Annotated in this window: 62 protein-coding genes and 1 pseudogene (2 of these 63 cut by a window edge); 20 read left to right on the top strand and 43 right to left on the bottom strand. The window is 69.1% G+C overall.

Annotated features, from left to right (window positions below):
• On the top strand, positions 1-33 hold the end of the coding sequence (locus tag CJ179_RS40155; protein ID WP_095865201.1) for a YgcG family protein. It extends 2019 nt beyond the left edge of the window; the window shows 33 of its 2052 coding nt (coding positions 2020-2052); its start codon lies off the left edge, out of view; the stop codon is at positions 31-33.
• Here the strand turns inward: CJ179_RS40155 and CJ179_RS52355 are convergent.
• Positions 11-232 carry a hypothetical protein gene (locus CJ179_RS52355; protein ID WP_095865200.1) on the bottom strand — a complete coding sequence of 74 codons (222 nt, stop codon included), beginning with the start codon at positions 230-232 and terminating at the stop codon, positions 11-13. The genes CJ179_RS40155 and CJ179_RS52355 overlap by 23 nt on opposite strands.
• A 10-nt stretch (positions 233-242) precedes the next feature.
• Here CJ179_RS52355 and CJ179_RS40145 point away from each other — a divergent pair, with 10 nt between their 5' ends.
• Positions 243-872, top strand: a complete 630-nt coding sequence (locus CJ179_RS40145) for a hypothetical protein (RefSeq protein ID WP_257016022.1) — start codon at positions 243-245, stop codon at positions 870-872.
• Between the two features lie 7 nt (positions 873-879).
• Here the strand turns inward: CJ179_RS40145 and CJ179_RS40140 are convergent, their stop codons facing one another.
• Positions 880-2271, bottom strand: coding sequence for a glycine--tRNA ligase (locus CJ179_RS40140; protein WP_095865318.1), 1392 nt, complete (start codon positions 2269-2271; stop codon positions 880-882).
• Between the two features lie 221 nt (positions 2272-2492).
• Here CJ179_RS40140 and CJ179_RS40135 point away from each other — a divergent pair, with 221 nt between their 5' ends.
• Entirely contained in the window at positions 2493-2858 is a 366-nt protein-coding gene (locus CJ179_RS40135) for a helix-turn-helix transcriptional regulator (RefSeq protein ID WP_072946648.1), read from the top strand.
• A 5-nt stretch (positions 2859-2863) separates the two neighbouring features.
• A complete protein-coding gene (locus tag CJ179_RS40130) occupies positions 2864-3289 on the top strand; it encodes a Fur family transcriptional regulator (RefSeq protein ID WP_072946670.1) in 426 nt (141 codons plus the stop codon).
• Positions 3290-3292: 3 nt separating this feature from the next.
• On the opposite strand, the gene CJ179_RS40125 is transcribed toward CJ179_RS40130, so the two are convergent.
• The 12 genes from CJ179_RS40125 to CJ179_RS40070 form a co-directional block, all read right to left on the bottom strand.
• Complete coding sequence (locus CJ179_RS40125) at positions 3293-3694, bottom strand: hypothetical protein (protein WP_072946647.1); 402 nt, start codon at positions 3692-3694, stop codon at positions 3293-3295.
• A complete protein-coding gene (locus CJ179_RS40120; protein WP_061045323.1) occupies positions 3691-4500 on the bottom strand; it encodes an isoprenyl transferase in 810 nt (269 codons plus the stop codon). Before CJ179_RS40120 ends, CJ179_RS40125 begins: the two co-directional genes overlap by 4 nt.
• Positions 4466-5281, bottom strand: coding sequence for a DNA repair protein RecO (gene recO, locus CJ179_RS40115; RefSeq protein WP_095865317.1), 816 nt, complete (start codon positions 5279-5281; stop codon positions 4466-4468). Before recO ends, CJ179_RS40120 begins: the two co-directional genes overlap by 35 nt.
• Positions 5282-5339: 58 nt before the next feature.
• Positions 5340-6302 (bottom strand): alpha/beta fold hydrolase, encoded by a 963-nt coding sequence (locus CJ179_RS40110; RefSeq protein WP_095865198.1) that lies wholly within the window; start codon positions 6300-6302, stop codon positions 5340-5342.
• A gap of 88 nt (positions 6303-6390) precedes the next feature.
• Positions 6391-6681 (bottom strand): DUF1905 domain-containing protein, encoded by a 291-nt coding sequence (locus CJ179_RS40105; protein ID WP_072946645.1) that lies wholly within the window; start codon positions 6679-6681, stop codon positions 6391-6393.
• An 89-nt stretch (positions 6682-6770) separates the two neighbouring features.
• Entirely contained in the window at positions 6771-7451 is a 681-nt protein-coding gene (locus CJ179_RS40100; protein WP_072946644.1) for a response regulator, read from the bottom strand.
• The gene (locus CJ179_RS40095) at positions 7448-9970 is read right to left on the bottom strand and encodes a sensor histidine kinase KdpD (RefSeq protein WP_095865197.1); all 2523 of its coding nucleotides are present in this window, start codon (positions 9968-9970) and stop codon (positions 7448-7450) included. The genes CJ179_RS40100 and CJ179_RS40095 overlap by 4 nt, the downstream gene beginning before the upstream one ends.
• Positions 9971-9977: 7 nt before the next feature.
• Positions 9978-10628, bottom strand: a complete 651-nt coding sequence (locus CJ179_RS40090) for a potassium-transporting ATPase subunit C (protein ID WP_095865196.1) — start codon at positions 10626-10628, stop codon at positions 9978-9980.
• A gap of 6 nt (positions 10629-10634) precedes the next feature.
• Complete coding sequence (gene kdpB / locus CJ179_RS40085; RefSeq protein WP_072946641.1) at positions 10635-12737, bottom strand: potassium-transporting ATPase subunit KdpB; 2103 nt, start codon at positions 12735-12737, stop codon at positions 10635-10637.
• The gene (gene kdpA, locus CJ179_RS40080) at positions 12734-14449 is read right to left on the bottom strand and encodes a potassium-transporting ATPase subunit KdpA (protein WP_095865195.1); all 1716 of its coding nucleotides are present in this window, start codon (positions 14447-14449) and stop codon (positions 12734-12736) included. The genes kdpB and kdpA overlap by 4 nt, the downstream gene beginning before the upstream one ends.
• Positions 14449-14547: a K(+)-transporting ATPase subunit F gene (gene kdpF / locus CJ179_RS40075; RefSeq protein WP_095865194.1), complete on the bottom strand. Its 99-nt coding sequence runs from the start codon at positions 14545-14547 to the stop codon at positions 14449-14451. The genes kdpA and kdpF overlap by 1 nt, the downstream gene beginning before the upstream one ends.
• 241 nt (positions 14548-14788) lie before the next feature.
• Positions 14789-15418: a pyridoxamine 5'-phosphate oxidase family protein gene (locus CJ179_RS40070; RefSeq protein WP_095865193.1), complete on the bottom strand. Its 630-nt coding sequence runs from the start codon at positions 15416-15418 to the stop codon at positions 14789-14791.
• 77 nt (positions 15419-15495) lie between these two features.
• Here CJ179_RS40070 and CJ179_RS40065 point away from each other — a divergent pair, with 77 nt between their 5' ends.
• From CJ179_RS40065 to CJ179_RS40055, 3 genes are read left to right on the top strand one after another with little or no spacing between them, the layout of a single operon-like run.
• Positions 15496-16944 (top strand): PLP-dependent aminotransferase family protein, encoded by a 1449-nt coding sequence (locus tag CJ179_RS40065; protein ID WP_095865192.1) that lies wholly within the window; start codon positions 15496-15498, stop codon positions 16942-16944.
• Positions 16945-16983: 39 nt separating this feature from the next.
• Positions 16984-18429: an amidase gene (locus CJ179_RS40060; RefSeq protein WP_095865191.1), complete on the top strand. Its 1446-nt coding sequence runs from the start codon at positions 16984-16986 to the stop codon at positions 18427-18429.
• A gap of 2 nt (positions 18430-18431) precedes the next feature.
• Entirely contained in the window at positions 18432-19004 is a 573-nt protein-coding gene (locus tag CJ179_RS40055) for a TetR/AcrR family transcriptional regulator (protein WP_072946636.1), read from the top strand.
• 43 nt (positions 19005-19047) lie between these two features.
• Here CJ179_RS40055 and era read toward each other — a convergent pair whose 3' ends face one another.
• The 6 genes from era to CJ179_RS40025 form a co-directional block, all read right to left on the bottom strand.
• Complete coding sequence (gene era / locus CJ179_RS40050; RefSeq protein WP_072946635.1) at positions 19048-19965, bottom strand: GTPase Era; 918 nt, start codon at positions 19963-19965, stop codon at positions 19048-19050.
• Positions 19958-20290 (bottom strand): cytidine deaminase, encoded by a 333-nt coding sequence (locus tag CJ179_RS40045; RefSeq protein ID WP_072946634.1) that lies wholly within the window; start codon positions 20288-20290, stop codon positions 19958-19960. Before CJ179_RS40045 ends, era begins: the two co-directional genes overlap by 8 nt.
• The gene (locus tag CJ179_RS40040; RefSeq protein WP_072946633.1) at positions 20283-21602 is read right to left on the bottom strand and encodes a hemolysin family protein; all 1320 of its coding nucleotides are present in this window, start codon (positions 21600-21602) and stop codon (positions 20283-20285) included. Before CJ179_RS40040 ends, CJ179_RS40045 begins: the two co-directional genes overlap by 8 nt.
• A 21-nt stretch (positions 21603-21623) precedes the next feature.
• Positions 21624-22166, bottom strand: coding sequence for an rRNA maturation RNase YbeY (gene ybeY, locus CJ179_RS40035; protein WP_072946632.1), 543 nt, complete (start codon positions 22164-22166; stop codon positions 21624-21626).
• Positions 22167-22202: 36 nt separating this feature from the next.
• Positions 22203-23276: a PhoH family protein gene (locus CJ179_RS40030; protein WP_012688199.1), complete on the bottom strand. Its 1074-nt coding sequence runs from the start codon at positions 23274-23276 to the stop codon at positions 22203-22205.
• 108 nt (positions 23277-23384) lie between these two features.
• Entirely contained in the window at positions 23385-23693 is a 309-nt protein-coding gene (locus CJ179_RS40025) for a hypothetical protein (RefSeq protein ID WP_373560187.1), read from the bottom strand.
• On the opposite strand from CJ179_RS40025, the gene CJ179_RS52350 reads away from it, so the two are divergent.
• The gene (locus tag CJ179_RS52350) at positions 23670-23852 is read left to right on the top strand and encodes a hypothetical protein (RefSeq protein ID WP_143051461.1); all 183 of its coding nucleotides are present in this window, start codon (positions 23670-23672) and stop codon (positions 23850-23852) included. The genes CJ179_RS40025 and CJ179_RS52350 overlap by 24 nt on opposite strands.
• Here CJ179_RS52350 and CJ179_RS40020 read toward each other — a convergent pair.
• The 4 genes from CJ179_RS40020 to hrcA form a co-directional block, all read right to left on the bottom strand.
• A complete protein-coding gene (locus CJ179_RS40020) occupies positions 23826-24587 on the bottom strand; it encodes a S9 family peptidase (RefSeq protein WP_095865190.1) in 762 nt (253 codons plus the stop codon). The two genes, CJ179_RS52350 and CJ179_RS40020, sit on opposite strands and share 27 nt — an antisense overlap.
• Before the next feature lie 6 nt (positions 24588-24593).
• Positions 24594-25355 carry a 16S rRNA (uracil(1498)-N(3))-methyltransferase gene (locus CJ179_RS40015; protein ID WP_095865189.1) on the bottom strand — a complete coding sequence of 254 codons (762 nt, stop codon included), beginning with the start codon at positions 25353-25355 and terminating at the stop codon, positions 24594-24596.
• A 2-nt stretch (positions 25356-25357) separates the two neighbouring features.
• Complete coding sequence (gene dnaJ, locus CJ179_RS40010; protein WP_072946628.1) at positions 25358-26509, bottom strand: molecular chaperone DnaJ; 1152 nt, start codon at positions 26507-26509, stop codon at positions 25358-25360.
• A gap of 87 nt (positions 26510-26596) precedes the next feature.
• Positions 26597-27640, bottom strand: coding sequence for a heat-inducible transcriptional repressor HrcA (hrcA, locus tag CJ179_RS40005; RefSeq protein WP_072946667.1), 1044 nt, complete (start codon positions 27638-27640; stop codon positions 26597-26599).
• Positions 27641-27849: 209 nt separating this feature from the next.
• On the opposite strand from hrcA, the gene CJ179_RS40000 reads away from it, so the two are divergent.
• Positions 27850-28167, top strand: a complete 318-nt coding sequence (locus CJ179_RS40000; protein WP_005261240.1) for a type II toxin-antitoxin system VapB family antitoxin — start codon at positions 27850-27852, stop codon at positions 28165-28167.
• A 27-nt stretch (positions 28168-28194) separates the two neighbouring features.
• Here CJ179_RS40000 and hemW read toward each other — a convergent pair whose 3' ends face one another.
• On the bottom strand, positions 28195-29418 hold the full coding sequence (hemW, locus tag CJ179_RS39995) for a radical SAM family heme chaperone HemW (RefSeq protein ID WP_373560189.1): 1224 nt from the start codon (positions 29416-29418) through the stop codon (positions 28195-28197).
• Positions 29419-29603: 185 nt separating this feature from the next.
• Between hemW and CJ179_RS54275 the strand changes: the two genes are divergently transcribed.
• The 6 genes from CJ179_RS54275 (at position 29604) to CJ179_RS39965 (ending at position 35280) form a co-directional block, all read left to right on the top strand.
• Complete coding sequence (locus tag CJ179_RS54275) at positions 29604-29705, top strand: Ms4527A family Cys-rich leader peptide (RefSeq protein WP_371851578.1); 102 nt, start codon at positions 29604-29606, stop codon at positions 29703-29705.
• Positions 29706-29825: 120 nt separating this feature from the next.
• Positions 29826-31547 carry a nitrite/sulfite reductase gene (locus tag CJ179_RS39985; protein WP_072946623.1) on the top strand — a complete coding sequence of 574 codons (1722 nt, stop codon included), beginning with the start codon at positions 29826-29828 and terminating at the stop codon, positions 31545-31547.
• Positions 31511-32281, top strand: coding sequence for a phosphoadenylyl-sulfate reductase (locus CJ179_RS39980; protein WP_095865188.1), 771 nt, complete (start codon positions 31511-31513; stop codon positions 32279-32281). Before CJ179_RS39985 ends, CJ179_RS39980 begins: the two co-directional genes overlap by 37 nt.
• A complete protein-coding gene (cysD, locus tag CJ179_RS39975; RefSeq protein ID WP_095865187.1) occupies positions 32278-33231 on the top strand; it encodes a sulfate adenylyltransferase subunit CysD in 954 nt (317 codons plus the stop codon). The genes CJ179_RS39980 and cysD (CJ179_RS39975) overlap by 4 nt, the downstream gene beginning before the upstream one ends.
• 2 nt (positions 33232-33233) lie before the next feature.
• Positions 33234-34520: a sulfate adenylyltransferase subunit 1 gene (locus CJ179_RS39970; RefSeq protein ID WP_072946620.1), complete on the top strand. Its 1287-nt coding sequence runs from the start codon at positions 33234-33236 to the stop codon at positions 34518-34520.
• Between the two features lie 4 nt (positions 34521-34524).
• Positions 34525-35280: a sirohydrochlorin chelatase gene (locus CJ179_RS39965; RefSeq protein WP_095865186.1), complete on the top strand. Its 756-nt coding sequence runs from the start codon at positions 34525-34527 to the stop codon at positions 35278-35280.
• Here CJ179_RS39965 and CJ179_RS39960 read toward each other — a convergent pair.
• From CJ179_RS39960 to CJ179_RS39930, 7 genes are all read right to left on the bottom strand, one after another.
• Positions 35216-36265 (bottom strand): aminotransferase class I/II-fold pyridoxal phosphate-dependent enzyme, encoded by a 1050-nt coding sequence (locus tag CJ179_RS39960; RefSeq protein WP_095865185.1) that lies wholly within the window; start codon positions 36263-36265, stop codon positions 35216-35218. The two genes, CJ179_RS39965 and CJ179_RS39960, sit on opposite strands and share 65 nt — an antisense overlap.
• Before the next feature lies 1 nt (position 36266).
• Entirely contained in the window at positions 36267-37289 is a 1023-nt protein-coding gene (locus CJ179_RS39955; protein WP_095865184.1) for a 3-oxoacyl-ACP synthase III family protein, read from the bottom strand.
• Between the two features lie 3 nt (positions 37290-37292).
• Positions 37293-37952 (bottom strand): SRPBCC family protein, encoded by a 660-nt coding sequence (locus CJ179_RS39950; RefSeq protein WP_072946616.1) that lies wholly within the window; start codon positions 37950-37952, stop codon positions 37293-37295.
• Positions 37949-39661: a thiamine pyrophosphate-binding protein gene (locus CJ179_RS39945; protein ID WP_095865183.1), complete on the bottom strand. Its 1713-nt coding sequence runs from the start codon at positions 39659-39661 to the stop codon at positions 37949-37951. The genes CJ179_RS39950 and CJ179_RS39945 overlap by 4 nt, the downstream gene beginning before the upstream one ends.
• Positions 39662-39847: 186 nt before the next feature.
• The gene (locus tag CJ179_RS39940) at positions 39848-40603 is read right to left on the bottom strand and encodes a zf-HC2 domain-containing protein (RefSeq protein ID WP_072946614.1); all 756 of its coding nucleotides are present in this window, start codon (positions 40601-40603) and stop codon (positions 39848-39850) included.
• Positions 40600-41106, bottom strand: coding sequence for a sigma-70 family RNA polymerase sigma factor (locus CJ179_RS39935; RefSeq protein ID WP_072946613.1), 507 nt, complete (start codon positions 41104-41106; stop codon positions 40600-40602). The genes CJ179_RS39940 and CJ179_RS39935 overlap by 4 nt, the downstream gene beginning before the upstream one ends.
• A gap of 148 nt (positions 41107-41254) precedes the next feature.
• Positions 41255-41653, bottom strand: a complete 399-nt coding sequence (locus CJ179_RS39930; protein ID WP_072946612.1) for a DUF1801 domain-containing protein — start codon at positions 41651-41653, stop codon at positions 41255-41257.
• A gap of 157 nt (positions 41654-41810) precedes the next feature.
• Between CJ179_RS39930 and CJ179_RS39925 the strand changes: the two genes are divergently transcribed.
• The 4 genes from CJ179_RS39925 (at position 41811) to cysC (ending at position 46537) form a co-directional block, all read left to right on the top strand.
• On the top strand, positions 41811-42677 hold the full coding sequence (locus CJ179_RS39925; RefSeq protein WP_072946611.1) for a universal stress protein: 867 nt from the start codon (positions 41811-41813) through the stop codon (positions 42675-42677).
• A 247-nt stretch (positions 42678-42924) separates the two neighbouring features.
• Positions 42925-43728: a Stf0 family sulfotransferase gene (locus tag CJ179_RS39920; protein ID WP_095865182.1), complete on the top strand. Its 804-nt coding sequence runs from the start codon at positions 42925-42927 to the stop codon at positions 43726-43728.
• The gene (gene cysD / locus CJ179_RS39915) at positions 43725-44654 is read left to right on the top strand and encodes a sulfate adenylyltransferase subunit CysD (RefSeq protein WP_072946609.1); all 930 of its coding nucleotides are present in this window, start codon (positions 43725-43727) and stop codon (positions 44652-44654) included. The genes CJ179_RS39920 and cysD (CJ179_RS39915) overlap by 4 nt, the downstream gene beginning before the upstream one ends.
• Positions 44654-46537, top strand: coding sequence for an adenylyl-sulfate kinase (gene cysC, locus CJ179_RS39910; RefSeq protein WP_095865181.1), 1884 nt, complete (start codon positions 44654-44656; stop codon positions 46535-46537). The genes cysD (CJ179_RS39915) and cysC overlap by 1 nt, the downstream gene beginning before the upstream one ends.
• A 23-nt stretch (positions 46538-46560) precedes the next feature.
• On the opposite strand, the pseudogene CJ179_RS39905 reads toward cysC, so the two are convergent.
• The 8 genes and pseudogenes from CJ179_RS39905 to CJ179_RS39870 form a co-directional block, all read right to left on the bottom strand.
• Positions 46561-47589: pseudogene (locus tag CJ179_RS39905) on the bottom strand (Mur ligase family protein); the annotation flags it as partial.
• 76 nt (positions 47590-47665) lie between these two features.
• A complete protein-coding gene (locus tag CJ179_RS39900; protein WP_095865180.1) occupies positions 47666-49045 on the bottom strand; it encodes a sulfatase in 1380 nt (459 codons plus the stop codon).
• A 25-nt stretch (positions 49046-49070) separates the two neighbouring features.
• On the bottom strand, positions 49071-50084 hold the full coding sequence (locus tag CJ179_RS39895; protein WP_095865179.1) for a sulfate/molybdate ABC transporter ATP-binding protein: 1014 nt from the start codon (positions 50082-50084) through the stop codon (positions 49071-49073).
• Positions 50081-50887 (bottom strand): sulfate ABC transporter permease subunit CysW, encoded by an 807-nt coding sequence (gene cysW / locus CJ179_RS39890; protein WP_072946605.1) that lies wholly within the window; start codon positions 50885-50887, stop codon positions 50081-50083. Before cysW ends, CJ179_RS39895 begins: the two co-directional genes overlap by 4 nt.
• Positions 50884-51765, bottom strand: a complete 882-nt coding sequence (gene cysT / locus CJ179_RS39885) for a sulfate ABC transporter permease subunit CysT (protein ID WP_072946604.1) — start codon at positions 51763-51765, stop codon at positions 50884-50886. Before cysT ends, cysW begins: the two co-directional genes overlap by 4 nt.
• A 7-nt stretch (positions 51766-51772) precedes the next feature.
• Entirely contained in the window at positions 51773-52804 is a 1032-nt protein-coding gene (locus CJ179_RS39880; RefSeq protein WP_095865178.1) for a sulfate ABC transporter substrate-binding protein, read from the bottom strand.
• Positions 52805-52985: 181 nt separating this feature from the next.
• A complete protein-coding gene (locus tag CJ179_RS54270) occupies positions 52986-53114 on the bottom strand; it encodes an Ms4533A family Cys-rich leader peptide (protein WP_369426194.1) in 129 nt (42 codons plus the stop codon).
• An 87-nt stretch (positions 53115-53201) separates the two neighbouring features.
• Positions 53202-53393 (bottom strand): hypothetical protein, encoded by a 192-nt coding sequence (locus CJ179_RS39870; RefSeq protein WP_005261263.1) that lies wholly within the window; start codon positions 53391-53393, stop codon positions 53202-53204.
• Positions 53394-53486: 93 nt separating this feature from the next.
• Here CJ179_RS39870 and CJ179_RS39865 point away from each other — a divergent pair, with 93 nt between their 5' ends.
• A complete protein-coding gene (locus tag CJ179_RS39865) occupies positions 53487-55442 on the top strand; it encodes a glycoside hydrolase family 15 protein (RefSeq protein WP_095865177.1) in 1956 nt (651 codons plus the stop codon).
• Here CJ179_RS39865 and CJ179_RS51825 read toward each other — a convergent pair whose 3' ends face one another.
• From CJ179_RS51825 to CJ179_RS39855, 3 genes are all read right to left on the bottom strand, one after another.
• Entirely contained in the window at positions 55443-55664 is a 222-nt protein-coding gene (locus tag CJ179_RS51825; protein ID WP_179377858.1) for a hypothetical protein, read from the bottom strand.
• Positions 55652-55825 carry a hypothetical protein gene (locus CJ179_RS51820; protein WP_179377857.1) on the bottom strand — a complete coding sequence of 58 codons (174 nt, stop codon included), beginning with the start codon at positions 55823-55825 and terminating at the stop codon, positions 55652-55654. Before CJ179_RS51820 ends, CJ179_RS51825 begins: the two co-directional genes overlap by 13 nt.
• A gap of 205 nt (positions 55826-56030) precedes the next feature.
• Positions 56031-56374 carry the final stretch of a nitronate monooxygenase family protein gene (locus CJ179_RS39855; RefSeq protein WP_072946600.1) on the bottom strand. 595 nt of this gene lie beyond the right edge of the window, so only the last 344 of its 939 coding nucleotides appear in the window; its start codon lies off the right edge, out of view — the gene reads right to left on this strand; it ends in the stop codon at positions 56031-56033.

The following is a 56374-nucleotide window of genomic DNA, read 5'->3' as shown; positions in this document are numbered from 1 at the left end:
TCGGGCCGGATCAGCGGGGGCGGCCGATTCTGACGTCCTCCCGAGCATTCGTCGCACTCGCCTGCGTCGCGGCCACCGGCTGCGGCGTCCTGCCGGGCTGCGCGGGCGGGCGAGACGCCGGGGACGAGCCGGCGATCCCGCTGTCGGCGGAGGCGTACCGCAGCCGCGAGGACGACGCGGCGGGCGGCCGGATCCACGTGCGGATCGCGAATACCGGCGGCGCGCCCGTCACCGTGACATCCGTGGCGCTGGACAGCCCGGGCTTCGAGGCGGCGCCCGAAACCGGGCGGGTCGTCGAACTCGGCCCCGGCAACCGGATCGACGTCGAGGCCGAGTACGGCACCGTCCGCTGCGACACCCGACCGGAACCGGCGTACGCCGTGATCGGGGTCACCGGTCAGGGCGCGTCGCCCGTGCGGGTGCCGCTCGCCACCCCGTACGACGTCCTCGGCCGCATCCACGACGGAGATTGCGCCGCAGAGGAACTGGCGCGGGCCGTCCCGGTGACACTGATCCCGGCGGCGACGCCGCCGGAGCCGGCAGCGCCCCTCCCCGCTCGGCTCGTCGTGAGCCGGGGAACAGCGTCGGGCGACGTCCGGGTCGACGAAATCGGCGGCAGCGTCCTGTACGCCCTGCGCGGCGCGCTGCCCGCCACCATGCGGGCGGACGAGGACCGGCTGAGCATCGACATCACGATCGACGCGGCACGCTGCGACCCGCACGCACTCGCGGAATCGAAGAAGCCCTTCGTCTTTCCGCTGTGGATCGCGGTCGGCTCCTCGGCACCGGAATACTCGCGTATCCCGGTGTCCGAGGAAAACCGGCGAATCCTGACGAACTATCTGACCACCACCTGCGACGCGCGCAGGTGACCGCGGATCAGGAACCGATGAGGCGCTGCGCCAGGTAGCCCTCTACCTGGTCGAGCGCGACCCGCTCCTGGGCCATGGAGTCGCGTTCACGCACGGTCACGGCGTGATCCTCGAGGGTGTCGAAGTCCACGGTGATGCAGAACGGCGTGCCGATCTCGTCCTGACGGCGGTAGCGGCGGCCGATCGCGCCTGCGTCGTCGAACTCGACGTTCCAGTGCTGGCGGAGCGTCGCGGCGAGATCCTTCGCCTTCGGCGTCAGGTCCGCGTTACGCGACAGCGGCAGCACCGCGGCCTTCACCGGGGCGAGACGACGGTCCAGACGCAGCACGGTGCGCTTGTCGACGCCGCCCTTCGCGTTCGGCGCCTCGTCCTCGGTGTACGCGTCGACGAGGAACGCCATCAGCGAACGCGTGAGACCGGCTGCCGGCTCGATGACGTACGGCGTGTACCGCTCGCCGGAGGCCTGGTCGTAGTAGTTGAGATCGGTGCCCGAGTGCTTCGAGTGCGTCGACAGGTCGAAGTCGGTGCGGTTGGCCACACCCTCGAGCTCGCCCCATTCGCTGCCCTGGAAGTGGAAGCGGTACTCGATGTCGACGGTGCGCTTGGAGTAATGCGACAGCTTGTCCTGCGCGTGCTCGTACAGCCGCAGGTTGTCCTTGTTGATACCCAGACCGGTGTACCAGTCCATGCGGTAGTCGATCCAGTACTGGTGCCACTCTTCGTCCTCGCCGGGCTTGACGAAGAATTCCATCTCCATCTGCTCGAACTCGCGGGTGCGGAAGATGAAGTTGCCGGGGGTGATCTCGTTGCGGAAGCTCTTGCCGATCTGGCCGATGCCGAACGGCGGCTTCTTGCGCGACGTGGTGAGCACGTTCGCGAAGTTCACGAAGATGCCCTGCGCGGTCTCCGGGCGGAGGTAGTGCATGCCCTCTTCGCTCTCGACCGGGCCGAGGTACGTCTTGAGCATCATGTTGAAGTCGCGGGGTTCGGTCCACTGACCGACCGTGCCGCAGTCGGGGCAGCCCACGACGTCCATCTGGACGTCGTCCGGGTTGTCGAGGCCCTTCTTCTCCGCGTACGCCTCCTGCAGGTGGTCCTGACGGTGACGCTTGTGACAGTTCAGGCACTCGACGAGGGGGTCGTTGAACACGCCGACGTGGCCGGACGCCACCCACACCTCGCGCGGCAGGATGACCGAGGAGTCGAGGCCGACGACGTCCTCGCGGCTGGTGACCATGTTGCGCCACCACTGCTTCTTGATGTTCTCCTTGAGCTCGACACCCAAGGGGCCGTAGTCCCAGGCCGACTTCGTGCCTCCGTAGATCTCACCGCACGGGTAGACCAGGCCACGACGCTTGGCGAGATTGACGACGGTTTCGACTTTGGACTTCGGTGCCACTCGGGTGCTCTCCATCTGGGTAATAGATGCATGGTTCACGTGCGCTTTTCGGATCCCAGCCTATCTGTCCGATCACGGTCGGTTCACCCCGCCGGTTGACATGCGTATTCGTGCATATCAAAATGGAATCGATTTGCAATAAGATGGGGTGTTCCTCCCGGGGCCGACGGCCACGCGGCCACGGTCCCGTCCATTGTCCGGCACACCGAAGGAGATCACTGGTGAGCGTCGTCGATCCCGGGGATCTGCATCCGTTCGAGGCGGCCCCGCATCCGTTCGAGGCCGCTCCCCCGGCTCCTGTGCCGTCGAAGGAGACGCTGACGGCGGCAGGCGACATCCTGCGCGCCCTCGCCGCCCCCGTCCGCATCGCGATCGTCCTCCAACTCCGCGAATCGGAACGGTGCGTGCACGAACTCGTCGGGGCGCTCGGCGTCACACAACCATTGATCAGTCAGCATCTTCGCGTGCTCAAGGCCGCGGGCGTCGTGCGCGGCGAACGCACCGGACGTGAGGTCCTCTACCGCCTGGTGGACGACCACCTCGCCCACATCGTCGTGGACGCCGTCGCGCACGCCGAGGAAGGATGAACGCCTTGACCCAGAACACCGGCCAGCGCAAGCCCGTCGTGGTGGGAGTCCGCGCCACCAAGCAGCGCAGCGCCATCTCCGCACTCCTCGACGACATCGAGGAGTTCCGGTCGGCGCAGGAACTGCACGACGAACTCCGCAAGCGCGGCGAGGGCATCGGGCTGACCACCGTCTACCGCACCCTGCAGACGCTCGCCGACGCCGGCACCGTCGACGTCCTGCGCACCGACACCGGCGAATCGGTGTACCGGCGCTGCTCGTCCGGACACCACCACCACCTGGTCTGCCGCGCGTGCGGCTACACCGTCGAGGTCGAAGGGCCGACCGTCGAGCAGTGGTCGCAGTCGATCGCCGACGCCCACGGTTTCTCCGACGTCAGCCACACCATCGAGATCTTCGGTCTCTGCAAGGACTGCAACGCGCCGCGGTGAACGTCAGGGGATCAGCCCCTGCCGGGCGGTGTCCGCGCCGCTCAGCACGAGGAGCAGCATCGTGGTCAGCGCCTCGTCCACGAGTCCGGCGGCGGGGAACGTGTAACGCAGGATGACGTCCGCGAGCCTGCCGTGACCGAACACCGCGATCGAACCGAACTGCAATGCGCCGTTGCGCTCCGCGACCTTCTTGTGCAGCGCGGCGCTGACCGGACGATCCCAGGCCAGGACGCACGTCATCGACAGCACGTCGAGGCCGTCGGTGAGAGTCATCGCACTGATCGAGCACAGCGCCCCGGCGTATTCGAAGCTCAGCGAGCCGTCCTCGGCCCGGGCGACGGTGGCGAAATGCTCCAGCGCGTCCGCTGCCCGCCCGAGGAGTGCGGGCGCCCCGTCGACGGTCATTTGACGCCACCGAACCGGCGGTCACGTGACGCGTATTCGACGCACGCCGCCCACAGGTCGCGGCGGTCGAAATCGGGAAACAGCTTCTCCTGATACACCATCTCGGCGTAGGCCGACTGCCAGATCAGGAAGTTGGACGTGCGCTGCTCGCCGGACGGCCGGAGGAACAGGTCGACGTCCGGCATGTCCGGCTCGTCGAGATAGCGGGCGACGGTCGCCTCGGTGATCTTCTCCGGGTCGAGCTGACCCGCCGCGACCCGCCTGCCGATCTCCTTCGCCGCGTCGGCGATCTCCGCGCGACCGCCGTAGTTGACGCACATGGTCAGGTTCATGACCGTGTTGTGCTTCGTCAACTCCTCGGCGATCTCGAGTTCCTTGATGACGCTGCGCCACAGCTTGGGCCTGCGACCCGCCCACCGCACCCGCACCCCCATCTCGTGCATCTCGTCACGGCGACGACGGATCACGTCGCGGTTGAAGCCCATCAGGAAGCGCACCTCCTCGGGGCTGCGTTTCCAGTTCTCGGTGGAGAACGCGTACGCCGACAACCACTCGACGCCCATCTCGATGCACCCGCAGACGGCGTCCATCAACACGGCCTCGCCGCGTTCGTGGCCCGCGGTCCGAGGCAGTCCCCGCTCCTGCGCCCAACGGCCGTTGCCGTCCATCACCAGCGCGATGTGCCGGGGCACGAGTTCGGGTTGCAGGCCCGGCGGGCGGGCGCCCGAGGGATGCGGGTCCGGCGGCCGGATCTGGCGCTCGGCCCCGGAATTATGCGGAGCTCGGGGTTCGCGTCGTCGAATCACGGTCCCCATCCTGCCTGACCGAATCCTCCGCCCCTACCGCCGCATGCGGTCGTGCGCGTTCGATCAGCGGGAGAGTGCGGAGTTGCCGTTCGAGGTGCCACTGCAGATGCGCCGCGACCAGACCGCTGGCCTGCCCTCGCAACGACTCGGGCACCTGCTCGGTGCTCGCCCAGTCGCCGCGGAACAGAGCGTCCATCAGGTCGAGGACACCCGGCGACGGGGTGGCAGCGCCCGGCGGCCGGCACTGGACGCACACCGCTCCCCCGGCGGCCACGTGGAATGCCCGGTGCGGGCCGGGTGCGCTGCACCGCGCGCAGTCGTCGAGGGCAGGCGCCCACCCCGCAAAACCCATGGCCCGCAACAGGAAGGCGTCGAGGATGAGCTCGCACGGCCGGTGGTGTTCCGCGACGGCCCGAAGCGCCCCGACCGTCAGGCGGTGCAGTTGCGGCGCCGGGGCCCGTTCCTCGCCGGCGAGCCGCTCGGCGGTCTCGAGGATCGCGCACGCCGTGGTGTACCGCGAGTAGTCGTCGACGATGTCGGTCGCGAACGCGTCGACCGTCTGGACCTGGGTGACGATGTCGAGGTTGCGGCCCGGGTAGAGCTGCACGTCGATGTGCGCGAACGGCTCGAGCCGGGCGCCGAACTTGGATCTCGTGCGCCGCACTCCCTTGGCGACCGCGCGCACCAGACCGTACTGCCGGGTGAGGAGTGTGACGATACGGTCGGCCTCGCCCAGCTTGTGCTGGCGCAGGACCACCGCATTGTCTCGATACAACCTCACCGGTCCAGTCTCCCACGCCCGGGCGGCCACATTCCGCAGGCCGAGCCACATGCGACGGTCAGGGCTCGCTGCGCCCGTCGCGCACGGCGTCGACGACGTCGCGGACCCCGTCGACGACGAGTTGCGGCTGCTCGATGTTGATGTTGTGGCCGCTGTTCGTGTTCGTGACATGTTTGGCACCCGGTACGAGCTGGGCCAGATCCTCCTGCGCCTTCGGCTGCACGGCGTCGAGGGCCGGGCCGTAGCCGGGATCGATGTCGGCGGGGAGGCTTCCGTTTGCGACGCCCTCCGCGATCTGCGGCGCCACCGAGCGGTCGGCGGAGAGTACGACGAGCGGCTGGGGCCGGATCGGTTCGGCGGCGCGGATCTCGTCGAAGCTGCGGACGAAGTCGACGCGCTCGAGATCCGGGTACTCGTCGAGACTGTCCTGCTGCGGTTCGTTGAGGCGCAGGAACTCCTGGAACTGCTCCGGGGGCAGGAGTGTCTGCAACTCCTCCGACTGCGCGTCGATCAGCACCAGGCCCGCCACCTCGTCGGGATGGGTACCGGCGAAGAGTCTCGCGATCTGACCGCCGTAGGAGTGGGCGGCCAGAACATAGGGACCGGGCCCGGCTGCATCCGTGGCGCCCAGCAGCGACTGGAGGTCGGCGACCGCGTCGCTGGTGGTGATCGGCTGCGGGACCGGGTCGCTGCGGCTCACTGTATCCCCGCCCAGCACGACTCCCGGCCGATCGTACGAGCAGACTCGCGTGAACTCGGCGACTCCGTCGAAGGCCGAGGTGCTCGCCGGATCAGCCGTCATCGTCCACTGATCGGCACCGAACCGGAGACCGGACACGAACACGACGGTCGGCGTGCCCGTGCCCGCACACTCGAGATAGATGTTCCGGCCCCCGCCGATGTCGACGGTGCCGGCGAATTCCTCGCTCGTGTTGCCGTCGTCGCCCGTTCCGCACGCGGCGACGAGCACCACGACCCCCAGCGTGGGGAGCCATCCCGACAACCGCGGCCACCTCGGCACGACACACCTCGAAACCCGTCCGGAAACGCGGACCGCTTCCGGATGATCCGTACCCCGTGCTCCCCGGATCAAACCCGGGCAGCCCACATCAGCTGAAACGCTGCTCGAGGTGCACCGTCACCTCGACGCCGGCCGCGTCCTTGCCGATGAGCTTGCACAGTGCGATCTTCAGGGGAAGCCAGTGCGGACCCTCGCCCGAGGGCATCAGGGTGGCATTGAACGGGTGGCCGTCGATCGTCCCGCCGACCTTCACCGGCCGCCTCGTTCCGAGGAGTTCGGCGGAGTCCGGCACGGTCACGTACGTCGCGAACGCCCCGTCCTTCTGGATCGGCGCCGTAAAGGTGTGCGCGAGCGGTTGCGGGGTCTTCGGTGCGGGCATTCGTGGCTCCTCCGGTCGAGTGTGATGCTGCGGTCGAAGGTAAGACTCCCGGACCGGGCCCGAATCATCGGTCGTGAGCGGGATCACGGTCACACCTGGAACCGGTACCCCATTCCGGCCTCGGTGATGAGGTGACGCGGGTGCGACGGGTCGTCCTCGAGTTTGCGCCGCAACTGCGCCAGATACACCCGCAGGTAATGGGTCTCGGTGGCGTACGCCGGACCCCACACCTCCCGCAGCAGTTCCTTCTGGCCCACCAGCTTGCCCTTGTTGCGCACGAGCATCTCGAGCATCCCCCACTCCGTCGGCGTCAGGTGCACCTCGGCGCCCGCCCGCCGCACCGTCTTCGCAGCCAGGTCGACCGTGAACGAATCCGTCTCCACCACAGGCTCGCTCGTGTCGACGGCCGTCGTCGCCCGGCGGGCCGCGGCCCGCACCCGGGCCAGGAACTCGTCCATCCCGAACGGCTTGGTGACGTAGTCGTCGGCGCCCGCGTCGAGGGCTTCCACCTTGTCCGCGGAATCGGTGCGCGCCGACAGCACGATCACCGGCGCCGGGCACCACCCGCGCAGGCCCGCGAGCACCTCCGTGCCGTCCATGTCGGGCAACCCGAGGTCGAGCACGATCACGTCGGGCGGTCGCTCGGCCGCGGCGCGCAGTGCTGCAGCCCCGGATGCGGCGGTCACCACGTCGTATCCGCGCACACTGAGATTGATTCGCAGGGCGCGGAGAATCTGCGGTTCGTCGTCGACGACGAGGATTCTCGTCATGGGTGCTCCCCTCCCGCCCCGGCCAGTTCCACCACCATCGTCAGACCACCACCGGGGGTGTCGGTGGCGCTGATGGTGCCGCCCATCGCGTCGACGAATCCGCGGACGACGGAGAGCCCGAGCCCGACTCCCGTGGTCGTGTCGCGGTCCCCCAGCCGCTGGAACGGGGCGAACATCTCCTCCGCCCGGCCCCGCGGAATTCCCGGGCCCGTGTCGGCGACGGTGACGACGGCACGGTCTCCCACCGCCGCGGCACCGACCCGGATCACGGAGTCCTCACCGTAGCGGAGCGCGTTGTCGATCAGATTCGCGAGCACCCGCTCGAGCAGGCCCGAATCCGCCATCGCCGCGACCGTTCCGACGTCGACCTCGACCCGTTCGCGGGCCCGTGTCCCGGTCCGGCCGCCGATTCCCAGCCCCACCAGCGCCCGGTGCACCACCTCGTCGAGGTACACGGGCCGCAGCGTCGGGGTCACCACTCCCGCCGCGAGCCGGGACGAGTCGAGCAGGTTGCCGACGAGAGAGGTCAGGACGTCAGCCGATTCCTCGATGGTCGCCAGCAGTTCGGCGGTGTCCTCCGGGGAGAAGTCGACGTCGTCGCTGCGCAGGCTGGACGCGGCGGCCTTGACCGCGGCGAGCGGCGTCCGGAGGTCGTGGCTGACGGCGGACAGCAGCGACCGCCGCAGCCGGTCGGCCTCGGCCAGCGCCTGCGCCTGCCCCGCCTCCTGCGCGAGTTCCGTCTGGCGGATCATGCCCACGGCCTGATTCGCGACGGCGAGCAGCACGCGGCGGTCCCGGGCGTGCAGTTCGCTGCCGCGGAGGGCGAGCGCGTACTCCCCTTCCCCCACCTCGCAGACCGTGTCGGCGTCGTCGACGCTCGCCGGTGGATGCGGCCCGACCGACCCGACGAGACCGCGGTCCCGGTGCAGGACGCTCACGGACTCCTGACCGTACGTCTCGCGCACCTTCTCGAGCAGCGTGCCGAGATCGGCCCCCCGCAGCACCGATCCGGCGAACAGCGCCAGCAACTCGGCCTCCTGCGACGCCCGCCTGGCCTCCCGTGAACGCTTGGCGGCCGCGTCGACCAGGACCGCGACGGCGACGGCGACCACGAGCAGCACGACCGTGGTGATGAAGTTGTCCGGCTCGGCGATGGTGAAGCTCCGCACCGGCGGCGTGAAGAAGTAGTTGAGGAACAGACCCGAGATCAGCGCGGAGAACGCTGCGGGGGCGACACCGCCGAGCAGCGAGACGAGCAGCACCACGATGAAGAACAGGGCGCCCTCGCCGACCAGCCCGAGCCAGCGGTCGACGGCGCTCATCACCACGGTCGCCACCGACGGCACGAGGACCGCGGCGATCCAGGCGATCATCGTGCGGGACCGCGATCCCACCGGCGACAACCGCCTCAGCCGGTGGGATTCGCCGTGGGTGACCATGTGCACGTCGATCGACCCCGACTGGTGCAGCACGCTCGCACCGATTCCCTCGTCGAAGATCCGCGCCCACCGTGAGCGTCGCGACGTGCCCAGCACCAGCTGGGTGGCGTTCGCGGTCCGGGCGAAGTCGAGGAGTGTGGTCGGGACGTCGTCCCCGACGACGCTGTGCAGGCTCGCCCCGATACTCGCGGCGAGCGTCCGCACCTTGCCCATCTCCGGGGCCGACACGCCGGCGAGGCCGTCGCCGCGCACCACGTGCACGACGATCAGCTCGGCGCTGGACCTCGACGCGATCCGCCCTGCCCGCCGGACGAGTGTCTCCGATTCCGGTCCGCCCGTCACCGCGACCACCACCCGTTCCCGGGCCTCCCACGTGTCGGTGATCTTGTTCTCCGCACGATATTTCGCGAGTGCGGCGTCGACCTGATCGGCGACCCACAGCAAGGCCAGTTCGCGCAGCGCGGTGAGGTTTCCTTTCCGGAAGTAGTTGCTCAGCGCGGCGTCGACCTTCTCTGCGGCGTAGATGTTGCCGTGGGACAGCCTGCGGCGCAGCGCTTCCGGGGTGATGTCCACCAGCTCCACCTGGGTGGCGGCGCGCACCACCTCGTCGGGGACAGTCTCCTGCTGCACCACCCCGGTGATCCGCTGGACCACGTCGTTGAGGCTTTCGAGGTGCTGGACGTTGAGCGTCGAGAGTACGTCGATGCCCGCGCCGAGCAGAATCTCCACGTCCTGCCAGCGTTTCTCGTGAACACTGCCCGGCGTGTTCGTGTGCGCGAGTTCGTCCACGAGCACCAGTGCCGGCCTGCGGGCCAGCACCGCCTCGACGTCCAGCTCGCGGCCGAGCGTGCCGCGGTAGGCGATGACCTTCGGCGGAATCAGTTCGAGGTCACCGAGTTGCGCCGCCGTGCGGTCGCGGCCGTGGGTTTCCACCACGGCCGCGACGACGTCGCACCCCCGTTCGCGGCGGCGGTGCGCCTCGCCGAGCATCGCGAACGTCTTGCCGACACCCGGTGCGGCGCCGAGATAGATGCGCAGTTCGCCGCGCCGGCGTTCGCCTTCGGGTCCGGTACCACTCACCTCGCCATCATCCACCAGCTGTCGGGGCGGTGCACCGAGGAACGGTCAGGCCGAGGGCGAGATTCAGTTCGAGGACGTTCACCCGCTGCTCCCCGAGGAACCCGAGTTGCCGTCCCTCGGTGTTCTCGTCGACCAGCTGCCGGACGCGGCTCTCGCTCAGGCCGTTCACGTGTGCGACCCTCGGCACCTGCAACGCGGCGTACGCGGGGCTGATGTGCGGATCGATGCCGGAACCCGATCCGGTGACCGCGTCCGCCGGCACGGACTCGGGTTGCACCCCCTCGCGGGCGGCGATCGCGTTCCGGCGCTGGGTGACGAACGCCGCCAGGATCTCGCTGCTCGGTCCCTGGTTGGTGGGCAGCGCGCCGGCGGGGTCGCCCGGTGCGAACGGATCCTGTGCGGCGACCGACCCGGTGACCCGGTTGTGGAAGAACGGGTCCGGGTCCCCTGCCGGCACCTGCGGGTCGACACCGACCCACCGGCTCCCGACAACGCACCCGGTGGTGTCGCGGACCGGCGAACCCTCCGCCGCGCCGGCGCCGATCCGGCTCACCCCCCACACCGCGGCGGGGTAGAGCACGCCGAGAACGGCGGTGAGTGCGAGCAGGACGAGGAGTCCGGCCCAGGTCTGCCGGAGCAGTCCGATGAGAAAACGCATGCGAAGTCACCCAATTCCGGGAATGAGACGGACGACGAGGTCGATGAGCCAGATACCGGCGAACGGTGTGATCACGCCGCCGAGGCCGTAGATCAGCAGGTTGCGGCCCAGCAGTTTCGACGCCGACGACGGCCGATAGCGAACACCTTTCAGCGACAACGGGATCAGCGCCACGATCACGACGGCGTTGAAGATCACCGCCGAGAGGATGGCCGATTCCGGGGTGGCCAGACGCATGATGTTCAGCGTGTCCAGCTGCGGATAGATGACGCTGAACAGCGCGGGGAGGATGGCGAAGTACTTGGCCAGGTCGTTGGCGAGGGAGAACGTGGTCAGCGCACCTCGGGTAATGAGCAGCTGCTTGCCGATCTCCACCACCTCGATGAGCTTGGTGGGATCGGAATCGAGATCCACCATGTTCCCGGCTTCCTTCGCCGCGGACGTGCCGGTGTTCATCGCGACCCCGACGTCCGCCTGGGCCAGGGCCGGGGCGTCATTGGTGCCGTCACCGGTCATCGCGACCAGCCGGCCGCCCTCCTGTTCCTTGCGGATCAGCGCGAGTTTGTCCTCGGGTGTCGCCTCCGCCATGAAGTCGTCGACACCGGCCTCGGCCGCGATGGCCTTGGCGGTGAGCGGATTATCGCCGGTGATCATCACCGTGCGGATTCCCATCGCCCGCAGTTCCGCGAACCGCTCGGCGATGCCCGGCTTCACCACGTCCGACAGCGCGATCACACCCAGCACCGTCGGCGCATCCGCGTGGATCGAGGCCACCACGAGGGGTGTTCCGCCGGCCTGCGCGATCTCGTTCACCGCGCCGGTGACCGCGGGCGAGGTGTGTCCGCCGAGCGAATGCACCCAGTTCAGCACCGCGTCGCCGGCGCCCTTGCGGATGCGGGTGCCGTCGATGTCGAGCCCGCTCATCCGGGTCTGCGCGGTGAACGGCACGAACTCCGCTGCCCTCTCGGCCTCGGACGGCGCGGGGTCCAACCCGAAGTCCCGGGCGCACAGGTCCACGATGCTGCGCCCCTCGGGAGTGCCGTCCGCGAGGCTGGACAGCCGTGCCGCCGTTGCCAGCTCGCTCGCGGACACTCCCGGTGCGGGATGCAGGGCGGTGGCCTGCCGGTTGCCGAACGTGATGGTGCCGGTCTTGTCCATCAGCAGGGTGTCGATATCGCCGGCGGCCTCCACCGCCCGCCCCGACATCGCCAGGACGTTCCGCTGCACCAGCCGGTCCATCCCGGCGATCCCGATGGCCGACAGCAGGGCGCCGATCGTGGTGGGGATCAGACACACCAGCAGCGCGATCAGTTTGATCGGGTCCTGTTCCTGCCCCGCGTACAGACCCATCGGGCCGATCGCGACGACGGTCAGCAGGAAGACGATCGTCAGCGACGCCAGCAGGATGTTCAGCGCGATCTCATTCGGCGTCTTCTGCCGCGCCGCCCCCTCCACGAGGGCGATCATCCGGTCCACGAACGACTGCCCGGGGGCCGCGGTGACGCGGACGACGATCCGGTCGGACAGCACGGTCGTGCCGCCGGTGACGGCGCACCGGTCACCGCCGGATTCGCGGACGACGGGCGCGGACTCGCCGGTGATCGCCGATTCGTCCACGGTGGCGATGCCCTCGACGACGTCGCCGTCGCCCGGGATCACCTCACCGTCGACAACGACCACGCGGTCGCCGACGACGAGGTCGGTGCCCGGCACCGATTCCAGAGCGCCGCTCGCCGTGATCCTGTGGGCGACCGTGTCCTGCTTCACCTTCCGCAGGCTCGCCGCCTGCGCCTTGCCCCGCCCCTCCGCGACCGACTCGGCGAGGTTCGCGAACAGCACGGTGAACCACAGCCACGCGGTGACCGCCCAGGAGAACACCGACGGGTCGGCGATGGCCATGACGGTGGTGACGACGGAACCGACGAACACCACGAACATCACCGGGTTGCGGGCGAGGTGCCGGGGGTCGAGTTTGCGCAGCGCGCCCGGCAACGCCGTCACCAGCTGGGCGGGACTGAAGATCCCGGCCTTGACGGGCGCCGGGGCGTGGCCGCCCTCGGGCGGCGTCGTCGGCTCGGTCGCCGGACGACTGGTCACGTTCACACTCACTGCAGGGCCTCCGCGATCGGTCCCAGCGCGAGGGCCGGGAAGAATGTCAACGCCGCCACGAGCACGACGGTGCCGGTGAGCAGCCCGGTGAACATCGGGCCCGCCGTCGGCAGGGTTCCGGCGCCCGGGGCCGTCTTCTTCTGCGACGCCAGGGATCCGGCGAGCGCGAGGACGAAGATGATCGGCAGGAACCGGCCGAACAGCATGCACACGCCGAGCGCGGTCTGGAACCAGTCGCTCGTGACCGTCAGCCCGCCGAACGCGCTGCCGTTGTTGTTCGACGCCGACGCGAACGCGTACAGCACCTCCGAGAATCCGTGGATCGATCCGGGACTGCCGGGGTCGCCGCTGTTGCCCTGGTAACCGGTGGTCGAGGACAGGATCACGGTGATGCCCGTTCCGATCAGGACCAGCGCGGGCATCACCAGCACCGACAGCGCGGCGAGGGTGATCTCCCGTTGCCGTAGTTTTTTGCCCAGGTACTCGGGTGTGCGGCCGACGAGGAGTCCACCGACGAAGACGGCGATGAGGGCGAGGACGAGAATGCCGTAGAGCCCGGTGCCCACACCGCCGGGCGCGATCTCCCCGAGCAGCATGTTCAGCAACACGGCTGCGCCACCGAGCGGCGACAGGCTGTCGTGGGCGGAATTCACCGCGCCCGTGGAGGTTCCCGTGGTACTCACGGCGAACAGTGCGGTGCCCGGAATGCCGAATCGGACTTCCTTGCCTTCCATCATCGCGCCTGCCGCGGTGGCTGCGACGCCGCGTCGTCCCGATTCGGCGGCAAGGGTGACGGCGAGCAGTGAACCCCACAGGATGCCCATCACAGCGAGCAGGGTCAGGCCCTGGCGGTGCCCGGACACCTCGCTCGCTCGGTCGTGAGGATCGCCGACCATGGTGCCGAACGTGCGGGTGAGGGACACCGGGATCAGCAGGATGGCGATGATCTCGACGATGTTGCTGACCGGGGTGGGGTTTTCGAACGGGTGTGCCGAGTTGGCGGCGAGGATGCCGCCGCCGTTGGTGCCGAGTTCCTTGATCGCCTCCTGCGAGGCGACGGGCGCCAGGGCGTTGGTGACGGCATTGCCGTCCAGGCCGGTGGATTCGAATCCCGTGTGGAATGACTGGATCACGCCCTGGCTCAACAGAATCAACGCGATGACGAAGGAGAACGGCAGCAGAATCCGCAGACTGCCGCGGGTGAGGTCCACCCAGAAGTTGCCGATCTCACCGCTGCGGGCCACGCGGACGAACCCGCGGATCAGCGCGACCGCGACGGCCATGCCGACCGCCGCGGACACGAAGTTCTGCACGGCGAGTCCGACCGGCTGGGTCAGGTTGCTCATCGTGGTCTCGGGGGCGTAGGACTGCCAGTTGGTGTTGGTCACGAACGACACGGCCGTGTTGAACGCGACCGCGGCGCTGACCCCGGTCAGGTCGCCGGACAGCGGAAGTACACCCTGAATGCGTTGCAGGACATACAGGAAGAGCACGCCGGCCATCGAGAAGCCCAGCACACTGCCCGCGTAGCCGTACCAGGTCTGCTCAGTGTGGGGGTTGATGCGGCACAGGCGGTACAGCACGGATTCGACCCGCAGGTGGCGGCGCGATTCGTAGACGCGGGCCATGTAGTCGCCCACCGGCACGTACAGCGCCGCGAGTACCGCGATCACGAGCGCGATCTGCAGGCCGGCCGCGAGGGCGGGCGTCATCAGAACCGCTCCGGGTCGATGAGCGCGACCAGCAGATACACGACGAGCGCCGCCGCGATCGCGACGAGGACGACGGCGAGTATTCCGGCGCCGGTCATTTCACGCGTCCGGTCTGCAGGGCACGGAGAACGAGCGCGCAACAGGCGAACCCGCCGAGGACGAGCGCAACGTAGGCCACGTCGGCCATGTGAGGATCCCTCTTCGTACTGATCCTGCGGTTCAGCGCAGGCATGACACCCCACGGTTGCGGGGTGTCATGCCAGCATCACGCCGGATCCGGGCGACAGAGGCCTCGCTGACGAAGCGCTTACGGGACGTCCAGGGCTCTTGACGCTTTCCTTACGCGGTCCGGGTCAGCCGCGACACGGACGCGGGCACGGGTGTGCCGGTCGCCACCCACGGCGCCGGGACGGGCGCACCGGCGACCGACCGCACGGGGACGACCCCGGCCCACGCACTGCTCGCTTCGGCGGGTTCGCCCGGCGGCGCGTCCCGCACCTTGACGGTCCACTGCCCCGGCGTGATCGGGAGGGCGAGGGCCAGCGTCGCGGCGAGTTCCTTGCGACGGTGTCCCCGGACCTCGCTGCTGCGACCGGGGATCAGCACGTCCGACAGTGCGTCGAGGGCGCCGGCGGATTCGTCTTCGCCGAGGGTGACGAGGTTGCCCCGCACCACCGCCGAACGGTAGTTGGCGGACGAGTCGAACAGTGTGTCCGCGACGACGATTCCGTCGAGCATCGCGACGCACAGCACGGCGGGGGCGCCTGCCGCCACCTGCCGCAGCGCGCCGGCCCCGGTGGAACCGTGCAGCAGGATCCTGTCGCCGTCGCGGGCGTAGAGCATCGGCACGGCCCAGGGCAGGCCGTCGACGACGGTGGCGAGGGTGCCCATCGGCGCGGCGTCGAGGACGGCGTCGAGCTGCGCCCGTTCGGTTCGGGCACGGTCCGGGTATCTCCTGATCTTGTCCACGAGACCATCCTCGCCCCTATGTGGATCAGCTTCCAGATCCACAATTGACAATATCGGCAGACCAGTATTGTGGGTTCATGCCCCGGATCAGCCCCGAACTGCACCTGACGTTGCGGCTCCCCGACACCGACGCACCGCTTCGGCACCGCATCGCGGAGTCGATCCTCGACGAGATCCGGGGCGGCCGTCTGCGGCCCGGCGATCCGCTGCCCTCCACGCGGGCGCTCGCCGGCCACCTGACGGTCGCGCGGGCGTCGGTGGTCGACGCGTACGACGAACTCTGCTCGTCCGGATACGCGAACGCCCGTGCCGGTTCCGGCACCCGGATCGCACCGGGCGCCGACGTGGCGGCCCGCGCGCACGTCGCCTCGCACGCGATCACGCACACGTCGGAGCGGGCGTCGCAGGCCGCTGCCGCGACACCGGAGGCGCGGTGGGACCTCACCCCGGGCCACCCCGACCCCGGCCTGATCTCGACCACCGACTGGCGCCGGGCGTGGCGGTCGGCCGCGGCCGCCACGGTGACGTCCGACGTTCCCGGCCCCGACGGGCACCCGGAGTTGCGGCGCGCCCTCGCGGGGCATCTGCGCCGCACCCGGGGCATCGCGGCGCGGCCCGACGAACTCGTGATCGTTCCCGGAGTGGGCTCCGCGCTCCGGACTCTCGTCGCCGCGGCCCGGCTGAGCGGCCGCGACGTGGTGTTCGAGGAGCCCGGCTACAGCCGGGCCCGCCTGGTCCTCGAGGCCGCGGGCGCGCGGGCACGCTGCGTGCCCGTGGATGACGACGGCCTCGATCCCGCACTGCTGCGCGGCACCGACGCGGCGGCCTACTGCACGCCGGCCCACCAGTATCCGATGGGCGCCCGGATGCCGGTGGGCCGCAGGGCCCGGCTCGTCGCCGACGCCGCGGCGTCCGGAACGCTGATCATCGAGGACGACTACGACGGCGAGTTCCGCTACGACGTGTCGGCGTTGCCCGCCCTGCGCAGCATCGACCGCGGGTCCGACTGCGTGGCCTACGTGGGCACCGCGTCGAAGATCCTCACTCCCGCGGTCCGGGTGGCGTGGGTGATCGCCCCTGCGGCGCTGCGGCCGGGGATCATCCGGGCGCTGGACACGACCGGCGAGGCCTGCTGTGCGATCACGGCCCTCGCGCTTGCGCATTTCATCGACTCGGGTGCGTTGTCGCGGCACCTCGCCCGCGCCTCCCGCACGTACGCGGCCCGCCGGTCGGCGTTCGTCGCCGCACTGCAACAGCAGCTGTCCGCGGTCGGCACGGACGACGTCGGGGTCGCCGGCATCGAGGCCGGTCTCCATGTCGTCCTGACACTGCCGCGCTCGGTCGACGACGTCGCCCTCGCCGCGGAACTGCAGGACCAGGGGGTGACGGTGCCGAGCCTCGCCGACTACCGCACCACGCCGAGCGGACCCCAGGGACTGGTCTGCGGGTACGCCCGACTGCCCGAGTCCGCGGCCCGCGGGGCCGCCGGGGTGATCGGGGAGGTGGTCCGCAGGCACCTCCGCTGATACTGTTCGTTCGAACGAACAGTCACGGGGAGGGGCGAGATGAGCACGGGACAACTGGGCAGCGAACAGCGGCGCGAAGAGGACGGCGACCGGTCACCGGGACTCGTCGAACAGGTGAAAGCCCTGGCCTCCGGCGACACCACGTCGGTCGCGGCCACCCGCGCCGCCCTCGACCGCATCGATGCCAGCCAGCCGACGCTCAACGCGTTCAAGGTAGTCCGCCGGAACAAGGCCCTCGCCGAGGCCGCGGAGGCCGACCGCCGGATCGCCGCCGGTGAACGCCTCCCGCTCCTCGGAGTCCCGATCGCCGTCAAGGACGACGTCGACGTGGCCGGGGAGCCCACCGCGTTCGGCTGCCCGGGCGACTTCCCGCCCGCGGCGCGGGACTCCGAGATGGTGCGGCGACTGCGCGCGGCCGGTGCCGTCGTCGTCGGCAAGACCAACAGTCCCGAACTGGGGCAGTGGCCGCTCACCGGCGGACCCGCCTTCGGTCACACCCGCAATCCGTGGAACGGCGACCACACCCCGGGCGGGTCGTCCGGGGGCGCTGCGGCGGCCGTGTCCGCCGGCCTCGTGTCCGCCGCGATCGGTTCCGACGGCGCCGGTTCCATCCGCATCCCCGCCGCGTGGACCAACCTCGTCGGGATCAAGCCGCAACGCGGCCGCATCTCCACCTGGCCTGCCGCCGAGGCGTTCTACGGTCTCACCGTCAACGGACCGCTGGCCCGGACGGTCGCCGACGCGGCCCTGCTCCTCGATATCGCGGCGGGACCTCATGAGGGCGACATCCACACACCGCCGCCGGTCACCGTCAGCGACGCCATCGGCCGCGACCCCGGGCCGCTGCGCATCGCGCTGTCCCTCCGGATCCCGTTCACCGCCACCCCCACCACGCTGCACCCCGAGGTGCGCCGGGGTGTCGCGCGGATCGCCGAGGCACTGCGCAGGCTCGGGCACCGCGTCGTGGTGGACGACCCCGACTACGGGATCATGTTCGGTCTCGGCTTCCTCCCCCGGTCGATGGTCGGCATCGACGACTGGATGCGGAAGGTCCCCGACCCGTCCCTCGTCGACCCCCGCACGAAGGGCAACGCCCGGACCGGGCGGCTGTTGCGCGGGGCCCCGCTCCGGTCCGCCCGGGCGGCCGAGCCGAGAATGCGGCGACGCGTCGGTGCGATCTTCGACGAGTACGACCTCGTCCTCGCCCCCACCACCGCCACTCCCCCGCCGAGGGTCGAGGAGATCGACGGCATCGGTTCGTGGGCCACGGACAAGGTGATCACCGCGGTCTGCCCGTACGCGTGGCCGTGGAACGTGCTGGGCTGGCCGAGCGTGAACGTCCCGGCCGGGTTCACGTCCGGAAACCTGCCGATCGGCGCCCAGCTGATGGGGCACGACAACGCGGAGCCGCTCCTGGTTTCCGTTGCGGCCCAGCTCGAGTCGGTGCTCCGGTGGGACCTGGAACGTCCCGGGAAGTGGTGGTGAGCGTGGCTTCGACGGACGTCCGTGACCGCATCCTCGCGGCGGCGCTGCACATCGTCGGCACGGAAGGCATTCCCGGCGTGACCAATCGGCGGATCGCGGCGCAGGCCGGGGTCTCGCTCGGCTCCATCACGTACCACTTCCCCACGCAGACGGACCTGCTGCGCGCCGCGCTGTCGGGGTTCGTGACGGAGGAGACGCAGCGGCTGTCGGAGCTGGCGGAGGGGTACCGCGACAAGGGGCTGAGCTTCGAGGACGTCGCCGCACTGACCGAGAAGGTCGCGAAGGATCTGGCGTTCTCCGCGGAGCGGATCGCCCCGTTCGAGCTGTACATCCAGGCGGGCCGCGATCACGAACTCCGTCAGGCCGCCGCCGAATGTTTCGCCGCGTACGACGAATTGACGGTGACGATTCTCACCGCCCTCGGCGTCCCCGATGCGGAGTCCGTCGCCCCCACGGTCGTAGCGACCATCGCCGGCCTGCAACTGCGCAGACTCGCCACCGGAAGCGACGGGGAGCACGACTTCGCGGCGTCGGTGCTGCTTCTCCTGCGGGCCGCCGGCCCCGTGCGTGGTTGACGGGTCCCTGGACTCGCCAACCACGCACGGGCGGCGGAGCCGCCTAGAACCCCAGCCTGCCGAGCTGTTTCGGGTCGCGCTGCCAGTCCTTGGCGACCTTCACGTGCAGTTCGAGGAAGATCTTGGTGCCGAGCAGTTTCTCGATCTGCAGCCGCGCCTTGGTCCCCACCTCGCGGAGGCGGGCGCCGCCCTTGCCGATCACGATGCCCTTCTGCGACGGCCGCTCGACGTACAGCAGCGCGTGCACGTCGAGCAGTTCGCCCTGCTTCTCGGTGCGTCCCTCGCGGGGGATGATCTCTTCGATGACCACGGCCAGGGAGTGCGGCAGTTCGTCGCCGAGGCCCTCGAGAGCGGCCTCGCGAATGAGTTCGGCCATCAGCGTCTCTTCGGGTTCGTCGGTGAGTTCGCCGTCCGGGTAGAACGCCGGGCCCTCCTCCATCTTCGACGCGAGGACGTCGACCAGCACCTCCACCTGCTCACCGGAGGCGGCGGACACCGGCACGACGTCCGTCTCCGGCCCGAGCAGCTTGGAGACGGCGAGCAACTGCTGCCCGACCATGTCCTTGCTGACCTTGTCGATCTTCGTGACGATGCCGACGAGCGTGGTCTTCGGCGCGATCTGCCGGACCTGCTGCACGATCCACCGGTCGCCGGGGCCGATCTTCTCGTCCGCCGGGATGCACAGGCAGATCACGTCGACCTCGGAGTAGGTGTCGCGCACGAGGTCGTTGAGGCGCTGGCCGAGGAGCGTCCGGGGACGGTGCAGCCCCGGGGTGTCGACGAGGATCAGCTGTGCGTGGTCGCGGTGCACGATGCCGCGGATGGTGTGCCGGGTGGTCTGCGGCCGCGAGGACGTGATCGCGATCTTGCTGCCCACCAGCGCGTTGGTCAGCGTGGACTTGCCCGTGTTGGGCCGTCCGACGAAACAGACGAATCCGGAACGGAATTCGGGTTTACTCATGTTGCTCCTCGATCACGGATCCATCGGTTCGCGCGAAGACGACGGCCGCCTGCGCACTGACTTCGTGTAGCGCGGCGATGCCCGGGTCGTCCGGGTCCCCGCCGATCACGGCTGCCGCCTCGAAACCCTCGGCACCACTCGACACCGCCGCCGCGACGGCCGCCTGCAGCGCGGTCAGCGACAGCGCCGTCAACGCGACCGCGCCGGCAGAGTAGGTGCGGCCGTCGAGATCGCGGACGGCGGCGCCCTGACCACTTCCGGTGCGGCCGAACGCTCCTCGCGCGAGCACGATCAGTTTCGCGTCCTCGGCGTCCAGTTCAGTCATCGTCGCCCTCCCGTTCACGGTCGTTGACGTCGTCGTCCTCGTCGATCGGTGCGCGTTGCACGAAGACCGTGCTGATCCGCACCCGCCCGCGCACGTCGGGCGAACCCTCACCGCGGAGGACGAGACCGTGCGAGACGACCTCCGATCCCGGGAGCGGCACCCTGCCGAGTTCGTATCCGATGAGCCCACCGACTGTTTCGACCTCGTCGTTCTCCACCTCGATGCCGAACAGGTCACCGAGATCCTCGATCGGCAGCCGCGCGGACACCCGGTACATGCCGTCGCCGAGGTCCTCGACCGGCGGGGTCTCGTCCTGGTCGTACTCGTCGGCGATCTCCCCGACGATCTCCTCGATGACGTCCTCGATGGTGACCAGGCCTGCGATGCCGCCGTATTCGTCGACCAGCACGGCCATGTGGTTGCGGTCGCGCTGCATCTCGGCGAGCAGGCTGTCGAGCGGTTTGGAATCGGGCACGAAGACGGCGGGCCGCATCACGTCGCCGACGAGGACACTGCGTCCGCCGTCGCGGGAGTGGTACGTCTGCTGCACGAGGTCCTTGAGGTAGACCACCCCGAGGACGTCGTCGACGTTCTCCCCGATCACGGGAATCCGCGAATGTCCGCTGCGGACGGCCAGCGACGTCGCCTGCCCGGCGCTCTTGTCGCTTTCGATCCACACCATCTCGGTGCGCGGCACCATCACCTCGCGGGCGGAGGTGTCGCCGAGTTCAAAGACGGACTGGATCATCCGGCGTTCCTCGTCGGCCACCACGCCCCGTTCCTGCGCCATGTCGACGAGTTCGCGCAGTTCGATCTCGGAGGCGAAGGGGCCGTTGCGGAATCCCTTGCCCGGGGTGATCGCGTTGCCGATCAGGATGAGCAGGCGGCTGATCGGACCGAGCAGGGTTCCGATGACCTGCAGCGGGAACGACGTGATCAACGCGATCGTGTACGCGTGCTGGCGGCCGAGCGTCCGCGGGCCGACCCCGATCACCACGTAGTCGACGAGCACCATGATGACGGCGGTGAACGTCAGCGCCCACACGGGTTCGAGGAGATCGGACAGGCCTCCGACGAGCACCACCGTCGCCGTGATCTCACACAGGATGCGCAGCAGCACCATGAGATTCACGTACCGGGGACGATCCGACAGGATGCGGAGCACCCGGGTGGCGCCGGGGCGATCCTCCTTCGCCATCTCCTCGATGCGCGCGGACGAGATCGTGTTGAGTGCGGAATCGACGGCGGCGAAGACACCACCGAGAGGGACGAGGACGATCGCGAGGACGATCAGCGCGATGGCGCTACTCACAGAAGACCCTTCACGTGGCGGTTACTGATCCGGGGCGTCGAAGAACCCGGCCTTGCCGAGCAGCTTCTGGTCCCGGGCAGCGAGCGCGGCGTCGCGTTCGGCCCTGCGCAGATCCTCGTACCAGTCGTCGAGCAACTGGTTCTGCAGGCCGAACATCTCCTTCTCCTCCTCCGGTTCGGCGTGGTCGTAGCCGAGGAGGTGCAGCACACCGTGCACGGTGAGCAGAGCGAGTTCGTGGGCCAGCGGATGACCGGCCTTGTCGGCCTGGTCCGCGGCGAAGGACGGGCACAGCACGATGTCGCCGAGCATCGACGGTCCCGGCTCGGGTGAATCCGGGCGGCCGCCTGGCTCGAGCTCGTCCATCGGGAACGACATCACGTCGGTGGGACCGGGCAGGTCCATCCACCGCATGTGGAGGTCGGCCATGGTGGCCGAGTCCACGAGGACCATCGACAACTCGGCCGCGGGGTGCACGTCCATCCTCGCGATCACGAAGCGGGCAACGCTGATCAGCTCCTCTTCGGAGACGTCCATGCCCGATTCGTTCGAGACTTCGATGCTCATGTGTGTCGCTTCCTCCTGGTTCCGGCGACACTCACCCTACCGTCGTGGAGAACGCGAGTGCGCCGCTCTCCGCTGTGCGCGGTTCCCGAGCTCGACCTTGCCGTCCCGGTCCGCCTCGAAACGCTCGTACGCGTCGACGATGTCGGACACCAGCCGGTGCCGGACCACGTCGCTGCTGTTGAGTTCGGCGAAATAGATGTCGTCGATGTCACCGAGGATCTCGGTGGCTGCGCGGAGCCCGGACCGGGCGCCGCCCGGAAGGTCCACCTGGGTGACGTCGCCGGTGACGACGACCTTGGAACCGAAGCCCAGCCGGGTGAGGAACATCTTCATCTGCTCGGCGGTGGTGTTCTGCGCCTCGTCGAGGATGATGAACGCGTCGTTGAGCGTGCGGCCGCGCATATAGGCGAGCGGCGCTACCTCGATGACACCCGACTGCATCAGCTTCGGAATGGCCTCGGGGTCCATCATGTCGTGCAGGGCGTCGTGCAACGGCCGCAGGTACGGATCGATCTTCTCGTGCAGCGTGCCGGGCAGGAACCCGAGCCGCTCCCCCGCCTCGACCGCGGGGCGGGTGAGGATGATCCGCGACACCTGCTTGGTCTGCAGGGCCTGCACCGCCTTCGCCATGGCGAGGTACGTCTTGCCGGTGCCCGCGGGCCCGATACCGAACACGATGGTGTTGGCATCGATCGCGTCGACGTACCGCTTCTGGTTCAGCGTCTTCGGCCGGATCGTCTTGCCGCGACGCGACAGGATGTCGAGGGTGAGGACCTCGGCGGGCGATTCGCTCAGGCCCTGCGTGAGCATGCCGACCGTGCGGCGCACCGCGTCGGGGGTCAGCGGCTGCCCGCGACCGACGATGGCGCCCAGTTCGGCGATGACCCGCTCGGCGAGCGCGACGTCGCCGGGCCGTCCCGTCAACGTGACGGCGTTGCCGCGTACATGGATGTCTGCGTCCAGGACCCGTTCGAGAGCGCGCAGATTCTCGTCGGAAGAACCGAGGAGAGGCGGGACCGTTTCGGGTGGGAGATCGATACTCGAACGCACGGTGCGTTCCGCCGGACGCGTGGCGCCGAACGTCTCGCCGTTCTGGTCTTGTTCGCTCACGTGAGGGATATGGCCTTCTTCCCGGTTCCTGGTCGGTCACGACGGTCGTCGCGATGAGGGAAGTCTATCGCTCGCAGGTCACAGCGCCCACCCGATTACGCGACGCCGTCACCGATCCAGGACGGCCGGATTCTCGCGCAGCCACCGCCGCGCCTCGTCCACGACGCGGGTCCCCTCGGCAGGCGTCAACCCCAGCACCTCGAGGTACGCGACGGCGAACGACTCGCCCGAATCCTGCACCTCGCCGGAATTCGCCTGGTCCAGCAGGGTGATCGTCATCGCTTCCGCGAGGTCGGGACGCTCCGGTTGCCGCGCCTCGTCCCCCATGGCGGCGACGAGGGCGGCGGACGCCTCGTCGGCGATGCCCTCGACGAGCGCCTCGCGGCTGGGGAAATGCGCGTAGACGGTGCGGCGCACGACTCCGGCGGTGCGCACGACGTCGTCTCCCAGGCCGGTCTGATCGGTGGACTCGCACCGGGCATCGGCGCGCTGGTCGTGGCACTCGTCCTGCCCGGACGCACGGTCACACCCGAATCCGGGGACCGCAGTTCAGAACTCGCCGTCACCGGACAGTAGGGCGTCCCGCGAGATCTTCCAGCATTCGGTCTCGGGATTCAGGAACGCGTAGTGGTCTTCTCCCTCGACGATGTGCAGCGCGACCGGATCGCCTGCCGCCCGCGCCGCCTCCCCGTACCGGACGCTCACCTTCGCCGGGACCTGTGCGTCCTCCGTGCCGTGGATGCACACCACCGGCACCCCGGTGGGGATGCGGTGCAGCGGGGATGCGGCGCGGTACCGATCCGGGTCCTCGTCGAACGGCACCCCGAGGAGATCCTCGATGTATCCGATCCGCCTGCCGCGTTCCCCCGCGGAGGCGAGGTCGAGGGCGCCGGCCTGCGACACGACCTTCTCCGGCCGGACCGCCGTCTGCCGCTGACCGGCCAGCCACACCGCGAGTTGCCCGCCCGCCGAGTGACCCACGACCCGGACCTTCGACAGGTCGAACGGGACCGCCGACCGCTCGGCGACCGGACCGGCGATCGCGTCGAGCGCGGCGAGAACGTCTGCGGACATCTCGTCCCACCCGCCGCCCGCACCAAGCCTGCGGTATTCGATGTTCCAGACCGCGACACCGTGGCGCGCCAGGTCGACCGCGAAACTCGTGCCCAGGTTCAGGTGGTATTTCCCGCTCCAGAAACCGCCGTGGACGACCATCACCACCGGCACCGGGGTCGACACCGGTTCCTCGGGCGGATAGAAGTGCCCGAACTGCTGCGGTTCGGTTCCGTAGGCGATGCGAATGCGGTCCACGGACAGTCAGGCTAGCGGGGCCGCGCCCCAGCGGTCGGTGAGGACGCCGATGGCGCCCAGCGCGACGGCCGCGGCGGTCGAGGTCCGCAGGACGTGCGGACCGAGCAGCACGGGCACGGCGCCCGCCTCGGTCAGCGCGGTGATCTCCTCCTCGGAGATACCGCCCTCGGGACCGACGACGAGCACGATCTCGGCGGCCGCACGCAGCGGAAGCTCGGCGAGGCCCTGCGTCGCCGCCTCGTGCAGCACGGCGACGACTCCGCCCCGGCCGACCACTTCGCGGACGACGGCGAGCATTCCCGCGGTGCGGTGCAGTTCCGACACTTCGGGCACGATCGCCCGCCGGGACTGTTTGGCGGCGGCGAGAGCGGCGCTACGCCAGCGAGCGACACCCTTCGCGACCTTCGGGCCCTCCCACCGCGCCACGCACCGCGACGACTGCCACGGCACGATCGCGTCGACCCCCGCCTCGGTGGCCAGTTCGACCGCCAGCTCGGACCGCTCCGCCTTCGGAAGCGCCTGCACCACGGTCACACTCGGCGACGGCGCCGTCACCTGACGCCGTTCGTGGACGGTGAGTTCGAGCCGGTCCTTCCCGGCCGCCGTCACCTCGGTGTCGGCGAGACCACCCCGGCCGTCGGCCAGCACGATCCGCTCCCCGACACCGATCCGGCGCACCGTCGCGGCATGCCTGCCCTCGGGGCCGTCCAGGACGGCGGTGCTCCCCACCTCGGGCAGCGCGTCGAGGAAGAAGACAGTCGCCGCCACGGTCAGCGACCGCTGAACGCTTCACGCAGGCGCGAGAACAATCCGCCGCTGTGCTGGGACTGGGTGGAGACGACCTCGGCGACGTCGCGGTCGCGCAGGTCCTTGAGTTCGCGGAGAATCTTCGTCTCCTTGTGGTCGAGGCGCGACGGCACCACGACCTCGAGGTGCGCGTGCACGTCGCCGCGGATGCCGGACCGCAGTTTCGGCATGCCGTGCCCGCGCAGGACCGTCACCGACCCCGGCTGGGTGCCCGGCTCGATGGTGATCTCCTTGGGACCGTCGATGATCGTGTCGATCGTCACGGTCGTGCCGAGGGCGGCGTCGATCATCGGAACCCGGATCGTGCAGTGCAGGTCTTCGCCGTCGCGCACGAACACCTCGTGCGCCTGCTCGACCACCTCGACGTACAGGTCGCCTGCGGGTCCGCCGCCGGGGCCGACCTCGCCCTGCGCGGCGAGCCGGATCCGCATGCCGCCCGCGACGCCGGCGGGCACCTTCACCGTGATGTCGCGGCGGGCGCGCACCCGGCCGTCGCCGCCGCACTTGTGGCACGGGTCGGGAATCGTCTCGCCCGCACCGCGGCAGGTGGGACACGGCCGGGACGTCATGACCTGACCGAGGAACGAACGCTGCACGGACTGGACCTCGCCCGCGCCGCCACACGTCTCACAGCGCACCGGCGTGGAATCGCCGTTGGTGCCCGAACCGGTGCAGCTGTCGCACAGGATCGCCGTCTCGACGGTGACGTGCTTGCTGACGCCGGTCGCACACTCCGCCAGCGTCAGCTTGGTGCGCAGCAGTGAATCGGCGCCCGGCTGGACGCGGCCGCGCGGCCCGCGGCCCGCACCGCCTCCGCCGCCGAAGAACGCTTCGAACACGTCGCCGAGGCCGCCACCGAAACCGCCGCCGAAGCCGGCACCGCCTCCGCCGCCGCCCGAGGACAGGGGGTCGCCGCCGAGATCGACGATGCGGCGCTTCTCCGGGTCCGACAGCACCTCGTAGGCCGTCGAGATGTCCCGGAACCGGGCCTGCGCCGCCTCGTCGGGGTTCACGTCGGGATGCAGTTCCCTCGCAAGCTTGCGGTACGCGCGCTTGAGCTCCTGATCGGTCGCCTTCTGATCGACGCCGAGCGTTGCGTAGTAATCCCGTGCCACGTTGAGTCTCTCGTCCTTCTCTGCTTCGTTATCTCGCCACTGGTCCGTGCGCGCTGTCCACGCGCGGCGCTGTCGCCGGGCCGGCCGTCACCGCTCGGCGAGCACCTGGCCGATGTATCTCGCAACGGCTGCCACCGACGCGATTGTTCCCGGATAGTCCATCCGGGTAGGTCCGAGCACGCCCATTCCGCCGAGCACGGTGCCCGCCGCACCGTAGCCGGTCGAGATGACGGAGGTGCCGCGCATCTGCTCCACCTGGGTTTCCTCGCCGATCCGCACCGTCACCGTGCCCGCGTCCTGGGTGGCGGCCAGCAGCTTGAGCACCACCACCTGCTCCTCGAGCGCCTCGAGGACCGCACGCAGCGAACCGGGGAATCCGCTGATTCCCGTGAAATCGGCCGCGTTGCGGGTCAGGTTCGCGGTGCCGCCGAGGACCAGCCGCTCCTCGGGATGCTCGACGAGCGTCTCCACCAGCACGGTGGCCGACCGGATCACGGCGTCGCGCAGATCTTCGGGGGCCTCGTCGGCCAGCTCCGACACGGCGATGGACGCCGCCGCGAGCCGTTTGCCGTCGAGGGCGCCGCCGAGCAGTCCGCGGAGCCGCGCCAGGTCCTCGTCGTCGAGGACGTCGCCGAGTTCGACGATCCGCTGATCCACTCGGCCCGAGTCGGTGATGAGCACCAGCAGCAGCCGCGCGGGGGTCAGCGCGACCACCTCGAGGTGGCGGACGGAGGACGCCGAGAGTGTGGGATATTGCACAACCGCGACCTGGCGTGTGAGTTGCGCGAGCAGGCGCACACCGCGCCGGAGGACGTCGTCCAGGTCGACCCCGGACTCGAGGAAATCGAGGATCGCGCGGCGTTCCGCCGTCGACAGCGGCTTCACGTCGGCGATGCGGTCGACGAACTGCCGGTAACCCTTGTCGGTGGGGACACGGCCCGAACTCGTGTGCGGCTGGGCGATGTAGCCCTCGCTCTCGAGGAACGCCATGTCGTTGCGCACCGTCGCACTGGAAACACCCAGATTGTGCCGCTCGACCAGCGCCTTCGATCCCACCGGCTCCTGGGTCGAGACGTAGTCGGCGACGATGGCGCGGAGAACCTCGAACCGTCTGTCGTCCGTACTCGACATCGCCGTCCACCTCCAGTTCTCGATCGTCACGAGCAGCGACGTCACCGAACCTTCGTTCGGGTCGGCCGTCACATCCCCTGAGCTACGCGCAGATGCACGTGCGTCTCGGCTCGGTCCAGTCTAATCGTCGCGTCGCCGATACCGGTTCAGGCCTTACTGTGGTGGGCGGAGACGAGCAGAGGCAACCACCACGGGCGGATGACGAGGCGATGATTTTCAAAGGTGTCATGGACGGCAAGCCGTACCCGGACCACGGGTTGTCGCTGCGCGACTGGTCCAAGATCCCGCCGCGGCAGGTGCGGCTCGACGAGATCGTCACCACGACCAAGGTTCTCGAACTCGACCGGCTGCTGTCGGAGGACTCGACGTTCTACGGCGACCTGTTCCCGCACGCGGTGCAGTGGCACGGGGTGCTCTACCTCGAGGACGGATTGCACCGGGCGGTGCGCTCGGCGCTGCGGAACCGCGTCGTGCTGCACGCCCGCGTGTTCGACTACGACGAGATGCCCGGCATCGTCACGGCCTGAGACGGCCGCGCAGTCGGCCGCTGCACGTCAGCGCAGGACCGTCCGGACCACGGCGTCGGCGAGGAGCCGTCCGCGGTCGGTCAGCACCAGGTGCTCCCCCGCACGCACCAGCAGTCCGTCGGCGACCACCCTCTCGGCCGCGCGCCGCTCGGCGTCGTCCAGTTCCGCCACGGGAAGTCCCGTGCGCAGCCGCGCCGTCAGCATCACCCGCTCGACGTGGACGTCCTCGTCCGTCAACTGCTCGCTGCCCCCGACCGGCAGGCTTCCCGCCGCCAGCTGGTCCGCGTAGCGCGCCGGGTGCTTGACGTTCCACCAGCGCACACCGCCGACGTGGCTGTGCGCGCCCGGCCCGGCGCCCCACCAGTCGCCGCCGTCCCAATAGCCCAGGTTGTGCCGGCAGGCCGCGTCCTCGCGCGCCCAGTTCGACACCTCGTACCAGGTCAGGCCCGCCTCGGCGAGCCGGGCGTCGATCCGCTCGTACCGCGACGCGAGCACGTCGTCGTCGGGCGCGGGCAGTTCCCCGCGGCGCACCTTCCGCGCCAGGGCGGTGCCGTCCTCGACGATCAGCGCGTACGCGGACACGTGGTCCACGCCCGCGGACAGCACCGCGTCCAGCGACAGGTCGAGGTCCTCGTCGCGCTCCCCCGGCGTCCCGTAGATGAGGTCGAGATTGACGTGCCCGAACCCGGCGGCCCGCGCCTCCAGCGCCGCCGCCACCGCCCGCCCCGGCGTGTGGGTGCGGTCGAGGACCTTCAGCACGTGCTGCGCCGCCGACTGCATGCCCAGCGAGATCCGCGTGAATCCGCCCGCGAGCAACCGTTCGAAGAACTCCGGCGACGTGGACTCCGGATTCGACTCGGTGGTCACCTCGGCGCCGTCCGCGAGCCCGAAACTCGAGCGGACCGCACCGAGGACGTCCGCCAGGCCGTCGCCGCCGAGCAGGGACGGCGTGCCGCCGCCGACGAAGACCGTGTCGACGGCCGGGGCGCCCGTCATCTGCGCCGCCAGGTCGAGTTCGCGGCGCAACCCCTCCATCCACGACTGCGGCGACGCCGACGTCCCCAGCTCACCGGCCGTGTACGTGTTGAAATCGCAGTATCCGCAGCGTGTGGCACAGAAAGGCACGTGCACGTAGATCCCGAACGGGCGGCTCCCCACACCGATGAGGGCACTCTCGGGCAACGCGAATGCCGCCGCCTCGCCGCGACCGACCGTGGAAGTACTCAATCCGCTCACCCCACCAGTGTCCATGGTCGGCTCGCCTCCGGTATCGATGGTCGGCTCGCCTCCGGTGTCCATGGTCGGCTCGCCTCCGGTATCGATGGTCGGCTCGCCTCCGTGACCACCCGACCGTCGCGCGCCCCTCGTCGTGATATTTCCCGCAAAAATGGTGGAAATCGGTGCCCGGCTCTGCGTGAGCGATCTGACGTGGCACAATGGTCGACATGACCGGACCCGGAGTGCGACTTGTGGCGCGTCGTCACGTCGATCTCAAGCGTGTCTGCAGCTGTTGTTGTCTGCCCTGTCTCGCGCAGTAATTCAGCCTGTCAGCCCGTTCATCTTTCTTCTCGACTTCCGGCCGGATTCGAATGCCCCGAGCGAGGATCAGCCCTCCTCCTCGGCCTCAGCCGGTGCATCGTGAGATTCAGGAGTGCTCCATGACGTCGACCACCGACGCCTCCCCCGCTGCCGCCCAGGCAGCACCCGCGCGCACGCGCACGGCGAAGCCGGCCCGGCGACGTGCCGAAGGCCAGTGGGCCCTCGGCTACCGCGAGCCCCTCAATGCCAACGAGCAGGCCAAGAAGGACGACAACCCGCTCAACGTCCGGGCACGCATCGAGAACATCTACTCGAAGCAGGGCTTCGACAGCATCGACAAGGGCGACCTGCGTGGCCGCATGCGCTGGTGGGGTCTCTACACCCAGCGCGAGCAGGGGTACGACGGCACCTTCACCGGTGACGAGAACATCGACCTGCTCGAAGCCAGGTACTTCATGATGCGGGTCCGCTGCGACGCCGGCGCCCTGAACGTCGAGCAGTTGCGCACCATCGCCGGGATCTCCACCGAGTTCGCCCGCGACACCGCCGACCTCTCGGACCGCGAGAACGTCCAGTACCACTGGATCGAGGTCGAGAACGTCCCGGAGATCTGGAAGCGTCTCGAGGGCGTCGGTCTCAAGACCACGGAAGCGTGCGGCGACTGCCCCCGCGTCGTCCTCGGTTCACCGCTGGCAGGTGAGTCGCTGTCCGAGGTCCTCGACCCGACTCCCGCGATCGACGAGATCGTGCGCCGCTACATCGGCAAGCCCGAGTACTCCAACCTGCCGCGCAAGTTCAAGACCGCGATCTCCGGCCAGCAGGACGTGGTGCACGAGATCAACGACGTCGCGTTCGTCGGCGTCAACCACCCCGAGCACGGTCCCGGCCTCGACCTGTGGGTCGGCGGCGGCCTGTCCACCAACCCGATGCTCGCGCAGCGCGTCGGCGTCTGGGTGCCGCTCGACGAGGTTCCCGACGTGTGGGAAGCCGTCGTGTCGATCTTCCGCGACTACGGCTACCGCCGGCTGCGGAACAAGGCGCGCCTGAAGTTCCTGGTGAAGGACTGGGGCATCGAGCGGTTCCGCGAGGTCCTCGAGACCGAGTACCTGAAGCGCAAGCTCATCGACGGCCCCGCGCCGGAGAAGCCCACCCGGCCGATCGACCACGTCGGTGTGCAGAAGACTCGCAACGGCCTCAACGCCGTCGGTGTCGCCCCCATCGCGGGTCGCGTGTCGGGCACGATCCTGGCCAAGGTCGCGGACGCCGCCGAGCGTGCGGGCAGCGACAAGATCCGTTTCACGCCGTACCAGAAGCTGATCATCCTCGACGTCGCCGACGACAAGCTCGAGCAGCTGATCGCCGACCTGGACGAGGTGGGTCTGCCCGCACGTCCGTCGCACTGGCGCAAGAACCTGATGGCGTGCTCGGGCATCGAGTTCTGCAAGCTGTCGTTCGCGGAGACGCGGAAGCGCTCGCAGGTACTCGTTCCCGAGCTCGAGCAGCGGCTGGCCGACATTAACGCGCAGCTCGACGTGCCGATCACGATCAACATCAACGGCTGCCCCAACTCCTGCGCCCGCTCGCAGGTCGCGGACATCGGGTTCAAGGGAATGCTCGTCGATGACGGCGACGGCAACCAGGTGGAGGGCTTCCAGGTCCACCTCGGCGGCAGTCTCGGATTCGATTCGGCCTTCGGCCGGAAGCTTCGCCAGCACAAGGTCACCAGCGCCGAACTCGGTGACTACATCGATCGCGTCGTCCGGCACTTCGTGAAGCACCGCAACGAGGGTGAACGCTTCGCGGAATGGGTCGTGCGCGCAGACGAAGGAGACTTGCGTTGAATCTCGCGACAGCCACACAGGACGACCTTCGGCTCCTTGCCGCGCAGGGGGCGGCAAGTCTCGAGGGTGCCTCCGCGCACGAACTGCTGCGGTGGACGGAAGAGACGTTCGGGAGCGGGGCGAGCGAAGCGACAGGGTATCGCAATAGCTACATCGTCGCCTCGAACATGCAGGACGGCGTCCTGGTCCACCTCGCCGCCCAGGTTCATCCCGGCGTGGACGTGCTGTTCCTCGACACCGGTTATCACTTCGCGGAGACCATCGGCACCCGTGACGCCGTCGAGCAGGTGTACGGCGTCAACATCATCAACGCGCGCGCCGAGGCGAGCGTCGCCGAACAGGACGCGGCGGAGGGCAAGGATCTGTTCGCCCGCGAACCCAACCGGTGCTGCGCACTGCGGAAGGTCGCCCCGCTGAAGAAGACGCTCGCCGGCTACAAGGCGTGGGTCACCGGCATCCGCCGGGTCGAGGCCCCCACCCGCGCCAACGCCCCCCTGATCTCGTTCGACGACGCGTTCGGTCTGGTGAAGATCAATCCGATCGCCGCGTGGTCCGACGAAGACATGCAGTCCTACATCGACGAGCACTCGATTCTGGTGAATCCTCTCGTCGACGAGGGCTATCCGTCCATCGGGTGCGCTCCGTGCACCAGCAAGCCAGCCCCCGGCAGCGATCCGCGCAGCGGTCGCTGGGCCGGTCAGGCCAAGACAGAATGCGGGTTGCACGCCTCATGACCATCGACATCTCCACTTCCCTCGCAGAAGCCGCCGCCCGGCCGCAGTTGGACGGGACGCAGTTCGACACGCTCGATGCGCTGGAGTCGGAAGCGATCCACATCTTCCGTGAGGTCGCGGGCGAGTTCGAACGCCCCGTCATCCTGTTCTCCGGCGGCAAGGACTCCACGGTGCTGCTGCACCTGGCGATCAAGGCGTTCTGGCCGGCGCCGCTGCCGTTCGCGCTGCTGCACGTCGACACGGGTCACAACCTGCAGGAAGTCCTCGACTTCCGCGATCACGTCGTCGCCAAGTACAACCTGCGCCTGCACGTGGCGAAGGTCGAGGACTACCTGGCCGACGGCCGGCTCACCGAGCGTCCCGACGGGATCCGGAACCCGCTGCAGACGGTTCCCCTGCTCGACGCGATCTCCGAGAACCGTTTCGACGCGGTCTTCGGTGGCGCTCGCCGCGACGAGGAGCGGGCCCGGGCCAAGGAACGCATCTTCTCGCTGCGCAACAGTTTCGGCCAGTGGGATCCGAAGAAGCAGCGCCCCGAACTGTGGAACCTGTACAACGGCAAGCACTCCCCCGGTGAGCAGGTCCGCGTCTTCCCGCTCAGCAACTTCACCGAACTCGACATCTGGCGGTACATCGCCCGCGACAACGTCGAACTGGCCAGCATCTACTACGCGCATCAGCGCGAGGTGTACCAGCGCGACGGCATGTGGATGACGCCCGGCGTGTGGGGCGGACCGTCCGAGGGTGAAGACCTGCAGACGCTGTCGGTGCGGTACCGCACCGTCGGCGACGGGTCCACTACCGGCGCAGTTCTTTCCGAGGCAGGCGACAACGAGGCGATCCTCGCCGAGGTCGCGGCGTCCCGGCTGACCGAGCGCGGCGCAACCCGCGGCGACGACCGAGTTTCCGAAGCGGCCATGGAAGACCGCAAGCGAGAGGGCTATTTCTGATCATGAGCGACCTTCTGAGGCTTGCCACCGCCGGCAGTGTGGACGACGGCAAGTCGACCCTCGTCGGCCGTCTGCTGTACGACACGAAATCGGTTCTCGCCGATCAGATCGACGCCGTCACCCGGGCGTCGGTGGACAAGGGACTGTCCACCCCCGACCTGTCGCTGCTGGTCGACGGCCTGCGCGCGGAGCGTGAGCAGGGCATCACGATCGACGTGGCGTACCGGTACTTCGCGACGCCCCGCCGCTCGTTCGTCCTCGCCGACACTCCCGGGCACGTGCAGTACACCCGGAACACGGTGTCGGGTGCGTCCACCGCGCAGCTGGTGATCCTGCTGGTCGACGCGCGCAAGGGTGTCATCTCGCAGACGCGCAAGCACGCCGCGGTTCTGGCGCTGCTCGGCGTCCCCAAGCTGGTGCTGGCCGTCAACAAGATCGACCTCGTCGAGGACCCGGCCACCGTGTTCGCGACCATCTCGGCGGAGTTCAACTCGCTGACCAGTTCCCTCGGCTGGGCGTCCGAGGACGTCGTCGAGATCCCGGTGTCGGCCCTGCGCGGCGACAACGTCGCGGTGCGTTCGGAGAACACCCCGTACTACGACGGCCCCACCCTCATCGAGCACCTCGAGTCGGTGCCGGTCGACGCCGAACCCCACCGGGTCGGTCTCCGGTTCCCCGTCCAGTACGTGATCCGTCCGCGGACCGCCGAGTTCCCCGACTACCGCGGGTACGCCGGACAGGTCGCCGCGGGTGAGGTGACCCCGGGCGACGAGGTCGTGATCCTGCCGTCGGGTGTCCGCACCACGGTCACGCGCATCGACACGGCGGACGGCGAACTCGACAGCGCGCACGCCGGCCGCAGCGTCACTCTCGTGCTCGCCGACGACGTCGACGTCTCCCGCGGCGACGTCATCGCCTCGCCCGCCGACGCCCCGGAGCCGCTCGGCGAGTTCGACGCGACCGTCTGCTGGCTCGCGGAGAAGCCGCTGCGTCCCGGTGCCCGCCTGCTGCTCAAGCACGGCACCCGCACCACGCAGGCCATCGTGGGCACGCTCGTCGAGCGTTTCAACGAGCAGGAGCTCACGTCGGAGGCCGCCCCGGAGTCGCTGGAGCTCAACGAGATCGGCAAGATCTCGGTGCGTGTCGCCGAGCCGATCGTCGCCGACGACTACACCGTGAACCGCCACACCGGCAGCTTCCTGCTGATCGATCCCGCCGGCGGCAACACGCTCGCGGCCGGCCTCGTCGGGGATGCCATCGCGGCGGTGGAGCTCGGCGAGCGCGTCTAGTGCGATGACTCCGCTGATCGCTGTCGCCCACGGCAGTCGCGACCCCCGCAGTGCGCGGGTGGTGGCGGCTGCCGTGTCGGCGCTCCGGGAGCGGCGCCCGGACCTCGACGTCCGGTTGTGCTTCCTCGACCTCAACGCGCCGTCCGTGGACCAGGTGATCGACGCGGTCGCCGCCGAGGGTCATTCCTCCGCCGTCGTGGTGCCGATGCTGCTGGGCAGCGCGTTCCACGCCCGCGTCGACCTTCCCGCTCTGCTGGATGCCGCCCGCCTCCGTCATCCCCACCTGCACGTCCGGCAGGCCGACGTTCTCGGGCACGATGCCCGGCTGGTCGAGGCCGTCCGGGGCCGGATCGGCGAAGCCGTCGGTGCGACCGGCGAGTCCGGACTCGGGATCGTCCTCGCCGCGGTCGGTTCTTCCGACCCGGCTGCCAACGACCGCACGCGCGCACTGGCGGGGGCGGTCGTCGCGGGCACCCGATGGTCGGGCGCGGTCACGTGCTTCGCCACCGCGGCGGAACCGACGGTGCAGCAGGCGATTTCGACGCTGCGGCGGAGCGGCGCCGAACGCATCGTGATCGCACCGTGGTTCCTTGCGCCGGGACTGCTCACCGACCGGTTGAGCCGTGCGGCGGAGTCCTGCGGGCCCGGCATCACCTACGCGGCCACCATCGGACCACACACCCGACTGCTCGACGTCATGCTCGACCGCTACTCGCAGTCGCACGCGGAACTGCGGCGCTACCGAGCACTGTCGGCCTGAGCGCGGCGACCACCGCACGCCCGGCGTCCGGGTTCCCGACCGCAATCCGCACGTCACCGTTGGGATACGTGCGCGCGTGGATGCCGGCACGGGCGAGTGCGTCGCCGACTCCCGATCCGGGGACGTACAGGAAGTTGGCGTGACTGCGCGGGACCGGGATTCCCGCCGCCCGCAACGTGCGCCACAGTTCCTCACGTTCGGCGACGATGGCGGACACCCGGGTGCGGAGTTCGTGTTCGGCGGCGTACGACGCCGTGACCGCGGGAACGGCGGCGCTGACCATCCCGAACGGCAGTTGCAGCGTTCGAATCCGCCGGGCCAGAGCCGCATTCGCAAAGCCGAATCCGATCCGCAACCCGGCCAGACCGTAGGCCTTGGAGAACGTGCGCAGGAACACGACGTTCGGATGTTCGGCGACGATGCGGTGCGCGTCCAGGACCAGTCGGTGGTCGACGAACTCCACGTACGCCTCGTCGAGAACGACGACCACCCGCTCCGGCACCCGGCGGAGGAAGTCGGCCAGTTCGGCGGTGCCGACGACGGTTCCGGTGGGGTTGTGCGGGCGGCACACGACGACGAGCCGGGTGCGGTCGTCGATCGCGGCCGCCATCGCCGCCAGATCCTGCCCGCCGTCCGCTCGGATCGGTACCGGCACCGCGTCGAGGGCCGCGATCCGCGCGAGGATCGGGTACCCGTCGAATGTCGGGGCGGTGAACACGATCCGCTCCCCCGGCCCGGCGACGGAGCGCATGATCTGCAGGGCGACGCCGGTGGCACCCTCGCCCACCACCATCTGATCGGCGTCGAGCCCTTCGTGATCCGCGATGACCCCGACCAGCCGGTCGGGCAGGAACTCCGGATACCGATGCGCCTGACGCATGACACCGTCGAGCGCGGCGAGCACGGAGGGCAGTGGGGCGAAGGGGTTCTCGCTCAGCGCGAGATCGAATCTCACGCCGGGGCCGGCAAGGGTCGGAGCGGTCATCTCACACCCCCACCGGGGCGGCGCCCCATCGGATGGCCCCGGCGCCGGCGAAGTCGCCCGCGTGCGCGAAGGCGGACATCATCACCAGGGAGCCGTTGGGGATCCGGCCCGCCTGGTTCTCGAGGTCGAGGGTGACGGGAATCGCGGCGCCGAACAGGTTCCCACATTCGTCGAACGTGTCGGGGTGTCGTTCCGCCGGAAGCTCGAGTGCGTCCCGCCAGTTGCGGAGGAACAGCCGGTTGGGCTGGTTGGTGACCAGGGTGTCGATCTCGTCCGGGGTGATGCCGATCTGCTTGCACACCGCGAGCGCCACCTCGGGGACCAGCCGGTTCCCGCGGGCGAAGACCTTCGCGATCTTCGTTTCGGTGAACCCGATGTGCAATTGGCCGGTTCCCGCCTCCCAGTACTTGCGCGGCGGATCGACGGCGGCCGTCATGTCCCCGGCGAACTCGGGGTAGGTCCGGCATTCGAGTCCGAGCACTGGCCCGGCCTCCGATTTCACCAGCAGGCACGCTCCCGCGCCGTCACCCGGCACCGCCGACTGCGCCAGCACGCGCACGTCCGACTGCGTGAAGATTTGACCGGCACTGTTCTGCACCGACACGATCAGGGCGGTCGAGGCGTCACCGGTCTGCATGATCTGCCGCGCCAGCTTGATCATGTACACGAACGACGCGCAGCCCCCGTTGTGCAGGTCCACCACCCAGTCCGGGGTGATCCCCAGCCGGCGCGCGAGTTCTCCGCCGGTGCCCAGGACCGGGACGTCCGGCAGCTGGGTGTGGGTGATGAGGATGTCCACGTTGGAGACGAGTTCGGAGCCGTTCCGTTCGATCAGCGGGGCGACCGCGCGTTCGGCCATGTCGACGGCGTTCTCGTCGCTCGCGATGTGGTGACGGAATTTCGGCGCCCGGAACATGATGTTCTCGGCGAGTCGGTCGGAGGCGGCGAATTGGGCGAAATAGTCTGCTCCCACCCGGTTCTCGGGCAGGTAGCCGGCGATGTCGATCAGGCTGACGGTGTCCATGTCTCACTCACTCATCCAGGTCGGGGTCACGGGCAGGTCGTTCGCCCATCGGTATTCGCAGATCGCCTTGAGATTGCTCATCTCGAGCTGGTGTCCGGCGGCGAACATCTCCCAGAAGTCGCCCACCCACGGAACCCGGTCCGCGGGAGCGGTCTCGGGGTAGGGATTCTCGTCGTAGAACGGGTGGCGGCAGTTGGTCCACAGCACGACGGATCCGTCGACGTCGAGGACCGTGCGCGCGTCCACCACCCGCATGAGGTACACCATCCACAGGTGTTTCCCCTGGTCCCAGGCGCAGTGATAGTCGACGGTCATCGCGGCGGGGTGTGCCACGGTGCGCGTGTAGATCTCGGTCGTGTCGCCCAGCCGGTCGTACGCGAGCCACAGCCCGGGTTCTCCTGCGGGGGTGAATCCCCGCAGGCTGTAGGTCCATTCCTCGAGGCTCCGGGTGTGCGAGAGGTAGCGGAACACCTCGTCCGGCGGGCAGTCGATGTATTCCTGTACGGTGCAGTACTTTCCGAACACCTGGTCGTGCGGGTACACCGACCTCAACATGTCCATGATGATCGGTGTCGTCGCGTGACGGTCCGAGGTCTCGATGCGGACGAGGCCCGGCAGGTCGGCGGGAAGGTCGGGCAGCGGTGCGATCTCGTGGGCGGTCATCGGCGTGCTCCTTCTCGGGGTTCGATTCTCTCGGCTGTGCCGCGTGCGGTCAGGAACGGCAGGAACGGCGGTAGTTCGTCGGGGTCGCAGACGACCTCGATGACAGCGGGTCCCGTCGACTCCGTCGTGGACTGCAGCGCGTCGGCCAGGGCGGCGTGGGTGTCGACCGTGTGGCACGGCAGTCCGGGGAGCAGTGCGCCGACTCCGGCCGCGATGCGGGCGGGACGAAACCGGCTGTAGGTGTAGGCGCCCTCGTAATACACCTGTTCGCGCGTGAGGCACATCGCGTGGGCGTTATTGTTGAATACGACGAACGTGACCGGCACGTCGTACTCGACGGCCGTGTGGATCTCGAGTCCGTGCGCGTAGAACGCGCCGTCGCCGGCGATCACGAACGTGCGGCGGCCCCGCGAGAACGCGGAACCGATCGCGGCGCCGAAGGTGTAGCCCATCCCGCCCATTCCGAGCGCCACCACGAACCGGCCTGCACTCGCGACCGGAAGGTGATGCACCACAGCGGCGCCCGTGTTCCCGGCGTCCGCGAACACGTCGGCGCCGTCGGGCAGCGCCGCGGCGAGCGCTGTCACCGCATCCGTGTAGCGCAGGCCCGACGTGCCCGATCGAGGTACGTCGATCGGAGTCGGATCGCAGTGCGCGACGGGTACCGGTGAGGCTGCCGGTCCGATGTCGGCGACGAGTCCGCGTAGCGTCGCCCGCAGATCCCGGGTCGGGACGTGCTGGGCCGGCACATACGGCGTCGCCGACCCGACGCTGTACACCAGCGTCTTCTCCAGTACGGTGTCGAGCCCTCCCCGTGCCATCACCGGCAGTCGGGTGCCGACGAGCAGACAGAGGTCGCAATCCTGCAGTGCCTCGATCACATCCGGGTTCCCCATCGCGCCGGTGATCCCGAGTCGTCCCGGCGCCGCCGGGTCGAGCACGTCCTTCGCGTCGGGTGTGACGGCCACTCGCGCCCCGAGCACGTGCGCGAGTTCCGCGAGTTCCCCTCGCGCGCCTGCCCGCGCGACCTCGTCGCCTGCGATGACGGTGATACGGCCGTAGTCGTCGCGCAGGGCCTCGGCGAGCCGCGTGACGTCCGTGGTGGCAGCGCACGGTGCGGCCGGAACCGTTCGGTGCGGTTCCGGGAACTCGCCGATCGCCTGCTGAATGTCCTTCGGCAGCAGCAGTACTGCCGGTCCGCCGCGACGCGCCGCGGCGAGCGCCTCGGAGAGTTGGCGGTCGAGGTCGAGCGGTGATTCGACGCGCGCACAGTACAGCGACACCTCGCCGAACAACCGGTACGCATCGATCGACCCCGCCAGCCCACTCGTGTCCTGGAACGCGCCCGACCCTTCGAGCGACGTCGGCGGTTGCCCGATCAGTGCCAGCAGGCGCACCCGGGACGCGAACGCCTCACCGAGTCCGGCGATCACATTGAGCGCGCCGCCGCCCGACGTCGCGGCGACCACACCTGTCCGGTTCGAGGTTCTGGCGTATCCGTCGGCCATGGTCGTCGCCGAGAACTCGTGTTTGGCGACGACACCCTCGACGTCCGGGGAGCGGTGCAGCGCGTCGTACAGGTCCTCGATGTTCGCGCCTCCGACACCGAAGACGTGCTCGACCCCCTCCGCGGCCAGTACCGCGACGATGTGGTCGGCGACGCGCATGCTCCGACCGGTTTTACGTGGCTCGTGATGCGTGAGATTCATCGGCAGACCCCCGTGTCGTGGATCGGATGGGGCGAACTGTGATCACCCACTGGATATACACACGAACCACGTGCCGGCCGGGTTCACCGGTGGCAGAACATTTTTGCGGAAACGGTCGTGACGAGCGAGACACGGCGGTCGAGCCTGCAGAGAGTACGGAAACCGGGCCGGCTCCCTGCGGCCCGCTCACAACGCCGTGGTCAGCAATACCTGATGGTCGTCGTCGGATCGCACGTCGATGCTCGCGATCGCGTCGACGGGCAGGCTGGTGGTGGCCGTGGGCCGCACCGTCTGCCCGGCTTCCCCGGTCCAGGTGGCCACGGTGGTGACCACTCCGGAGCGATCGGTCACGGTCAGCGCGTACCCCTCGGTGTCGGCGCCGTAGCGTCCGTCACCGGGCCACGTGTCCTCGTAGGAGCACTCCACGAAGATCACCGTGCCCCAGGACGTCGACACGACGGACGCGCTCGCGGTGATCGTCGTCGGAACCACCGGTGCGAACACCGCCTCGGTGGTGTTCCCCCGGTCCGGGACGGGCAGCGCCGTGACGGGGGCGTCCGGTGTCCGGTCCTGGGTCGCCAGCACCCCGACGGGGACGGCCACGGCGATCACGGCGGCCGCGGCTGCGAGGGCCGTCGCCGCTCGCCGGTGGCGTCGGCGCCGCCGCACCGTGCCCACCAGCCCGGTCAGCACCCGCGGTGCGGGCATCTCCTCGTCCTCCGGCGCGCCGTCGGACAGCGTGCCGAACGCTTCTTCCGGTGTGATCAGGGCGAGCAGACCGGGCATGCCCGCCAATTCGGACACGGCCTGCGAGCACTGTGCGCAGTGGGCGAGGTGGGCCTCGTACTCGCGCCGTTCCGCGCCGGACATGGCACCGAGCACATAGGCGGCGTCCCAGCGGACGTAGGGATCGTCGTGCGACTCGAAGTCGTCGAGCGTCATCGGGTCACCCCCATTTCCTGCAGAGCCAATCGAAGCGCCCGCAATCCGTAATGCATGCGGGATTTCACCGTTCCCTCCGGTATCCCGAGTTCGCCGGCGATCTGGTGGGTCGACATCCCCCGGTAGTAGCCGAGCACGAGGACCGCACGATGGTCGGCACTGAGCCGGGCCAGCGCATCCCCCATCATCCACGCGTCGAGTGCGCCCTCCGAACCGTCCGGGGCCGCCCGTTCGGGTGTCGAACTCATCCCGACCTCACGCTGGGAGCGGGCACTGCGGTGCTCGTCGAACACGAGGTTCCTGGCGACCGTGAACAACCACGCCCGAGCCGAGGACTCCGACTGGTCGAGCACGTTCGGATGCTTCCAGGCGCGCAGCAGTACCTCCTGCACGATGTCCTCGGCGCGGGCGCGGTCGCCGGTCAGCCGGAGGGCATACCGCCACACTGCCGGGGCATGTTCCTCGTACAGCGCGTGCATGAGCTCCGTCTGGGCATCCGGCATCGGTCACCACCTCCCAGCAGTACACACGGTTCACCCGCGCCTCCGGTTCACCGCACCACCGAAACGGAGGGAAACCCCAGGTGAACCGGTGCCTCGGCGAGCGAAACCCCTTGCCCCGTACCCCAGGAGGTGTCCCTTGCCCCATACCTCAGGAGGTGTTCAGCGCCACGGCGGCGTGAACGAGCGCCTGGAACGCCTTCTCGTCGACCGTGTCGCCCTCGTGGAAGTCGATGGCGCGCCGGGTGTTGCCCTCGAGGCTGGAGTTGAACAGACCGGCCGGGTCGTCCAGCGACGCGCCCTTCGCGAACGTCACCTTCACGGCGTTCTTGTACGTCTCACCGGTGCAGACCATTCCGTCGTGCGACCACACCGGGACCCCTCGCCACTTCCACTCCTCGACCACGTCGGGGTCGGCCTGCGTGACGAGAGCCCGGATCCGGGCGAGCACCTCGCCCCGCCAGTCACCCAGCTCCTCGATGCGCGCATCTATCAGCTGCGAGGGAGAGTCTCCTCGTCCCCCGTTCGAGCCGCTCGTTCGCTTCGCCATGTGGTCCGTCGCCCCTTCGGTTCGTCTTCGCTCGCCGGTCACCCGAGTATCCCCGCGGACCACGTCGATCGCACCGGGATCGGCCGCCTGCCGATTTACCTCTGGCGCGTCGCCGCCGTCCTGGATCAAACTGGAATGGAGGTGAGGAGCACCCCCCATGAGCACAGCACGGATTCGACGCGGCATCGTGGCAGGCATCGACGGATCGGACGGCGCACTGGAGGCGGCGGCGTGGGCTGCCTCCGCCGCGCGGCGCTTCGAGGAGCCGCTGCGCCTCGTCCACGTGTTACCCAAGCATCCGAATTCCGGGAGCGGCGACGGTCACCCTGAAGGCGATGAGTTCCTCGACGCCGCCGAGCGCATCGTCCTGAACGGGCAGCATGACCTGGAAGTGGAGCGCAGTACCCATCCCGGCCCACCCGCGCACGCGTTGGTGGAACTGTCCAAGACGGCCCGGATGCTGGTTCTCGGGCCCGCGGCCACGAGTGAGATGAAATCCGTGGTCGCCGGTTCCGACGTGGTCCGGGTGTCGAATCGAGCCGAATGCCCCGTGGTCGTCTGGCGCGGCATCCAGGGCCACGAGGTCAGCGAGACGCGTCCCGTCGTGGTCGGTGTGGACGGAAGCGAACTCAGCGACATGGCGGTGGCCCATGCGTTCGAGTTCGCGGCGTTCTTCGGCGCTCCCCTCGTCGCGGTGCACACGTGGGCCGAGCATTCCACCCTCGGTGCGTGGTATTCGGAGGAACGCCGCTTCACCGACTGGTCCGATCTGGTGCAGCACGAGGAGGCGTGGCTCGCCGAGAGCCTCGCCGGGTGGCGCGAGAAGTATCCCGATGTCGAGGTCACCCGCTGCCTCGAGCGCGGCGGGCCGATGAAGGTGCTCCTCGAGTACTCCTTCGGCGCGCAATTGATCGCCGTCGGCAGCCACGGGCGAAATCCGTTCACCGCGTCGATCGTCGGTTCGACGAGCCAGAGCCTCATCCACCACGCCCGGTGTCCGGTCCTCATCTGCCGGAAAGGCTGACCACGGCAGAGTCCATTTCGGTCGTTAAAATCAGCCTGATTCATATTCGCCTGTCGCTACGCCATTCTTCCGGCGACGAGCGAACCGGATCGACGTTCCCGAAAACTGCCCTGAGCTGCTCGATCAACGCACCGCCACGACGCCGGATCCGACAAATCGACCGCCGCGGATAAATCAAGTGTTTCCATCACGCAAATTCGATTTCGTCCCGATTGCGGCACCGAATTTCGCCCTTATAGTTTCCGGCATGTCGGAGCCACGCTCATATCTCGTCTGCGCGTCGCAGCGCAGCGGCAGCACGCTGCTCGTCGAATCCCTTCGTGCCACGACCGTGGCAGGCAACCCGGAGGAGTTCTTCCAGTACCTGCCGTCCACCAGCCGGTCACCGCAGCCACGGCAGTGGTTCGAGTCGGTCACCGACGAGACGGTGCTCTCCCTGCTCGCCCCGCTCGAACCGGGAACCGCCGACACGCGCACCGCGGAGCAGTGGCGCGATCAACTGCTCAGCGTCGGGCGCACCCCCAACGGCGTGTGGGGCGGCAAGCTGATGTGGAACCAGGTGCCGCTCGTCCTCGACCGCGCCGCCGGACTTCCGGACCGGTCCGGCGACGACCTGCGGTCCGCCCTCGGCGACATCCTGGACCGCGACCTCGCCTTCATCCACGTCTACCGGCGTGACGTCGTCGCGCAGGCGGTATCGATGTGGCGGGCGGTGCAGACCCAGGTGTGGCGCGACGACGCCACCCCGCCCGCCCCGCACGACGGCGCCGAGTACCACGCGGACGGCATCGCCCACCTCGTCCGCATCCTCCGCGATCAGGATGTGCAGTGGCGCAACTGGTTCGAGACGGAGGGCCTCGACCACATCGACATCAGTTTCGACGATCTCGTCGCGGCCCCGCAGGCGACGGCGGCGAAGGTGCTCGTCGAACTCGGCCTCGACGCCGATCTCGCGCCCCCGCCGCCGCTGAAACGGCAGAGCGACGGCCGCTCCAAGGAGTGGGTCGAGCGATACCGGTCCGAGGCCGCCGCGAACGGACTTCCGCTGTGACCGCCGCACCGTCCACCGACACGGACGCACACGTCGACGAACTCCGCGCGCTGGAGGCGGAGGCCGTGCACATCATCCGCGAGGTGGTCGCGGAACTCGAGCGACCGGTGCTGCTGTTCTCGGCAGGCAAGGATTCGATCGTGTTGCTGAGGCTGGCGGAGAAGGCGTTCCGGCCGTCCCCGTTGCCGTTTCCCGTCCTGCACGTGGACACCGGGCACAACTTCCCCGAGGTGATCGAATTCCGCGATCGCAGGCTCGCCGAGGACGGTCACCGGCTGATCGTCGCGTCGGTGCAGGAGTCGATCGACAAGGGCCGCGTCACCGAAACGGGCGGTCCCGGCACGTCCCGGAACCGGTTGCAGACCCGGACCCTGCTCGACGCCCTGGAGGAGCACCGCTTCGACGCCGCCTTCGGTGGCGCGCGCCGCGACGAGGAACGCGCCCGCGCGAAGGAGCGGGTACTCAGCTTCCGCGACGAGTTCGGGCAGTGGGATCCGCGTTCGCAGCGGCCCGAGCCGTGGTCGCTGTACAACGGGCGGATTCGCCGCGGCGAGCAGGTCCGGGTGTTCCCGCTCAGCAACTGGACCGAACTCGACATCTGGCGCTACATCGAACTCGAGAAGCTCGCACTGCCGTCGATCTACTTCGCCCACGAACGGCAGGTGTTCGAGCGCGACGGCATCCTGCTCGGACTGTCCGAGTACACGCTGCCCACCGAAAGCGAACTGGTGCAACGGCTCCGGGTGCGGTATCGCACGGTCGGGGACCTCACCATCACCGGCGCGGTGCGTTCGGATGCCGGCGACGTCGCCGGCGTGATCGAGGAGATCGCCGCGGCCACGGTCTCCGAACGCGGGGAAACCCGGGCCGACGACAGGACTTCCGTTGCCGCGATGGAAGACCGCAAGCGCGAGGGGTACTTCTGATGACCACCACCGGCCGGCCTCGCCAATTGCTGCGACTCGCCACCGCGGGCAGCGTCGACGACGGGAAGAGCACCCTCATCGGCCGCCTCCTCCACGACACCGGAAGCCTGCCCACCGACCATCTCGAGGCGGTGACGAACGCCGACGGTGAGGCGGACCTCGCCGCGCTCTCGGACGGTCTGCGGGCCGAACGCGAGCAGGGCATCACCATCGACGTCGCCTATCGCTTCTTCTCGACGCCGACCCGGAGTTTCGTCCTCGCCGACACACCGGGGCACGAACGGTACACCCGCAACATGTTCACCGGGGCGTCGAACACCCACGTGGCCGTGCTGCTGGTGGACGCACGCACCGGGGTGCTCCGGCAGACCCGGCGCCACGCCCGGATCGCCGACCTCCTCGGCGTCCCGCACCTGGTCGCGGTGGTCAACAAGATCGACCTCGTCGACTTCGACGAGACCCGGTTCAAGGAAGTCGAATCCGAACTCGGCCTGCTCGCGCAGCGCCTCGGCGGCCGCCACGTCACGGTGATCCCGGTGTCCGCCACCCGGGGAGACAACGTGGTCACGCGGTCGGATTCGACGCCCTGGTACAACGGGCCCACGCTCCTCGAGTATCTCGAAGGCGTGGAACTCGCCGCGCCGTCGGCCGTCGCGTCCGAACTGCGCCTGCCCATCCAGTGGGTCGCGCGTCCCACGGACCATCAGCGGCGCCGCTACACCGGCCGGCTGTCGGCGGGCACCCTGTCCGTCGGGGACGAGGTGGTGGTGCTGCCTGCCGGTTCCCGCAGCACGGTCACCGCCCTCGACACCCTCGATCCGCACCGGGCCGTCGCGGTCGCGCCGCTGTCGGTGTCGTTCGAACTCGCCGACGACGTCGACGTCGCCCGCGGCGACCTCGTCGTCAGTGCGGCGACCGATGCCACCGCACCCGTCCCGGCCCGCGAGATCGACGCGACCGTGTGCTGGCTCAGCGAGACGCCGCTGCGGGCGGGCGACCGGGTGGCCCTCAAGCACACCAGCCGCACCGTGCGCGCCACGGTGCAGGAGCTGCACACCCGGCTCGACCCGGAAACCCTCGAAGAACACGACTCCCCCAGCGAACTCGCCCTCAACGACATCGGCCGAATCACGCTCCGGACGAGCACGGTGGTGCTCGCCGACCCGTACGCCACCAATCGCGACGCGGGTGCGTTCATCCTCATCGACGAGCAGAGCAACGACACCGTCGGCGCCGGAACCGTCAGCGACACCCGCGAAGTGGTTCCTGGCGAGCAGACCCGGCACGACATCAAGTGGCATCCGTCGTCGCTGAAACGGGATCGACGCTGGTCCGCGACCGGGCAGCGGGGCGCCACCATCTGGCTCACCGGGCTGCCCGCGTCCGGAAAGTCGACCGTCGCGGTCGCGCTCGAACGGACGCTCGTCGACGCCGGCCGGACCGCGTACCTTCTCGACGGCGACAACGTCCGGCACGGCATCTCGGACGACCTGGGTTTCTCACCCGGTGACCGGGCCGAGAACATCCGCCGCGTCGGCCACCTCACCCGGTTGTTCGCGGACGCCGGGGTGGTCGCCATCGCGTCGATGGTCTCGCCGCTCCGATCGGACCGGGCGATTGCCCGGGCGCTCAACGAGGCCGCGGGCCTGCCGTTTCTCGAGATCCACGTGAGCACCCCGGTCGACGAATGCGAACGGCGCGATCCCAAGGGGCTCTACGCCCGGGCGCGGGCAGGCGAACTCCGAGGCCTCACCGGGATCGACGCACCGTACGAGGCCCCTGAGACCCCGGATCTCGCGTTCGACACCACCGGCGCCGATCTCGACGACCTCGTCGCCCGGATTCTCGCCGAACTCGCCCGGCACGAGACACTGTCGGCCTAGCGTGCGACGAGCCGGCGGAGTGCCGCCTCCAGCCGTCCGGGCACGGTGTCGAGGGTCTCGATCCCGGCGACCGCCGCGTCGAGGTCCACGCCGCGAGCGGCGAGGGCGGCGATCGCGGCGAGTGCGTTGTCCACCTGATGCACTCCGAGTAGCCGGAGCCGCACCGGTTTCCGGTCCCCGGCGCCGCGGAGCGTGAACGACGTGCCGCCCTCGTCGGCGTGCACGGCGGAGGCGTGGATGTCGGCCGCCGGCGTCCTCGACGAGAACGTCACGCGGGGCACGGTGACGGTGGCAGCGAGGCGGCGCCCGAACTCGTCGTCGACGCCGATCGCTGCCGCGGCGCAGTGCCCCGGTTCGAACAATCGGGCCTTCGCCGCGAAATACGCGTCCATGTCGGGGTGGAAGTCCAGATGGTCGCGGGCGAGATTGGTGAACACCCCCACCCGGAAAGACGTCCCGTCGATCCGGTGCAGAGCGAGACCGTGGCTCGACACCTCCATCGCGACCGCCCCGATCCGCTGTTCGGCGAACGCGGCGAGCGTCTGCTGGAGTTCGCACGCCTCGGGTGTCGTCCGGGTCGCGGCCCGTGAACCGCCGGGTCCCCGGACCGCGATTCCCGTCATCATTCCGGCGGCGGCCCCGGCCGCGCGCAGTCCCGCGTCCAGGAGGTACACGGTGCTGGTCTTCCCGTTCGTCCCGGTCACCCCGTAGACGTCGAGCGCCTCGGACGGATCGCCGTACACCCACGACGCCAGCGGACCGAGAACCCGGCGCGGATCGTCCACCACGATCGTCGGCAGGACGTCCGACTTCCGGTCGCTGAGCATCGCGACCGCACCGCGCGACGCGGCATCGGCCACGAACTCGATCCCGTGACGGTGGCGGCCCGGCAGCGCCGCGTACACGTCCCCGGCCCGGACGAGGCGTGAATCCTGGTTGATCCCCGTCACCGCGGCGTCGCCCGGCCCGCAGAGGGTCGCCGACCGGCCGAGGCGGCGCAGCACGTCGGTCAGCGGCCTCGGTGGGGTGAACCGCGGGTAGTCGACGCTCACCCTCCCAGTGCATCACTGGTGTGCAGGTCGCGAAGACGGAACCGCGATCATCCATCCGCGGCGCCCTACCTCGCCGCTACGTCTCCACGCCGCTCCGGGGTTCGTCCAGGATTCCGCGTTCCTCGCTGTAGGCCGAACGCACGTCCGGCACCCGGCCGAGCGTGGCGAGGTACTCCTCCATCGCCTTCCGGGCGTAGGCCGTTCCCTCCTCCTCGCTCGGGATCGAGTCGCCCGTCGCCCGTCGCCACGTCGCGAGTTCCAGCGCCAACTCGGCCTGCGTCCCGGCGAAGTCGTCGGTGTCGGCGAGATTGTCGCGCTCGCCGGGATCGGCGAGCAGGTCGTAGAGTTCCCGGCTCGGACGCGGCAGGAGATGCTCGGTGCCCAGCACCGCACCGGACAGGCTGTTCTCGATGTCGAGGGGCAGGTCGAGCCTGGGCCGCGGCGCGTAGTTCTCGATGTAGCTGAACCGCTTGCTGCGGACCGCGCGGATGGGGTCGAAGCTGTCGTGGAACGTCTTCTCCGTGAACAGGACGTCGCGCGCCGTCTCCTCCGACCGGCCCAGCAACTGCGCGGCGTGGGAGACGCCCTCCACGGCCGCGGGGACCGGGACACCCAGCAGTTCGAGGAGGGTGGGAACCAGATCCACCCCGCTGAACAGGTCGTCGTAGACGCGGGGGGCCACCCGCAGCCTCCGCGGTGGGCGGATGATCGTCGCGATACCGGTGCCCGGCGCATACAGCGTCGATTTCGCACCGGGGAACGCCTCGCCGTGGTCGGTGAGGAACACGACCCACGTGCTGTCGTCCAGCCCCTCGTCCTCCAGGGTCTGCAGCAGCCTGCCGACCGCGGCGTCCGCCACCTCGATCGACCCGTGGAATCCGGCCAGGTCCTCACGGACCTCCGGACGGTCGGGCAGATACGGGGGCACGTCGAAACCCTCGGGATCTGCGGGTGCGTATCTGTCGACCGGGTACGGGCGGTGCGTCTCGAAGAAGCCTGCGGTCAGCAAGAACGGGTGCGGAGGGAACCGCGCCAGCCACCGCGACGCCCGATCGGTGACGTACTCGCAGTACGAGTTCGACACGTCGTACTCGTGGAAGCCGAGCCGCTTGGGATAGGCGGTCTCGTGCTGCATCCCGAACAGGGCCGTGTACCAGCCCGCCTCCGCCAGCAGGGACGGCAGCGTGCGGACGTCGTCGTGGTACTGCCAGCCGTGGTGCGCGAGTCCGATCAGTCCGTTGCTGTGCGGGTACCGGCCCGAGAACAGGGCGCCGCGCGAGGGCGAGCACAGGGGCGCCGCCGCATGCGCGTCGGTCAGCAGCACGCCCTCCGCGGCCAGCCGGTCGAGGTTCGGGCTGCGCACCCCGGACGCACCGTAACACCCGAGGTGACGGCCCAGATCGTGCCAGTGCACGATCAGAACGTTGTCACGGACGGGATTCACCGGGGTCGCCACAGTCGCCTCCTACATCGGCGGGGAGTTACAGGGAGACCGGAACTTCGGCCTCCGGGAGTTCGGGTGCCCGTGTCGCCCGCGCGTAGACGGTCTCGCCCTCGCGCAGGCCGAGTGCCGCACTGTCGCCGCGGGTGACCTGGGCGGAGAAGGGTTCGCCGGTGGCCTCGTTGCGCAGATCCACCCGCACCTCGAATCCGAGGTGAACCACGCGCTCCACCGTGGCCCGCGTGACCCCGAGCGATTCGGCCGTCCCCGCCTGCTGCGCGAGGGCCAGGTCGGGGTCGCGGCCGAGGCGGATGTCGTGCGGCCGGACCAACTGCCCGTTGAGTTTGGCCACGGACCCGAGGAACGACATCACGAAGTCGTTGCGGGGGCGGTCGTAGAGGTCCGCCGGCTCCCCGATCTGCTCGATCCGGCCCTTGTTGAGGACCGCGATCCGGTCGGCGACGTCGAGCGCCTCCTCCTGGTCGTGGGTGACCAGCACCGTCGTCACGTGCACCTCGTCGTGCAGCCGGCGCAGCCAGGTGCGCAGGTCCGTGCGGACCTTCGCGTCGAGCGCACCGAACGGCTCGTCGAGGAGCAGCACCTTCGGATCCACCGCCAGTGCCCGCGCGAGCGCCATCCGCTGACGCTGACCGCCGGACAGCTGCGCCGGGTAGCGGTGCTGGAAGCCGTCGAGGCCGACGATCTCGAGAAGCTCGTTGACCTTCTTTTCGATCTCCGGCTTCGGCCGTTTGCGGATCTTCAGACCGAACGCGACGTTGTCGCGCACCGTCATGTGCTTGAACGCCGCGTAGTGCTGGAACACGAAGCCGATGTCCCGCTTCTGGGGGGAGATGTCGGTGACGTCGTTCCCGCCGATCACGACGGTGCCGGAGTCGAGGGCCTCGAGCCCGGCGATGGAGCGAAGCAGCGTCGACTTGCCCGACCCGCTGGGCCCGAGAAGCGCCGTCAGCGAACCCGAGGGGATGTCGATGGAGACATCGTCGAGAGCAGCAAAGGACCCGTAGTTCTTCCGGGCGCCGGTCACGGTAATCATGTGGTGCTCCTCTTGCGGTCGAGCAGAGTCATCAGAAGCAGGGTGATCAGCGCGATGCCCATCAGCAGGGTGGCTGCGGAGTACGCACCGAACGTGTTGTGGTCGTCGATGTAGCGCGAATGCACGAGCAGGGTCAGGGTCTGGGACACCCCGGGGAAGCCCGAGGACACCATGATCACGGCGCCGAATTCGCCCAGCGAACGGGCAACCGTCAGGACCACGCCGTAGGTCAGACCCCAGCGGATGGCGGGCAGGGTGATCAGCCAGAACGTCTGCCAGCGGCTCGCGCCGAGCGTCGCGGCGGCCTGTTCCTGTTCCTCGCCGATCTCGTGCAGGACGGGCTCCACCTCCCGCACGACGAACGGCAACGTCACGAACAGGGTGGCGATGACCATCCCGGGGAGCCCGAAGATCACCTTGAACCCCAGCGATTCGAGCCCGCCGAACCAGCCGTTGGCGCCCCACAGCAGAATCAGCGACACACCGACCACGATGGGTGAGACGGCGAACGGGAGGTCGACCACCGCCTGTACCAGACCGCGGCCCGGGAACCGGCCCCGCACCAGCGCGAGGGCCGTGACGATTCCGAACACCACGTTCACCGGGACGACGATAGCCACGATCAGCAGGGACAGATTGAGCGCGGAGATCGCGGCGGGTGTGCTGATCGAATCGATGAAGGCGCCGATCCCGTTCTCGAACGTGCGGAACAGGATGATGACGATGGGCACCACCAGCAGGCCGAACAGGTAGAGCAGCGCGACCGTGCGCAGGGTGATCCGGGTGGACCCAGAGAGCTTCATTCCGCCTGCTCCTCACGACGCTGCCCCCGGCTGGCGAAGACCCGGAGGGCGAACAGCGTCACGAATGCGATGGCCAGGAGAGCCACCGACACGGCCGCCGCCGCGGCCGGCCTGTCGATTTCGATCTGCTGTTGAATGTACTGGGAAGCGACCTGAGTCTCTCGGGGAATGTTTCCGCCGATCAGGACGACGGAACCGTACTCGCCGATCGCGCGGGCGAACGCGAGCCCCGCACCGCTGATGATCGCCGGAGTCAGGGTCGGCACCACCACCTTGCGGAAGATCGTCACGTTGTCGGCGCCGAGGGAAGCCGCGGCCTCCTCGACTTCCTTGTCGACCTCGATCAGCACCGGCTGCACCGAGCGGACGACGAACGGCAACGTCACGAACGCCAGCGCCACGATCAGGCCGGGCTGCGTGGCGTTGAGGTGGACGCCGATCGGGCTCTCCGGGCCGTACAGCGACAACAGCACGATGCTGGCCACGATGGTCGGCAACGCGAACGGCAGGTCGATCAGCGCGTTCACGACCCGCTTGCCGGGGAATTCGTCGCGCACGAGAACCCACGCGATGAGCGTGCCCATGATCACGTTGATCACGGCCACCACCACGGACACCACGACCGTGACCCGCAGGGACGCCACCGCCACCGGCGAGGTGATCGCGTCGACGAAGCCGGCGATCCCGTCGCCGAACGAGGCCACGGTGAGCGCCGCGAGGGGGAGGACCACGATGACGCTCAGCCACAGGGTCGCGATGCCGATGCCGAGCGGTCCCACGGCACCGGTGACCCGGGCGACCTTCTTACGCGCAGGCGGAACGGGCGGAGGCGGCACCGTGATGCCGCGTCCGCCCGTCGTCGTCGATGTGTCGCTCACGTCGGTCTTACTTGGTTGCGTTGTCGTAGATCACTGCGATGGACCCGGTGTCCTTGGCGAACACCTCGGAGTCGACCTTGGCCCAGCCGCCGAGATCGGCGATGGTCCACAGCTTGGCCGGCGCCGGGAACTTGTCGGTGAACTCCGTGGCGACCGCGGGATCGACCGGACGGAATCCGGCCTCGGCCCACAGCTTCTGGCCCTCGGTGGTGTAGAGGAAGTCCTTGAACGCGTTGGCCTTCTCCAGGTTCTTGCTGTTCGACAGCACCGCGACCGGGTTCTCGATCTTGAATGTGGTCGGCGGGGTCACGTGCTCGACCGGGTCACCGTTGCCCTCGATGAACAGCGCCTCGTTCTCGTAGCTGAGCAGCACGTCGCCGGTGCCCTGCAGGAATGCCTCCGACGCCTCACGGCCCGACTTCGGCTGAATCTTCACGTGGTCGTTCACCAGTGCGGTGATGTAGTCGAGACCGGCGGCCGGGTCCTGGCCACCGTTGCTCTTCGCGGCGTACGGCGCGAGCAGGTTCCACTTCGCGGATCCGGAGCTGAACGGGTTGGGGGTCACGACCTCGACGTCGGGACGCAGCAGGTCGTCCCAGTCGTGGATGTTCTTCGGGTTGCCCTCGCGCACGACGATGGTGACGACCGAACCGAACGGAATTCCGTTGTAGGCGTCCTGGTTCCAGCTCTTGTCCACCAGGCCGGCGTCGACGAGGCGGGTGATGTCGGGTTCGACGGAGAAGTTGACGAAGTCGGCCTCGGCGCCGTCCTTGACCTTGCGGGACTGGTCACCGGAGGCACCGTAGGACGGCTGGAACGCCACGCCCTTGCCCTCCTCGGTGGCGTTGAACGCGGGGATCAGCTTGTCGAAGCCCGGCTTCGGCACGGCGTACGCGTACAGGTTGATGGTGCCCGCGCTGCCGTCGGCACCGGCCGAGTCGCCGCCGGCGGTGTCGCTGGCGCCGCCGCTGCACGCGGTCAGCGCCACAGCTCCGAGCGTCACGAGGGCCGTGAGAAGACTACGAGAACGGCGTTTCATGGGAGAAACCTTCCTGGGGATCTGTCACAGAGGGGTGTTGCGTAAAACGTGGGAGGTGGTGCGAGAGGAGTAACGCAAAGACCGCCCGAACGGAATCAGGAATGCGAACGAAAATCAGCAGCGCGAAACCGGTCGAGCGTGCGCGGTGTCATCCGCGCGCATTTCTGTGTGCGAGGAGAAATCAACAACAGTCGATGTCGGCGACTGCGAGCATGCCGACAGCGATCAACGCCAATTCATGGCGGACCTGGTGTACAGCGGCTTCAGACACGCCGTGAAATGTAGCAGAGCCTGAACCAACGTCCCACATCGAACAGGATTTACCGGGTGAGCAGCCAGGCGACGACGACGAGGACGATCAGCGCGAGCAGCGCGAGTGTGACGCGTGAGCGCGGCATCAGGGTTCCTCCACCTTCGAGACGTCCCGCCTGAGCAGGACGAAGACTGCGGCCAGCCCACGATCGAGCAGCCACGCCAGTCCCCGGCACACCGGCACCATCACCAGCAGCACGAGGGCGACCTGCGGAACGAACGGGAGTCCGGCGATCCACAGCTCGAAGCCGTCCCACCAACTCGCCATCCGGTCCACCGGGCCAGCCTATCGTCGACCGGCTCGTGACCGGCAGACAGGTGGACGGCAGACAGGTGGACGACGGGGGCGGCGGCGGTCGATGATGATCACATGGTGTCCAGCGACGCGCACTCCCACGGCCGGCTGCATGCGGCCCCGCACCATCACCACCATTCGTTCCCGCCGATCGACGACTACGCGTTCCTGTCGGACTGCGAGTCCACCTGCCTGATCGCCCGCAACGGCTCGGTCGAGTGGATGTGCATTCCCCGGCCCGACTCCCCCAGCGTCTTCGGCGCCGTCCTCGACCGCAGCGCGGGCCACTTCCGCATCGGGCCGTACGGGCAGAACGTACCCGCCGCCCGCCGCTATCTGCCGGGGGGACTGATCGTCGAGACGACGTGGCAGACCGAGACGGGCTGGCTCATCGTGCGCGACGCCCTCGTGCTCGGCCCGTGGCACAACGTCGAGCAGCGCTCGCGCTCGCACCGCCGCACCCCCACCGACTGGGACGCCGAACACATCCTGCTGCGGACGGTGAAATGCGTCAACGGGACCGTCGAACTGGAGATGAGCTGCGAGCCCGCGTTCGACTACCACCGCGGCGCGGCGCACTGGGAGTACACGGGCAAGGTCTACGAAGAGGCCACCGCCACGTGTAAGTCGAGCCGCCCGGGCGACCACCCGACGTTGCGGCTGACGACGAACATGAAGATCGGACTCGAAGGGCGGGAGGCCCGGGCCCGGACCCGGATGGTCGAGGGCGACAACGTGTTCGTCGCCCTGTCGTGGGCTCACATGCCCGCACCGCAGACATTTGACGAGGCGGCCGACAAGATGTGGCAGACGGCGAAGTGCTGGCGCGAGTGGATCACCATCGGCCGCTTTCCCGACCACAAGTGGCGGGGCTACCTGCAGCGCAGCGCTCTCGCACTGAAGGGGTTGACGTACGCCCCCACCGGCGCCCTGCTCGCGGCGTCGACCACATCGCTCCCGGAAACCCCGGGCGGCGAACGGAACTGGGACTACCGCTACGCATGGGTGCGGGATTCGACGTTCGCGCTGTGGGGCCTGTACAGCCTCGGACTCGACCGCGAGGCCAACGACTTCTTCTCGTTCATCTACGACGTGTCGAGCGCCGAGGACGGCAACCATCATCCGCTGCAGGTGATGTACGGCGTGGGCGGGGAGCAGACGCTGGAGGAGTCGGAATTGCACCACCTCTCCGGTTACGACGGTGCGCGACCGGTGCGGATCGGAAACGGCGCCTACGACCAGGTCCAGCACGACATCTGGGGAACGATCCTCGATTCGGTGTACCTGCACGTGAAATCCCGTGAGAGGGTCCCGGAAACCCTGTGGCCGATGCTCAAACGCCAGGTCGAGGAGGCGGTCAAGCATTGGCGTCTCCCCGACCGCGGGATCTGGGAGGTCCGCGGCGAGCCCCAGCACTTCACGTCGTCGAAGATCATGTGCTGGGTGGCCCTCGACCGTGGCGCGAAGCTAGCCGATCAGCAGGGTGAGACGAGTTATGCGCAGCAATGGTCCGAGCTGGCCGACGAGATCAAGGACGACATCCTCGAGCACGGCGTCGATGCGCGCGGCGTCCTGACGCAGCGGTACGGCAGCGACAGCCTCGACGCGTCGCTGCTGCTCGCACCGCTGCTCCGGTTCCTGCCCGCGGACGATCCGCGTATCCGCGCGACCGTGCTCGCCATCGCGGACGAGCTGACCGAGGGCGGGCTGGTGCTCCGCTATCGGGTGGAGACCACGGACGACGGACTGAGCGGCAAGGAGGGCACGTTCACGATCTGCTCGTTCTGGCTCGTGTCGGCGCTCGTAGAGATCGGTGAACTGGACCGCGCGAAACGCCTGTGCGATCGGCTGCTCGGATTCGCGAGCCCCCTCAAGCTGTACGCGGAGGAGATCGACCCCGACTCGGGGCGGCACCTCGGCAACTTCCCGCAGGCGTTCACCCATCTGGCGCTGATCAACGCGGTGGTCCACGTCATTCGCGCGGAGGAGGCCGCGGCGGGCGGATTTCAGCCCGCCCACAACACGGTCTGATCAGGCGCCGACCGCCTCCAGTTGCAGTGTGATCCGGCCGAGCGAGTACTGCAGGGAAAGACTGGACGGGGTGTTGAAACCGACCACCGTCGCATAATCCTCGACGGCGAGACCACCCTGCTGCACGGACGGCAACCGGTCGAACCCGAGCAGCGCCATCAGGTCGTCGCGGGTGCCGCCGTTGGGCAGCATCACGACGAGATCCGCGTTCAGGGCGTCCACCCGCTCGGGGCTGAGGGTGAGACGGCCCCCGGTCGCCCCGCCTCGTCCACGAGCCCCTGTGGCAGCGTCAGCCCCAACCTGCGGAACACCGCACTCGCGCCGTCGTCGGGGTCGGCGACGACCACGAGTTGCCCGGTGGCGAACATGAATTGGGACAGCACCGCCGTTTTGCCCGCCAGCGCGGGCAGCCGGTCGGCGAGGCCGTCGACGCTGCCGTTGGCGGTCGCGATGATCTCCGCATCTGGGTCAGGCTTCCGCGGTCGAGTTCCACCGCCGAGCCGTCGACCCCGGATTCCCAGGGGTACAACCCGCGCTCGCCACCCATCGGTCCTGCCGCCGCATACTCGGCGGCTCGGGCCCGACGGGTTACTCCGCGTAACGGTGCAGCAACCGCTCCGCGTCGGCCGCGATCTGCCGCACCACGGCCCCTGCCGGCCGCTCCGCCGTGACGAGACCCGCCGCTTCCCCGGCGTACACGACACCGAGGTCCGGGTTCGCGGGATCGTAGGCGGCGGCGAGTTCGGCGTCGGGCGCCTCCGCGCCGTGCCAGCGTGACGTGAAGTCGTTGCTCAGGGCCCGCCCACCCCACCGGGCCGGCCACGGCTGGCTGCGGGCCTGGTCGAACACCGACGTGTACACGGTGTCGGCGCTGCCCGCCGCGATCAGCTTGCCGCGGGCGTACTCCGGCCCGATCGTCTCGGGGCTGGCCA

It is taken from the genome of Rhodococcus sp. ACS1, from assembly GCF_002300155.1.
Classification (GTDB): domain Bacteria; phylum Actinomycetota; class Actinomycetes; order Mycobacteriales; family Mycobacteriaceae; genus Rhodococcus_F; species Rhodococcus_F koreensis.
The sequence above is the reverse complement of the archived record's forward strand: the minus strand, read 5'-3'. Positions and strand labels throughout refer to the sequence as shown.

Bases quoted from the DNA above. Each gene is read 5' to 3' on its own strand.
- CJ179_RS40125 (WP_072946647.1), bottom strand. From the start codon at position 3,694: ATGACCGTCGACGGGGCGCCCGCACTCCTCGGGCGGGCAGCGGACGCG.
- CJ179_RS40105 (WP_072946645.1), bottom strand. From the start codon at position 6,681: ATGCCCGCACCGAAGACCCCGCAACCGCTCGCGCACACCTTTACGGCG.
- CJ179_RS40100 (WP_072946644.1), bottom strand. From the start codon at position 7,451: ATGACGAGAATCCTCGTCGTCGACGACGAACCGCAGATTCTCCGCGCC.
- CJ179_RS40090 (WP_095865196.1), bottom strand. From the start codon at position 10,628: ATGCGTTTTCTCATCGGACTGCTCCGGCAGACCTGGGCCGGACTCCTC.
- kdpA (WP_095865195.1), bottom strand. From the start codon at position 14,449: ATGACGCCCGCCCTCGCGGCCGGCCTGCAGATCGCGCTCGTGATCGCG.
- kdpF (WP_095865194.1), bottom strand. From the start codon at position 14,547: ATGACCGGCGCCGGAATACTCGCCGTCGTCCTCGTCGCGATCGCGGCG.
- CJ179_RS40065 (WP_095865192.1), top strand. From the start codon at position 15,496: ATGCCCCGGATCAGCCCCGAACTGCACCTGACGTTGCGGCTCCCCGAC.
- CJ179_RS40060 (WP_095865191.1), top strand. From the start codon at position 16,984: ATGAGCACGGGACAACTGGGCAGCGAACAGCGGCGCGAAGAGGACGGC.
- era (WP_072946635.1), bottom strand. From the start codon at position 19,965: ATGAGTAAACCCGAATTCCGTTCCGGATTCGTCTGTTTCGTCGGACGG.
- CJ179_RS40045 (WP_072946634.1), bottom strand. From the start codon at position 20,290: ATGACTGAACTGGACGCCGAGGACGCGAAACTGATCGTGCTCGCGCGA.
- ybeY (WP_072946632.1), bottom strand. From the start codon at position 22,166: ATGAGCATCGAAGTCTCGAACGAATCGGGCATGGACGTCTCCGAAGAG.
- CJ179_RS52350 (WP_143051461.1), top strand. From the start codon at position 23,670: ATGCGCGTAGACGGTGCGGCGCACGACTCCGGCGGTGCGCACGACGTC.
- hrcA (WP_072946667.1), bottom strand. From the start codon at position 27,640: ATGTCGAGTACGGACGACAGACGGTTCGAGGTTCTCCGCGCCATCGTC.
- CJ179_RS40000 (WP_005261240.1), top strand. From the start codon at position 27,850: ATGATTTTCAAAGGTGTCATGGACGGCAAGCCGTACCCGGACCACGGG.
- hemW (WP_373560189.1), bottom strand. From the start codon at position 29,418: ATGGACACTGGTGGGGTGAGCGGATTGAGTACTTCCACGGTCGGTCGC.
- CJ179_RS54275 (WP_371851578.1), top strand. From the start codon at position 29,604: ATGGTCGACATGACCGGACCCGGAGTGCGACTTGTGGCGCGTCGTCAC.
- CJ179_RS39985 (WP_072946623.1), top strand. From the start codon at position 29,826: ATGACGTCGACCACCGACGCCTCCCCCGCTGCCGCCCAGGCAGCACCC.
- CJ179_RS39980 (WP_095865188.1), top strand. From the start codon at position 31,511: ATGGGTCGTGCGCGCAGACGAAGGAGACTTGCGTTGAATCTCGCGACA.
- cysD (WP_095865187.1), top strand. From the start codon at position 32,278: ATGACCATCGACATCTCCACTTCCCTCGCAGAAGCCGCCGCCCGGCCG.
- CJ179_RS39970 (WP_072946620.1), top strand. From the start codon at position 33,234: ATGAGCGACCTTCTGAGGCTTGCCACCGCCGGCAGTGTGGACGACGGC.
- CJ179_RS39965 (WP_095865186.1), top strand. From the start codon at position 34,525: ATGACTCCGCTGATCGCTGTCGCCCACGGCAGTCGCGACCCCCGCAGT.
- CJ179_RS39960 (WP_095865185.1), bottom strand. From the start codon at position 36,265: ATGACCGCTCCGACCCTTGCCGGCCCCGGCGTGAGATTCGATCTCGCG.
- CJ179_RS39955 (WP_095865184.1), bottom strand. From the start codon at position 37,289: ATGGACACCGTCAGCCTGATCGACATCGCCGGCTACCTGCCCGAGAAC.
- CJ179_RS39950 (WP_072946616.1), bottom strand. From the start codon at position 37,952: ATGACCGCCCACGAGATCGCACCGCTGCCCGACCTTCCCGCCGACCTG.
- CJ179_RS39945 (WP_095865183.1), bottom strand. From the start codon at position 39,661: ATGAATCTCACGCATCACGAGCCACGTAAAACCGGTCGGAGCATGCGC.
- CJ179_RS39940 (WP_072946614.1), bottom strand. From the start codon at position 40,603: ATGACGCTCGACGACTTCGAGTCGCACGACGATCCCTACGTCCGCTGG.
- CJ179_RS39935 (WP_072946613.1), bottom strand. From the start codon at position 41,106: ATGCCGGATGCCCAGACGGAGCTCATGCACGCGCTGTACGAGGAACAT.
- CJ179_RS39930 (WP_072946612.1), bottom strand. From the start codon at position 41,653: ATGGCGAAGCGAACGAGCGGCTCGAACGGGGGACGAGGAGACTCTCCC.
- CJ179_RS39925 (WP_072946611.1), top strand. From the start codon at position 41,811: ATGAGCACAGCACGGATTCGACGCGGCATCGTGGCAGGCATCGACGGA.
- CJ179_RS39920 (WP_095865182.1), top strand. From the start codon at position 42,925: ATGTCGGAGCCACGCTCATATCTCGTCTGCGCGTCGCAGCGCAGCGGC.
- cysC (WP_095865181.1), top strand. From the start codon at position 44,654: ATGACCACCACCGGCCGGCCTCGCCAATTGCTGCGACTCGCCACCGCG.
- CJ179_RS39895 (WP_095865179.1), bottom strand. From the start codon at position 50,084: ATGATTACCGTGACCGGCGCCCGGAAGAACTACGGGTCCTTTGCTGCT.
- cysW (WP_072946605.1), bottom strand. From the start codon at position 50,887: ATGAAGCTCTCTGGGTCCACCCGGATCACCCTGCGCACGGTCGCGCTG.
- CJ179_RS39880 (WP_095865178.1), bottom strand. From the start codon at position 52,804: ATGAAACGCCGTTCTCGTAGTCTTCTCACGGCCCTCGTGACGCTCGGA.
- CJ179_RS54270 (WP_369426194.1), bottom strand. From the start codon at position 53,114: ATGTGGGACGTTGGTTCAGGCTCTGCTACATTTCACGGCGTGTCTGAA.
- CJ179_RS39865 (WP_095865177.1), top strand. From the start codon at position 53,487: ATGGTGTCCAGCGACGCGCACTCCCACGGCCGGCTGCATGCGGCCCCG.